The following is a 54,670-nucleotide window of genomic DNA, read 5'->3' on the forward strand; positions in this document are numbered from 1 at the left end:
ACGGGGTATCAACTAATCTGGCGTTGATTTTTGGCACGCTGTTGAGTTCTCAAGGAACGGACGCTTCCTTTGTACTCACCCGCAGAGACTCTCTGAGGCTTTCCTCCGGGCGCTTCCCTTCGGTGTTTCCAACCTTACCAGATTCTTTTTCCGTTCCGTTTCCGGTTCGGATTCAGTTTCCAGTGGCCGTTGGAGGGCCTTTGCCTTTCGGCGCTCCATCACTTTAGACCATTTCCTTGGCGGCTCATAATCGAGCCGCTGGAGAAATTCCGGCATGCCGGAATCCTGACCCATTTGGGAGACGATCTTCGGTGGTGGATGGCTGCGTCCAGGGGGCTCGAACGGCACGCCCTGCTCTCGCAGCTCGGTAGACACTAGGCGCTTCCGTGCCGCAAGTCAAGCCCGGCTCCGGCGCGGGACGTGCGCGCGGTACGGGCTCACCGTGGGGTCGCCGTCGATCCAGAAGCGCCAGGGGTGGGTGGCGCCGTCGCCGCTCACTCCGGTGCGGGGGCCCGTGCGGACCTGGTCGGTGGGGACGGGGGTGCCGGTCAGTACGGAGAGGGGGGACTCCGGGCCGGCGCAGGCGTCGGTGCCGTCGAGGGTGCGGTCGACGTCCAGGGCGGTGGCGAGGCGGGCCGGACCCTTGGCCAGTTCTCGATCGTTGCGGGCTGAAGCGCGGCGCTTCCTGGCCAGCTCGTGACCGGTCTGGATCTCGCCGGCGCGCAGGAGGACACCGCTGGCGTGACCCTCGGGGCCGCACACCAGGTTCAGGCAGTGCCACATGCCGTAGGTGAAGTAGACGTAGGCGTGACCGGGCGGGCCGAACATCACCGCGTTGCGCGCGGTGCGGCCGCGGAAGGCGTGGGAGCCGGGGTCGGCCTCGCCCGCGTACGCCTCGACCTCGGTGAGGCGGAGCTCGATGGGGCCGTCGTCCGTCAGCCGTACGAGCACGCGGCCGAGAAGGTCGGGCGCGACCTCCAGTACGGGTCGGTCGAAGAAGGAGCGCGGGAGCGGCGTACGGTCGGGGCTCTCGATCATGTCGTACGAGCGTAGTGGGGGACGGGCTACCGTCGTGGCGCGTTTCCGCGTACGGGAAGAACCAGAAGGACGAGAAGGAGCGAACATGGGGTTCAAGAAGCTGCTCGCGAGCCTGGGTGCGGGGGGTGCGTCCGTCGAGACGGTGCTCACCGAGGCGAACGTCGTGCCGGGCGGGGTCGTCCAGGGCGAGGTGCGGATCCAGGGCGGCACGGTGGACCAGCGGATCGAGGCGCTGTCGGTCGGGCTGCAGGCGCGGGTCGAGGTCGAGGGCGGCGATCAGGAGGTCAAGCAGGACATCGAGTTCGCGAAGGTCCGGCTCGGCGGGGCCTTCGAGGTGCAGGCCGGGGCGGTGCACGTGGTGCCGTTCGGGCTGGACATCCCGTGGGAGACGCCGGTCACGATGATCGCCGGGCAGCACCTGCGCGGCATGGACATCGGCGTGACGACCGAGCTGGAGATCGCGCGGGCCGTGGACTCGGGTGACCTGGACCCGATCAACGTCCACCCGCTGCCGGCGCAGCAGGCCATCCTCGACGCCTTCATCCAGCTGGGCTTCCGCGTCAGGAGCGCGGACATGGAGCGGGGGCACATTCGCGGGACGCGGCAGCGGCTGCCGTTCTACCAGGAGATCGAGTTCCTGCCGCCGCAGCAGTACCGGGGGCTGAACCAGGTCGAGCTGTCCTTCGTCGCGGACGAGCGCGAGATGGACGTGGTGCTGGAGATGGACAAGAAGCCGGGGCTGTTCAGCGAGGGCAGCGACTCGTACCGGGCGTTCAAGGTGGGGCTGAACGACTTCCGGAACACCGACTGGGTGGCGTACCTCAATCAGTGGCTCGCCGACGTCGGTGGCCGTCGCAACTGGCTCTAAGGTCGGTACGGAAAGCTCCGGACGACCGAAAGGGAGGTTCACAGCGTGGCAGAGGGGAAGAGGGCGCCGCTCCCTCACGACTTCCATCCGCCGGTGCCGTCGTTCACGGTGGTGAGCAAGGACATCGCGCCGGGTGCCGTGCTGGCGGACGCGCAGGTCTACGCCGAGGGGAACACCTCGCCGCATCTGCGGTGGGAGGGCTTCCCGGTGGAGACGGAGAGCTTCGCCGTGACGTGCTTCGACCCGGACGCGCCGACCGGGAGCGGGTTCTGGCACTGGGTGCTGTTCGACATTCCGGCGTCCGTCACCGAGCTGCCGGCGGGTGCGGGCAGTGGGGCGTTCGAGGGGCTGCCCGAGGGGGCCGTACACGTACGGAACGACTACGGGTCGCGGGACTTCGGCGGTGCGGCGCCGCCGGCCGGGGATCCGGCGCACCGGTATGTGTTCACCGTGTACGCGGTGGACCAGGAGAAGCTGGGTCCGGACGCGGACGCGTCGCCCGCGGTGGTGGGGTTCAACCTGCGGTTCCACACGCTGGCGCGCGCGCAGCTGATCGGTGAGTACGCGGCTCCCGCGGAGTCCTGACGTTCGCTCGTTGTTTGCCCGCTTCTGGTCTTGGAGAGATCAGAAGCGGGCATTTTTTATTGCGTTGTCCAACCCGGCCAGCCCGGCCAGAGTTGATCCAAGCCCGCCAGGGGGGTGGGCCGGCACACGGGAGGTGGGCGAGCGATGCGGGACACGCTGGTACTGAATGCGAGCTTCGAGCCACTGTCGACGGTGACGCTCAACCGTGCGGTGGTGCTGGTGCTGCAGGACAAGGCCGTTGTCGAGCAGTCCCATCCGCGCCTTCGTGTGCGTGCAGCGGCGGTTGAGCTGCCGGTGCCGCGGGTGATCAGGTTGTGCCGGTATGTCCGGGTGCCGTTCCGAAGACAGGCGCCGTGGTCGCGGCGGGGTGTGCTGGTCCGGGACCAGCACCGGTGCGCGTACTGCGGGAAACGCGCGACGACCGTGGACCACGTGGTGCCGCGGGCGCAGGGTGGGGGCGACAACTGGCTGAACACGGTGGCGTCCTGCGCCGAGGACAACCACCGCAAGGCGGACCGTACGCCGGAGCAGGCGGGGATGCCGTTGCTGCACCAGCCGTTCGTACCGTCTCCGGCGGACGCGATGCTGCTGGCTCTGGGGGTACGGGACCGGGCGGAGTTGCCGGAGTGGCTCGCGACGCAGGCGGCGGCCGCGTAGGCGAGGCTGCCGCCCGGGGAAGAGGAGCCCGTCTCGGGTCGAGGCGGGCTTCTTGCGTGTCAGCTCCTGGTGGTGAGTTGGACGATCGCGAAGAGGCCCACGACGATGATCAGGGCGCGGAGTGCGGTCGGGGGGAGGCGGCGGCCGACCTTGGCTCCGATCTGGCCGCCGATGGTGGAGCCGACGGCGATGAGCAGGACGGCGGTCCAGTCGAAGTGGGCGACGAAGAGGAAGAACAGCGCGGCGATGCTGTTGACGACGGCCGCGAGGATGTTCTTGGTGGCGTTGAGGCGCTGCAGGGTGTCGTGGAGCAGCATGCCCATGAGGGAGAGGTAGATGATCCCCTGGGCCGCGGTGAAGTAGCCGCCGTAGACGCTGGCGAGGAGCAGCCCGACGAAGAGCGCCGGGCCACCGGCGGGGTCACCGGTGGCCTCGTCGGTGCCCTGGCGCTCCCGGCGCCGCTGGACGGCCCGGGAGATGCGGGGTTGCAGGACGACCAGGACGAGGGCGAGCCCGACGAGGACGGGGACGATCGTCTCGAAGGCGGTCTCGGGCAGGAGCAGCAGCAGGATGGCTCCGCAGAGTCCGCCGATGGCCGCGGCCGTGCCGAGGCGCAGGATGCGGCGGCGCTGGCCGGTGAGTTCGGCGCGGTACCCGATGGCGCCGCTGATGGAGCCGGGGATGAGGCCGAGGGCGTTGGAGACGGTGGCCGTGACGGGCGGGATGCCGGTGGCGATCAGCACCGGGAAGGTGATGAGCGTGCCCGAGCCGACGATGGTGTTGATGGTGCCCGCGCCGATGCCCGCGGCGAAGACGGCGAGCATCTCCCAGATCGTCACGCTGTGTCCTTGCCCTTCGTGCAGGGTCGGTGCTTGGTGCACTGATCATGCACGAAGGGGGGGCACGTCAGTCCACCGGGGGCTCTTCGCGGCGCTGTTGCGGCGGCTGCTTGGCGGCGCCGCCGGTGTTGAAACCGGGGGTGCCGTTACCGATGTTGCCGAAGGCGCCGGAGAGGCCCTTGAGGGCGTCGCCGATCTCGCTGGGGACGATCCAGAGCTTGTTGGCGTCGCCTTCGGCGATCTTCGGGAGCATCTGGAGGTACTGGTAGGAGAGCAGCTTCTGGTCCGGGTCGCCGGCGTGGATGGCTTCGAAGACCGTGCGGACGGCCTGGGCCTCGCCCTCGGCGCGGAGGGCGGCTGCCTTGGCCTCGCCTTCGGCGCGGAGGATGGCGGACTGCTTCTCACCCTCGGCGGTCAGGATCTGCGACTGGCGGATGCCCTCGGCGGTGAGGATGGCGGCGCGCTTGTCGCGGTCGGCGCGCATCTGCTTCTCCATCGAGTCCTGGATGGAGGTCGGGGGCTCGATGGCCTTGAGCTCGACGCGGTTGACGCGGATGCCCCACTTGCCGGTGGCCTCGTCGAGGACGCCGCGCAGGGCCGCGTTGATCTCCTCGCGGGAGGTGAGGGTCCGCTCCAGGTCCATGCCGCCGATGATGTTGCGGAGGGTGGTGACGGTGAGCTGCTCGATGGCCTGGATGTAGCTGGCGACTTCGTAGGTGGCGGCGCGGGCGTCCGTCACCTGGTAGTAGATGACGGTGTCGATGTTGACGACCAGGTTGTCCTGGGTGATCACCGGCTGGGGCGGGAAGGGGACGACCTGTTCGCGCAGGTCGATCCGGTTGCGGATCGAGTCGATGAACGGGACGACGATGTTGAGGCCCGCGTTGAGCGTGCGCGTGTAGCGGCCGAAGCGCTCCACGATGGCGGCGCTGGCCTGCGGGATGACCTGGATCGTCTTGATCAGGGCGATGAAGACGAGCACCACCAGGATGACCAGGACGATAATGACTGATGGCATCGTGTTCCCCGTGTCCTTCGCTGCCGCGGTTGCTTTCGGTGATCGAGTTTCCCAGACGGCGGGGGGTGGCGTGCGCCGTTCTGTGGGGTTGACCGGGTTCCGTTACATGTCGATGTGGCACGTTCCGTGCGCCCGTGTGCCTCGCTGACGTTCCCTCACATAACCACGGCGGTCGCTCCGTCGATCTCGACCACGTCCACCTGCTGCCCCGGTTCGAAGGTTTGGTCGGCGTCGAGGGAGCGGGCGGACCAGACCTCGCCGGCGAGCTTGATCCGGCCGCCGCTGCCGTCGACCCGTTCCAGTACGACCGCCTGGCGGCCTCTCAGCGCGTCGACGTTCGTGGCGTGTTGGGGCCGGCCGTCGCGGTGGCGTGCGGCGATGGGGCGTACGACCGCGATGAGGGCGACGGAGACCGCGGCGAACACCACGACCTGGGCCACCACGCCCAGGCCGAGGGCCGCGGTGAGGGCTCCGGCGATCGCGCCGACGGACAGCATTCCCAATTCCGGCATCGCGGTCAGGACGAGTGGGATGCCGAGTCCCACCGCGCCGATCAGCCACCAGACCCATGCGTCGATGTCCACATCGTCATGGTAGGACCGGAGCCCGCTTCGCCGACAGGGCGCGGTGGGTGGGGGGTTGGGACCTACGAGAGGGGCAGGCCCTGGGCCGTGTAGCGCTCGCCGACGTGCTCGACGACCAGGGGGAGGCCGAAGCAGTGGGAGAGGTTGCGGGAGGTGAGCTCCGTCTCCACGGGGCCTGCGGCGAGGACCTTGCCCTGACGGATCATCAGGACGTGAGTGAAGCCCGGCGGGATCTCCTCGACGTGGTGCGTGACCATGATCATGGAGGGCGCGTACGGGTCGCGGGCGAGGCGGCCCAGGCGGCGGACCAGGTCCTCGCGGCCGCCGAGGTCCAGGCCCGCGGCCGGCTCGTCGAGGAGCAGCAGCTCGGGGTCGGTCATCATGGCGCGGGCGATCAGGGTGCGCTTGCGCTCGCCCTCGGAGAGGGTGCCGAACCTGCGGTCCAGGAACTCGGTCATGCCGAGGCGGTCGAGGAAGGCGCGGGCGCGCTGCTCGTCGACGGCGTCGTAGTCCTCGCGCCAGGTGGCCGTCATGCCGTACGCGGCGGTGAGGACGGTCTGCAGGACCGTCTGGCGCTTGGGCAGCTTGTCGGCCATGGCGATGCCGGCCATGCCGATGCGGGGGCGCAGGTCGAAGACGTCGACCTTGCCGAGCTGCTCGCCGAGGACGGTGGCGGTGCCGGCGCTCGGGAAGAGGTAGGTGGAGGCGACGTTGAGGAGGGTGGTCTTGCCGGCGCCGTTGGGGCCGAGGATCACCCAGCGCTCGCCCTCCTTGACCGACCAGGAGACGTCATCCACCAGAGCACGTCCGTCGCGGACCACGGATACGTCCACCAGCTCCAGTACATCGCTCATGAGCGCGTTGTCTCCCCTATGCGGTCTGTCGGGTCTTGTGGTCGCTCGCGCCTGTGGGCGCGGCTCCCAGGGGAAAACCTACGCCACCGGTGCGGCGGGGCGGTCGTTAGGGGCGGTTCGGGGCGGTGGCCCGGGGGGTGCCCGGGCCAGTGCCTAGGGTGGGGGCATGCTTTCGGAACCACGTTCAGGACGGTTGGCCGCATGGGGGAACGCCCTGCTGGCCGGGTTGGTCTCGCCCGACGAGGCCGTGCTCGCGATTGTCGGGGACGACGCGGTGCACCGCGTGGAGGGGCTTCCGGGCGAGGCGGGGCCGGTCGGGCTGACGCTGGCGCTGGGGCGGCTGCGGGCGCTCGGGGTGACCGGGTGGCGGGTGGCGCTGCCGGCGCCGGGGCATCCGCTGGGGCTGAGCGGGCCGCCGGAGTTCAACGCGCGGGCGCTGGAGGCGGAGGAGGCGGTGGTCGGGTACGGGGCCGGCTTCGGGCTCGTACCCGAGGTGTACGAGGCGGGGCCGGCCGGGGACGTGCACGTCGAGGTGGTGTGGCACTGCCTGCCGGTGCGGGAGGCTCCGCCGGCGGACGTGCCGTCGCTCGGGGAGGCCGAGCGGGAACTGGCGGAGGCGCTGCGGGAGGCGACGGTGGTGCTGACGCGGCTGGACGTGGCGGCGTCGGGGCCGGTGGCGGAGGCGGCGCTGGACGCGTACCGGGCGCGGGCGGAGGTGGGGCGCGAGGTGCTGGCGCCGGGGTATCCGCCGCGGGCGGTGCGGGTGTTGGAGCTGGCGCAGCGGGTGGCGTTCCTGGTCACGCTGGCGTACGGCAACGGGCACGGCGGGGCGGTAAGCGCGTCGGAGATGGCGGCGCGGACGGCGGCGCTGCGGCCGGTGGAGCGGGTAGCGCGGCGGGCGCAGGTGGCGGCGTTCAACGCGTACGTGGAGGAGCGGGAGCGCGGGCGGGGGTGAGGGCCCCTATGGCGTGAGGTCGCGTGGGGCCCCTGTTGTGGGGCTCCGCCCGAAGCCGACCGGCCGGGCCTGGCCGGGCATGGCGACGGCCCCCAGGTGGGGGCTGGGGGCCGTGGCGTGGGGCCGGCGTCAGCGTCAGTGGTTGACGGACGTGTTGCCGAAGGCCGGGTTCAGCGCACCGATGACGTTGACGCTGTTGCCGTTGACGTTCACCGGGACGTGGACCGGGGCCTGGATCAGGTTGCCGGAGCCGACGCCCGGGGAACCGATGGCGGCACCGTCCGCGTGCGCGCCGGTGGCGGACGCGGCGCCCGCGGCGGCGGCGACCAGCCCGCCGGCGAGCAGGGTCACGGTGGCGGCCTTCTTCAGGTTCTTCACTTCTGGAATCCTCCGTTGGACATCGCTGCGGAGATCACCGCAGCACGCCCTGGAGAACGGCCGCACGCCCCCCAGGTTGCGCCGAGTGGGTGACATACACACGACGGTATGAATCTCTGACTTATATGGGGCTGCCGGTTGACTAGCCCGCCAGGCCGTGGCGCACCGCCCACAGCGCCGCCTGGGTGCGGTCCGCGAGGTCCAGCTTCATGAGGATGTTCGAGACGTGGGTCTTGACCGTCTTCTCGGAGAGGACCAGCGCGCGGGCGATCTCGCGGTTCGAGCGGCCGTCGGCGATCAGGCCGAGGACCTCGCGCTCCCGTTCGGTGAGGGTGCCGCCGCGGCCCGTGCCGCCGTTGCCCTCGTCCTGGCTGAGGAGCGCTCCGGCCACCTCCTGCTGGAGGAGGACATGGCCCGCGTGGACGGAACGGATGGCGCCGGCCAGGGCGTCCGGGTCCACGTCCTTGTACACGTACCCGGAGGCGCCCGCGCGCAGGGCGGGCACGACGGTGCGCTGCTCGGTGAAGCTCGTGACGATCAGCACCTTCGCCGGGTTGGCCTGCTCGCGCAGCTTGCGCAGGGCCTCGATGCCGTCCATGCCCGGCATCTTGACGTCCATGAGCACGACGTCCGGGCGGAGCTCCTCCGCGCGGGCCACTCCCTCGGCGCCGTCCGCCGCCTCCCCCACGACCTCGATGTCGTCCTGGACCTCCAGGAAGGTGCGCAGTCCGCGGCGGACCACCTGGTGGTCGTCGACCAGCAGGACGCGGATGCCGGTCTTCGCCTTGTGCACGGCGTCAGCCACCGGGGACCTCCATCTCGATCGTGGTGCCCTTGCCGGGCTCGGACTGGACCGTGAGCCTTCCGCCCACGCCGCTCGCCCGGTCCCGCATGGAGACCAGGCCGAGGTGACGGCCCGCCCTGCGGACCGTGCGCGGTTCGAAACCCTTGCCGTTGTCGGTGACGCTGAGGAGCGCGCCCTGGCCGTGCCGGTGGAGGGAGACGGACACCAGGTCCGCGCCGGAGTGGCGCAGGGCGTTGTGCAGGGCCTCCTGGGCGACGCGGAGGACGGCCTCCTCCTGCGCGGCAGGCAGCGCGCGTATCCCCCGGGCGTCGAAGGTGACGTGCGCGCTGTGGGCGCGGTCGAGGACCTGGATCTGCGTGCGCAGGGTGTGGACGAGGCCGTCCTCGTCGAGCGCGGCCGGCCGCAGCTCGACGACCGCGGCGCGCAGCTCGTCCGCGGCTTCGGCGGCGAGCGCGGCGACCTGCTGGAGCTCCCCCTTGGCGCGGGCCGGGTCCCGGTCGACGAGGGCGGCCGCGGCCTGGGCGGTCAGCCGCAGGGAGAAGAGCTTCTGGCTGACGGCGTCGTGCAGCTCGTGGGCGAGGCGGGAGCGCTCCTCGGCGATGGTGAGCTCACGGCTGCGCTCGTACAGCCGGGCGTTGGTGAGGGCGATCGCGGCGTGCTGGGCGAGGATGCCGAGCAGTTCCTCGTCCTCCTCCGTGAAGCCGCAGCGCTGCTCGGCGCCGACGGGCCGCGCGCAGCGCTTGTTGGCGAGGAACAGCGCGCCGATCGTCTCGTCGCCGTCCCGGATCGGCAGGCCCAGGAAGTCGGCCAGGTCGGGGTGGGCGTCGGGCCAGCCCTCGAAGCGGGGGTCCTTGCGGACGTCGGCGAGGCGCTCGGGCTTCGCCTCGTGGAGCATCGCGGCGAGGATGCCGTGCTGGCGGGGCAGCGGGCCGATCGCCTTCCACTGCTCCTCGCTGACCCCGTCCACCACGAACTGGGCGAAGCCGCCGTGGTCGTCGGGCACGCCCAGCGCCGCGTACTCGGCGTCCAGCAGCTCGCGGGCCGAGGCGACGATCGTCTTGAGGACGTCGCGCACCTCGAGGTGCCTGCTCATCGCCAGTAGGGCGGTGCTGACGGCGGCGAGGCCGGAGCGGGGCGGTCGCTCTCGTCGATCGGTCATGCGTTCACGTTACCGGTGGGGTGTGACAGTCCGTATCCGACCGGGGACGGCGGCCTGCTGGGCCTGCGGGCCTAGGTCGAAGTGCCGCTCCGGTCGAGTCCTTCGGACGAGGCGGCGGGTGGCGTACGCGTTCGAGGCTGGGGGCACCGAGACGGACCCGACGCAAGCAAAGGGGATGGGTGTCATGGCTGTCGCGATCATCACGGGGGCGTCCAAGGGACTCGGGCGCGCGCTCGCCGGGGCGCTCGCCCGGGAGGGCTGGGACCTGGTGCTGGACGCCAGGACCGGCCCCGTACTGGAGGAGAGCGCGCAGGAGGCGAGGGCGCACGGGACCCGGGTGGTGGCGCTGCCCGGGGACGTGACGGACGCGGCGCACCGCGCGGCGCTGGTGGCGGCGGCGCGGGAGCTGGGCGGGCTGGACCTGCTGGTGAGCAACGCCAGCGCGCTGGGCGCCGAGCCGCTCGTCCGGCTGGACACGTTGCCGCTTGCGGGGCTGCGGGTGGCGCTGGAGACCAATGTGGTCGCCGCCCTCGGGCTCGTACAGGAGGCGCTGCCGCTGCTGAGGGCCGGCGCGGAGGGCGGGACGGTGATCGCGGTCAGCTCGGACGCGGCCGTGGAGGCGTACGAGACGTGGGGCGGGTACGGGGCGTCGAAGGCGGCGCTGGACCTGCTGGCGGCGGTGCTGGCCGTCGAGGAGCCGGGGCTGCGGGTGTGGGCGGTGGATCCGGGTGACATGCGGACGGACCTGTATCAGGCCGCCGTCCCCGTCGACGACGACTCGGGCCGTCCCAGTCCGGAGTCGGTGGCGCCGGCCTTTCTGTGGCTGCTGGCGGAGCGGCCGGCGAGCGGGCGTTACGCGGCGTCCGCCCTGCTGGGGGCGGGGGCGTGACGGCGCCGGTGCGCGGGCTGGACGCGCTGCGGGTGCCGGAGGAGCTGTCCGCGCGGGTGCCCGCCGAGCAGCGCGGGAGCGGGCGGGACGACGTGCGGCTGCTCGTGTCGCAGGGCCTTGCGGTGTCGCACCGGTCCTTCCGGGAGCTGCCGGGGCTGCTGCGGGCCGGGGACGTGCTGGTGGTGAACACGTCGCCCACGCTCGCGGCCGCCGTCAGCGGGCGGATCGGCGCGGAGGCCGTGGTCGTGCACTTCTCGACGTACGGGGACGACGGGCGCTGGGCCGTGGAAGTGCGCGCGCCGGACGGACGGGGCAGCACCCGGCCGCGCGCCGGGGGTCCGGTCGGCGGGGTCGTACGGCTGCCGGGCGGCGCCCGGCTCGTACTGGAGGAGCCGCTGGTGGCCGGTGGGTCGCGGCTGTGGTGGGCGTCGGTGTCCTCGTCGACGTCGGTGTCGGTCGGCGTGCCGGAGCTGCTGTCGCGGTACGGGCGGCCCATCCGGTACGGGTACACCGAGCGGGACCAGCCGCTCGCCGCGTACCAGACGGTCTTCGCGCGGCCCTCGCCGGACGGGGCCGGCTCGGCGGAGATGCCGAGCGCGGGGCGGCCCTTCACGGCGGGGATGGTCGCGGAGCTGGTCAGCCGGGGGGTGCAGTTCGCGCCGGTGACGCTGCATACGGGCGTGGCGTCGGCGGAGGCGCACGAGCCGCCGTACCCGGAGCGCTTCGCGGTGCCGGCGGCCACGGCGTGGCTGGTGAACGCGGCGCGGGCGGCCGGGGGCCGGGTGGTGGCCGTGGGGACGACGGCGGTGCGGGCGCTGGAGTCGGCGGCGGGCCAGGACGGCGTCGTTCGGGGGGCGGCGGGGTGGACGGACCTGGTGGTGACGCCGGGGCGCGGGGTGCGGGTGGTGGAGGGGCTGCTGACCGGGTTGCACGAGCCGCGGGCCTCGCACCTGCTGATGCTGGAGGCGGTCGCGGGGCGGGAGGCGCTCGAGCGCGCCTATGCCCGGGCGCTGCGGGGCCGGTATCTGTGGCACGAGTTCGGGGACGTACATCTGCTGTTGCCCGACTGCCCGACAGGCACTCACTGAGCGCATTGCGCGTGCAACAGATGGTGAGGCTGTTACACGGCCGATGTGAGCCCGCGCATAGGACGCAGGTCACTTACGAAGCGGCGTAGTGGTGATGTAAGGACCGGATCAGCCCTGGTTGAGGGGGTGGCGTGGGCGATTTGTGCCACTTGGCGCCACCTCCTGATCCACTACCTCGGATCGTACGTCACACCTTTGCCAGGGGTTTTTGCGCCAGCTAAGAATTGCAGCCGTTGCCCGCCGAGCAGGCGCAGCGCCACCCGGCCAGGCGACGTCCCGCGATTCGAAGAGGTACGACTGCATGTCCGCGTCCAGGACCCCCGGCTTCAGCCGTCTCAAGAAGAACCACAAGAAGCTTTCCCTCGCCGGCGTGGCCGCCATCGGCGCCGTCGCCGTGGCGTTCAGCGCCGTTCCGAGCAACGCTTCCCCCGCGAAGACCGTCGAGCCGCAGGCCGTCGCCGCCGCCGCTCCGGTCGCGTGGGGTGGCAAGCAGGCCGCCGGCACCCTCCAGCTGGGCATCAACGACCAGCTGACCACGATCGAGCTCAAGGCGAAGGCCGACGCCGCCGCCGCGAAGGCCCAGGCCGCGGCCGCCGCCAAGGCCAAGGCCGCTGCCGCCGCCAAGGCGAAGGCCCAGGCCGAGGCCGCCGCGAAGAAGCGTGCCGCCGCGAAGGCCGCCGCCAGCCGCGCCGCCGCCCGCAAGCCGGTGTACGCGAACAACCTCGACGGCTGGATCCGCGAGGCGCTCGACATCATGAAGAAGCACAACATCCCGGGCACCTACGAGGGCATCCACCGCAACATCATGCGGGAGTCCAGCGGTAACCCCCGGGCCATCAACAACTGGGACATCAACGCCATCAATGGTGTCCCGTCGAAGGGCCTGCTCCAGGTCATCTACCCGACCTTCAAGGCCTACCACGTGCCGGGCACCAAGTTCGACCAGTACGACCCGGTCGCCAACATCGTCGCGGCCTGCAACTACGCGGCCGACCGGTACGGCTCCATGGACAACGTGAACAGCGCCTACTGAGCCGGTTCACTCATGCCGAAGGGCGGCACCCCGTGCGGGTGCCGCCCTTCGGCGTGTGCTGGTGCCACGTACTACTTGCGCATGACCTCCGGCTCGTGGCGGCGCAGCAGGCGCGCCACGATCACGCCGCAGAGGGCGCCGAGGGCGAGGAGCGCGCCCATGTCGACCATCCACATACCGATCTCGTGGTCCCACAGCGGGTCGGTGTCGGTCGGGTCGTCCTGGTTGGGGAAGAGGACGTTCAGCTGGGCGGTCGTGCCGGCGGCGGCCACGGCCCAGCGGGACGGCATGAGGTACGAGAACTCGTTGACGCCGACCTGGCCGTGCAGGGTGAACAGGCAGCCGGTGAAGACGACCTGGATGATCGCGAACATCACCAGCAGCGGCATGGTCTTCTCGGCCGTCTTCACCAGCGAGGAGATGATCAGGCCGAACATCATGGAGGTGAAGCCGAGCGCCATGATCGGCAGGCTCAGTTCCAGGCGTACGAGGGACGAGCCGAAGATCAGGCCCTCGTCCGGCACCTCACGCATGCCGAAGCCGATGCCGCCGATGATCGCACCCTGCACGATGGTGATCAGACCGAGGACGATCACCTTCGACATCAGGTATGCCGAACGTGACAGGCCCGTGGCCCGTTCCCGTTCGTAGATGACCCGTTCCTTGATCAGTTCTCGTACGGAGTTGGCCGCACCGGCGAAGCAGGCGCCCACCGCGAGGATCAGCAGGATCGTGGCCGCGCTGCCGTTCGGGCCGCGCGGGCTGGGCCGGAGCCCGTAGTTCGAGCTGATCAGCGTGGAGACCACGCCGAGAACAGCCGGCAGGATCACCATCAGCGCCATGAAGCCCTTGTCCGACGCGATGACGGACAGGTAGCGGCGGATCAGGGTCCACAGCTGCGCGCCCCAGCCCTGCGGCTTGGGCGGGCGCATCGCCTGGGCCGACGGCATCTGGACCGACTGCGGGGCGACGGCGTCGAGGTCCGCGGCGTACATCTGGTAGTGCTGCGAGCCCTTCCAGCGGCCCGCCCAGTCGTAGTCGCGGTAGTTCTCGAAGGCGGAGAAGACGTCGGCCCAGGTCTCGTAGCCGAAGAAGTTGAGCGCCTCCTCCGGCGGGCCGAAGTACGCCACCGAGCCGCCGGGCGCCATGACCAGCAGCTTGTCGCAGAGCGCGAGCTCGGCGACGGAGTGCGTGACGACGAGGACCGTGCGGCCGTCGTCGGCCAGGCCGCGCAGCAGCTGCATGACGTCGCGGTCCATGCCCGGGTCGAGACCGGAGGTCGGCTCGTCCAGGAAGATGAGCGACGGCTTGGTCAGCAGCTCCAGGGCGACGGAGACGCGCTTGCGCTGGCCGCCGGAGAGGGCGGTGATCTTCTTGGTCTTGTGGATGTCGAGCTTCAGCTCGCGCAGGACCTCGTCGATCCGCGCCTCGCGCTCCTGCTCGGTGGTGTCGGCGGGGAAGCGCAGCTTCGCGGCGTACTTCAGCGCGGTCCGGACGGTCAGCTCCTTGTGCAGGATGTCGTCCTGCGGGACCAGACCGATGCGCTGACGCAGCTCGGCGAACTGCTTGTACAGGTTCCGGTTGTCGTAGAGGACGTCGCCCTGGTTGGCGGGGCGGTAACCGGTGAGCGCCTTGAGCAGCGTGGACTTGCCGGAGCCGGAGGGGCCGATGACCGCGATGAGCGACTTCTCCGGGACGCCGAAGGAGACGTCCTTCAGGATCTGCTTGCCGCCGTCGACCGTGACGGTGAGGTGGCGTGCGGAGAAGGAGATCTCACCGGTGTCGACGAACTCCTCGAGGCGGTCGCCGACGAGCCGGAACGTCGAGTGACCGACACCGACCGTGTCGTTCGGGCCGATGAGCGCCGAGCCCGACTTGGGCAGCGGCTGGCCGTTGACGTACGTGCCGTTGTGCGAGCCGAGGTCGCGGATCTCGAAGCGGCCGTCGGGGGTCGCGTGGAACTCGGCGTGGTGGCGCGAGACCTGGAGGTCGGAGACGACCAGGTCGTTCTCGAGCGCACGACCGATGCGCATCACCCGGCCGAGGGCCACCTGGTGGAAGGTGGTCGGGCTCCGGTCACCGCCGTAGGCCGGCGGGGCCCCCGCCGCGCCGCCGCCCTGGGCCGGGACCTTCGGGGCGTACTGCTGCTGGGCGGGGCCGGCCGGGGCTGCCGCGCCGCCGCCGTGCGAGCTGTGCTGCTGCTGGTGCGGTACGTGGGGCTGCTGCGCCTGCTGCGGCTGCTGCCAGCCCTGCTGCTGGGGGGCGGCGGCAGGCGCCTGGTGCTGCTGGGGCCAGCCCTGCTGCTGGGCCTGGTGGGGCTGCTGCGGGTGCTGGGGCCCTGGAGAGGCCTGGGGCATCTGCGGGGCCGCGCCCTGTGCGTTGTACGCGGCAGCACCCGTGAGATTCAGCCGCGGGCCGTCGGTGGCGTTACCGAGGTGGACGGCCGACCCGGGGCCGAGCTCCATCTGCTGGATCCGCTGGCCCTGCACATAGGTGCCGTTGGTGGAGCCGTGGTCCTCGATGAGCCAACTGCGGCCGTCCCACCTGATCGTGGCATGCCGCCACGAGACCCTTGCGTCGTCGATCACCAGGTCGCCCTGCGGATCCCGGCCAAGGGTGTACGACCTGGACGCATCGAGCGTCCAGGTCCTTCCGTTCAATTCCAGTACGAGTTCCGGCACTCCATGCCCCACTAGTTGTCCCCCGAGTGACCCCCGTCGCGGGGAGTCTAGGGATGCGAACATCGTGGGGAACTATTTCAGGCCCGGTCCCGTATTCGAAAGTCGGGCGGTGTGAAGAGGCCGCGCAGGCCTGCGCGATGGCACCCACGACTGTGTACGGATCAGGATCGAACAGGGCAACTCGGATCTCCGTGGGAGTCGTTCGCCCGGGTACGGAATCGGTGGCGCCGGGACGCCGTGCGTACCGGGCAGGCTACGGAATCCGCAGGATCGGCACTACGCGCGGGTGGCCGGAAGGCGGGGGCCGGCCCGGGGGCTCGCACGGGTGTCCGGTACGCGGGACAGGGGAAGCCCGGGCCGCGTGGGCCGGATACGGTGGAGGGACCATGAGCGCATCGCAGACCTCCGACGTACCCACCCTTCTCGTCAAGATCTTCGGGAAGGACCGGCCCGGGATCACCGCCGGGCTGTTCGACACCCTCGCCGCCTTCTCCGTCGACGTGGTCGACATCGAGCAGGTCGTGACCCGGGGCCGCATCGTCCTGTGCGCGCTCGTCACCGAGCCCACGGTGAGCACGGAGGGTGAGCTGCGGGCCACCGTCCACAGCTGGGCGGAGTCGCTGAAGCTCCAGGCGGAGATCATCTCGGGTACCGGTGACAACCGGCCGCGCGGCGTCGGCCGCTCGCACGTCACCGTGCTGGGACACCCGCTGACCGCCGAGAACACGGCGGCCATAGCGGCGACGATCACCGGGACCGGCGGGAACATCGACCGCATCTTCCGGCTGGCGAAATATCCGGTGACGGCGGTGGAGTTCGCCGTGTCCGGTACGGAGACGGCGCCGCTGCGCACCGCCCTCGCCACCGAGGCCGCCGAGATCGGCGTGGACGTGGCCGTCGTGTCGGCGGGGCTGCACCGCCGCGCCCAGCGGCTGGTCGTCATGGACGTCGACTCCACGCTCATCCAGGACGAGGTGATCGAGCTCTTCGCGGCGCACGCCGGCTGCGAGGACGAGGTCGCCGAGGTCACCGCCGCGGCCATGCGCGGTGAGCTGGACTTCGAGCAGTCGCTGCACGCGCGCGTGGCGCTGCTCGCCGGGCTGGACGAGTCGGTCGTGGACAAGGTGCGGGCGGAGGTCCGGCTGACGCCGGGCGCGCGCACCCTGATCCGTACCCTCAAGCGGCTCGGCTACCAGGTGGGTGTGGTGTCGGGCGGCTTCACCCAGGTCACGGACGACCTGCAGGCCCGGCTCGGGCTCGACTTCGCCTCCGCCAACACGCTGGAGATAGTCGATGGCAAGCTGACCGGCCGCGTGACCGGCGAGATCGTCGACCGGGCGGGCAAGGCGCGGCTGCTGCGCCGGTTCGCCGCCGAGGCGGGCGTGCCGCTGGCCCAGACCGTCGCGATCGGCGACGGCGCCAACGACCTGGACATGCTCAACGCGGCGGGGCTGGGTGTGGCCTTCAACGCCAAGCCGGTGGTACGCCGCGCCGCGCACACCGCCGTCAACGTGCCCTTCCTCGACACGGTCCTCTACCTGCTGGGGATCACGCGGGAAGAGGTCGAGGCCGCGGACGGTGGCGTGTCCTAGCGCGATCGCGGGACCGAGGGGGCCCGGACACCGAGTCGGTGTCCGGGCCCTTTGTCGTTCGTACGGGTGGAAGGGCCGGGGTGCGAAGGCCCAGATGGCGAAGGGCCGGGTTACTCGTGCGGCGCCCAGTAGCCGGTGAGCGTGCCGACGCCGTGTTCCACCGACTTCCAGGAGCCGGCGAACTCCACGACCGCGAACGCGGCGGTCGGGAAGCCGCCCCGGTTCATCCGGGCCAGCGTGTCCCCCTCCGCGGTCCCGGCCAGGGCATCGGCGAGGGCGTGCATGCCCGGGTTGTGGCCGATGACGAGGACGTTGTCCACTTCGTCGGAGGTCTCGTTGAGCAGCGCGATGAGATCGCCGAGCGAGGCTTCGTAGAGCCGCTCCTCGTACACGGTCTTGGGTCGCTGGGGCAGCTCCGACACCACGAGCTTCCACGTCTCGCGGGTCCTGACCGCGGTCGAGCACAGGGCCAGATCGAAGGTGATGCCCGTCTCGGCGAGCCGACGGCCGGCCACGGGTGCGTCCTTGCGGCCTCGGTCGGCCAGCGGCCGCTCGTGGTCGGACACCTGGGGCCAGTCGGCCTTCGCATGCCGGAGTAGCACGATCCTGCGGGGTGTATCGACGCTCATGGCCCCAGCTTCGCATGAAAGCCGCCACGGGGCGCAGGGTGTTGACCGGCTCTCCCCTCAGAGGGAGAGCGTCTGTTGGATGTGTTCGAGTATGCGTCCCACCGCTGGGTCCCCACCCGCCGCATGCGCCTCACGACCCCCGGTGATCAGCGCCAGCAGGGCGGCGAAGGCCAGCACCGGAAGGGTGAGGGCCCACCAGGTCAGCCGGGTGTCGACGCTTCCGGTGACGCCGCCGGTGGCGTGGGGCCGGGGGTGCGTACGAGCCGACATGGCCGCCTCCGTGGGTGCGTGGTCCGGGATCCGCGGTCCGTGATCCGTGGTCGTGGTCCGCGAGCGCGCAGGCCGCGGGGCCCGGCGTCTCGACGTACCTCAGACGTTACGGATCACGCAGGCCCCGGCCCATCCGGTGATCCACCCACTTCACCCTGAGCCAGGCCCCCTAGGGGACCGGGGGCTACCCCCAATGTCACGGAGAGGCGATCGATGCGACGATGCCGATGATCAAGCCGATCAGCAACATCGCGCCGAGCACACCGAGCAGCTTCTTCTGACCGTTCTGGGGGTTCGGGTCAAGCACAGGTTCCATGCCGCCCAGTCTCGCATCTCAGATTTCGTCCTCGATCGTGCGGTCCCGTCCGGCCAGGACGCCGACGGCCATCTGCGGCACCATCAGCCCGGCCATGAGGGCCAGCGGCACGTCCCAGCCGCCGCTGTGCTGGTAGAGCGCGCCGACCAGCATCGGGCCCGGGATGGAGATGAGGTAGCCGACGCTCTGGGCGAAGGCGGAGAGCCGCACGACACCGCCACCGGTGCGCGAGCGCATGCCGATCATGGTGAGGGCGAGCGGGAAGGAGCAGTTCGAGACGCCCAGCAGCACCGCCCAGAGCCACGCCCCGCCGGCCGGGGCGAAGAAGAGGCCCGCGTATCCGCTCAGTCCGCACAGGCAGAGGGCGACCACGATGGGGCCCTGGTTCTTCATCCGTCCGGCCAGCCGGGGGATGACGAAGGCGAGCGGCACGCCCATCACCATCGTCACGGCGAGCAGGACGCCCGCGGTACCGGCGGAGACACCGGCGTCGCGGAAGATCTGCGGCATCCAGCCCATGGTGATGTACGCGCCGGTGGCCTGGAGCCCGAAGAAGACGCCGAGCGCCCAGGCGGTCCGGCTCCGGGTGATCCGCACGGTGGGCGCGCCGGCGGAACGGTCCGCCGCGGCACCACGCTCCCCCGTGCCACCCGCCGGGCCTTCCGTCTGGCGCCCCACCGCGCCCTCCGCCGTCGCGGCGGTCCGCCCCCGGTCGCATACGAGCGGCAGCCACGCCAGGGCCGCGAGGGCGGCGAGGGCCGCCCACACGCCCAGGCCCGTGCGCCAGCTGCCGCCCAGCGCGTCCGTCATGGGCACGGTCGCGGCGGCCGCGAGGGAGGTGCCGAGCGCCAGGGCCATCGAGTACAGGCCGGTCATGCTGCCGACCCGGTCGGGGAAGTACCGCTTGACGATCACCGGCATCAGGACGTTGCTGAGGGCGATGCCCATCAGCGCGAGGGCGCTGGCGGCGAGGAAGGCCGCCGTACCGCCGGTGAAGGGCCGGATGGCCAGGCCGAGCGCGATGGCGGTCATGCCGGCGAACACGACCGCCGCAGGCCCGAAGCGGCGGGCGAGCCGGGGCGCGGTGATGCCGAAGACGGCGAAGCACAGCGGCGGTACGGAGGTGAGCACGCCGGCCACGCTGCCGCTCATGTGCAGCCCGTCGCGGACCTCTTCGAGGAGGGCGCCGAGGCTGGTGATGGCGGGGCGGAGGTTCAGCGCGGCGAGGACGAGTCCGAGGATGAGGAGCCGGGGCAGCCAGACGGCGACCTTCCGCCCGGGCACGGTCGCCTCTCGTCCGCCCTCGGGGGCGGAGGCCGAGCCCATGGCGCCGGCCTGGCGGGGTACCGGCGAGGGGGCGGCGGTCGTGGTGCGGGTCGGCTTCTTCGTCGTGGTCTGGGTCAGCGGCTCGTCGGACATGGAACCATCATAGAATCATGGGATGATTGGCTGTCCAATCGTCGTCAGCCCGCCTCCCTTCTCACCACGCCGAGGAGCCCCCATGGCGCTCAGCACTCCCCGCCGGTCCGGGCTCACCGATCAGGTGATCGCCGAGCTCCGCAACCAGATCACCTCGGGCGAGTGGCCGATCGGTTCGCGCATCCCCACCGAGCCGGAGCTGGTCCAGCAGTTGGGCGTGGCCCGCAACACGATCCGTGAGGCGGTCCGCGCGCTGGCGCACAACGGCCTGCTGGACATCCGCCAGGGCTCGGGCACGTACGTCATCGCGACCAGCGAACTGGCCGGGGTGATGCACCGCCGCTTCTCCGGCGCCGACCCGCGGCACATCGCCGAGCTCCGCTCCACGCTGGAGTCGGCGGCCGCGCGCCTGGCCGCCGAGCGCCGCACCGACCGGGACATCAAGCAGTTGGACGCCCTGCTCGCGCGGCGCGAGGAGGCCTGGGAGGCGGGCGACGCGGAGCGGTTCGTGGCGGTGGACTCGACGTTCCACCTGGCCGTGGTGGCGGCCTCGCACAACGACGTCATGACGGAGCTCTACGCCGACCTCGGCCATCTCGTCCGCGACTGGCTGCGCGACGACGTGGGGCAGGAGCTGCGCCCGGAGTACCACATGGACCACGCGCGGCTGGTGGAGGCCATCCGCGCGGGCGACGCGGAGCGGGCGGCCTCGGAGGCGGCCGGCTACCCCTTCATGTGCCTGCGCCAGTCCGGCGCGGCGGCCGAAGCACCCGAGCGCCGGGCTCAGCCGCGTACCGGCTCGTGAGTGATCCAGGCGGCGCGTACCTCTTTCCAGCACCGCTCGGTCAGCTCGGCGTAGGCGGTGGGGCCCACCTCGACGGCGGCGCTGTCGGAGTCGATGTCCCACCAACGGTCGCACTCGACGTGCAGCCGGACCCGATCCGTGCGGGGGTAGGGGTTGTGACAGTGCGCGGTGACGCGGGAGCCCTCGACCGAGGTACGGCATGAGGCGACGTACCGTTCGTCGTTTTCGGCATATGCCTGGGCGCTGAGGGCGGGCCCCCACAGGAGTGCCGCCACGGCCGCCAGGGCCAGGTGCTTCGTACGCACAGCCACACCTCCTCCCCGATCAACGGACACGAGTATCCGTTCTGCACCAGTGTGCCGTGATCACGGCGACTCTTCGACTCGAGCGCCGGCCGGGCGCGCGCGAAGGGCCACGCCCGAAGGGCCGCGCCCCCGTCCGTGGCGGGGGGCGCGGCCCTTCGGGTCACCCTGTTGCGCGTGACGCGGTGGGCTCAGGCGCCCATGATGTGCACGCCGCCGTCGACGTGGACGATCTCGCCGGTCGTCTTCGGGAAGAAGTCCGACAGCAGCGCGACGACACCGCGGCCGGCCGGCTCCGGGTCGGACATGTCCCACTGCAGCGGGGAGCGCTCGTCCCAGACCTTCGCGAGGTCGCCGAAGCCCGGGATGGACTTGGCGGCCATCGAGCCGATCGGTCCGGCCGAGATGAGGTTGCAGCGGATGTTCTGCTTGCCCAGGTCGCGGGCGAGGTAGCGGCTGGTGGCCTCCAGCGCGGCCTTGGCCGGGCCCATCCAGTCGTACTGCGGCCAGGCGTACTGCGCGTCGAAGGTCAGGCCGACGACGGAGCCGCCGTTCTGCATCAGCGGCAGGCAGGCCATGGTCAGCGACTTCAGCGAGAAGGCGGAGACGTGCATCGCGGTCGCCACCGACTCGAACGGCGTGTTGAGGAAGTTGCCGCCGAGCGCGTCCTGCGGGGCGAAGCCGATGGAGTGGACGACGCCGTCGAGGCCGCCGAGCTCCTCGCCGACCACGTCCGCGAGGCGGTTCAGGTGCTCGTCGTTGGTGACGTCGAGCTCGATGACCTTGGCGGGCTTGGGCAGCTTCTTGGCGATGCGCTCGGTCAGCGTGGGCCGCGGGAAGGCCGTCAGGATGACCTCGGCGCCCTGCTCCTGGGCCACCTTGGCGGTGTGGAAGGCGATGGACGACTCCATCAGCACACCGGTGATCAGGATCCGCTTGCCCTCGAGAATTCCGCTCATGTGATCAGTGACCCATGCCCAATCCGCCGTCAACCGGGATGACGGCTCCAGTGATGTACGAGGCGTCGTCGGACGCGAGGAACCGGACGGTGGCGGCGATCTCCTCGGGCTGCGCGTAGCGGCCGAGCGGCACCTGGGCGACGATGCCCGCGCGCTGCTCCTCGGTCAGCACCTTGGTCATGTCGGTGTCGACAAAGCCGGGTGCGACGACGTTGAACGTGATGTTGCGCGATCCCAGCTCACGGGCGAGCGAGCGCGCGAAGCCGACGAGCGCGGCCTTGGAGGCGGCGTAGTTCGCCTGGCCGGCCGAGCCGAGCAGGCCGACCACGGAGGAGATGAGGACGACGCGGCCCTTCTTGGCGCGCAGCATGCCGCGGTTGGCGCGCTTGACCACGCGGAAGGTGCCGGTGAGGTTGGTGTCGATGACGGAGGTGAAGTCCTCCTCCGACATGCGCATCAGCAACTGGTCCTTGGTGACACCGGCGTTGGCCACCAGCACCTCCACCGGACCGTGCTTCTCCTCGATCTCCTTGTAGGCCTGCTCCACCTGCTCGGCGTCGGTGATGTCACACCTGACCGCAAGGAACCCTGCGTCGGCGAGCTCTGCCGGATCGCCGGACCGGTACGTGATGGCGACCTTGTCGCCGGCGTCGGCGAACGCGCGGGCGATGGCGAGGCCGATGCCCCGGTTTCCTCCGGTGACAAGAACCGAGCGGCTCAACAGATCACCCTTTCCCTTGCATGGTGCGGTACCCCGAAAACCTATCGGTCCGCCGGGGCGTACGCGGAATCGCCCTCCGACAGTGGCGTACGGGCCGCACTGTCGGGTCCCTACAGAAAGCCCCTCTCGCGATCACGGAAAGCGCTGGGCAGGGAACCGTGCGGCGCGACATGATCGGGGGCGACCGGTCTCATACGACAGGAGACATTCGTGCCTCATTCCATCGACGAAGCCTTCACGGCGCTGCCGCTGCGGGCCCTCGCCGACGCGGCGCTCGCGCGGGCCCGGGCGCTCGGCGCCGAGCATGCCGACTTCCGTTTCGAGCGCGTACGCAGTGCCTCGTGGCGGCTGCGGGACGCCAAGCCCGCCGGGTCGTCGGACACCACGGACCTCGGGTACGCGGTGCGGGTGGTGCACGGCGGGGCGTGGGGGTTCGCGTCGGGCGTGGACCCGACCATGGACGCGGCCGCGAAGGTCGCCTCGCAGGCCGTGGCCATGGCGAAGCTGTCGGCGAAGGTCATCGCGGCGGCGGGCTCCGACGAGAGGGTCGAGCTCGCCGACGAGCCGGTGCACGCCGAGCGCACGTGGGTCTCGGCGTACGAGATCGACCCCTTCACCGTGCCGGACGCGGAGAAGAGCGCGCTGCTGGCGGAGTGGAGCGCGCGGCTGCTGCGCGCGGACGGGGTGGCGCACGTGGACGCCTCGCTGATGACCGTCCACGAGAACAAGTTCTACGCGGACACGGCCGGGACCGTCACCACGCAGCAGCGCGTACGGCTGCACCCGCAGCTGACGGCGGTGGCGGTGGACGCGACGACCGGTGAGTTCGACTCGATGCGGACGCTCGCGCCGCCGGCCGGGCGCGGCTGGGAGTACGTGACCGGCACCGGCTGGGACTGGGACGCGGAGCTGGAGCAGATCCCGGAGCTGCTCGCGGAGAAGATGCGGGCGCCGAGCGTGGAGGCGGGCAGGTACGACCTGGTCGTCGACCCGTCGAACCTGTGGCTGACCATTCACGAGTCGATCGGGCACGCCACCGAGCTGGACCGGGCGCTCGGCTACGAGGCGGCGTACGCGGGCACCTCCTTCGCCACCTTCGACCAGCTCGGCAAGCTGGTGTACGGCTCGCCGATCATGAACGTGACGGGTGACCGGACCGCCGAGCACGGCCTGGCGACGATCGGGTACGACGACGAGGGCGTCGAGGCGCAGAGCTGGGACCTGGTCAAGGACGGTGTCCTCGTCGGCTACCAGCTGGACCGGCGGATCGCGAAGCTGACGGGGCTGGGCCGGTCGAACGGCTGCGCCTTCGCGGACTCGCCGTCGCACGTGCCGGTGCAGCGGATGGCGAACGTCTCGCTCCAGCCGGAGCCGGGCGGCCTGTCGACGGAGGACCTGATCGGGGGCGTGGAGCGCGGCATCTACGTGGTCGGCGACCGCTCGTGGTCGATCGACATGCAGCGCTACAACTTCCAGTTCACCGGGCAGCGGTTCTTCCGCATCGAGAACGGGCGGCTGGCCGGTCAGCTGCGCGACGTCGCGTACCAGGCGACGACGACGGACTTCTGGGGCTCGATGGAGAAGGTCGGCGGCCCGCAGACGTACGTCCTGGGCGGCGCCTTCAACTGCGGCAAGGCCCAGCCGGGCCAGATCGCGGCGGTCTCGCACGGCTGCCCGTCGGCCCTGTTCCGGGGCGTCAACATCTTGAACACCACGCAGGAGGCCGGTCGATGAGCCCCGTCAGCAAGCCGTACGAGATCGTCGAGCGGGCCCTGGAGCTGTCCCGCGCGGACGGGTGCGTCGTCATCGCGGACGAGCAGTCGTCCGCGAACCTGCGCTGGGCGGGCAACGCCCTGACGACGAACGGCGTCACCCGGGGGCGGACGCTCACCGTGATCGCCACCGTCGACGGGGCGCAGGGCACCGCCTCCGGTGTCGTGTCCCGGTCCGCGGTCACGGCCGAGGAGCTGGAGCCGCTGGTGCGGGCCGCCGAGGAGGCGGCGCGGGCGGCCGGGCCCGCCGAGGACGCGCAGCCGCTGGTCTCCGGGGTCGAGGCGTCGCCGGACTTCACGGACGCGCCCGCCGAGACGTCCTCGGCGGTCTTCGGGGACTTCGCGCCCGCGCTGGGCGAGGCGTTCGGCCAAGCCCGCGCGGGCGGCCGCGAGCTGTACGGCTTCGCGTACCACGAGCTGACGTCCACGTACCTGGGTACGTCGACGGGGCTGCGGCTGCGGCACGACCAGCCCTCGGGGACGCTGGAGCTCAACGCCAAGTCGCCGGACCGGACGCGCTCGGCGTGGGCGGGGCGTGCGACGCGGGACTTCAAGGACGTGGATCCGCTGGCGCTGGACGCGGAGCTGGCGCGGCGGCTCGGCTGGGCGGAGCGGCGGATCGAGCTGCCCGCCGGGCGGTACGAGACGCTGCTGCCGCCGACCGCGGTGGCGGACCTGCTGATCTACCAGATGTGGTCGGCGGCGGCGCGGGACGCGGCGGAGGGCCGCACCGTCTTCTCCAAGCCGGGCGGCGGCACGCGGCTCGGCGAGACGCTCTCCCCGCTGCCGCTGACGCTGCGCGGCGACCCGCACGAGCCGGGCCTGGAGTCCGCGCCGTTCGTGATCGCGCACTCGTCGGGCGACGACTCGTCGGTGTTCGACAACGGGCTGCCGCTGGAACCCACCGCGTGGGTACGGGAGGGGCGCCTGGAGCGGCTGGTGACCACGCGGCACAGCGCCGGCCTCACCGGCCTGCCGGTGGCTCCGGCGATCGGCAACCTGGTGCTGGACGGCGGGGGCGAGCGGTCGCTGGAGGAGATGGTGGCCTCCACGCGGCGCGGGCTGCTGCTGACCTGCCTGTGGTACATCCGGGAGGTCGATCCGGCGACGCTGCTGCTGACCGGCCTGACCCGGGACGGGGTGTACCTGGTCGAGGACGGTGAGGTCGTCGGCGAGGTGAACAACTTCCGGTTCAACGAGTCCCCGGTCGACCTGCTGTCGCGGGCCACCGAGGCCGGCCGGACCGAGAAGACGCTGCCGCGTGAGTGGAGCGACTGGTTCACCAGGGCCGCGATGCCGCCGCTGCGGGTGCCGGACTTCAACATGAGTTCGGTCAGTCTGGGCGTGTGACCCCCATAGACTGGCAGGGAACACCGCACCTGTTCGATCCCACTTCGCTCAAGGAGAGACGTCACCGTGACGGACATCGTCGACGAACTGCAGTGGCGGGGGCTCATCGCCCTTTCCACTGACGAGGACGCACTGCGCAAGGCGTTCGCGGACGGTCCCGTCACGTTCTATTGCGGCTTCGATCCGACGGCACCGAGCCTGCACCTGGGCAATCTGGTGCAGATCCTCACCATGCGCCGGATCCAGCAGGCGGGGAACCGTCCGCTGGGTCTGGTCGGCGGGGCGACCGGTCTGATCGGCGACCCGAAGCCGAACGCGGAGCGCACGCTGAACTCCCCCGAGGTCGTCGCCGGCTGGGTGGAGCGCCTGCGGGCCCAGATCGAGCGGTTCCTCGATTTCGAGGGCCCGTACGCCGCGACCATGGTGAACAACCTGGACTGGACGGCGGGGCTGTCGGCGATCGACTTCCTGCGGGACGTCGGCAAGTACTTCCGGGTCAACAAGATGATCACCAAGGAGGCGGTCGCGCGGCGGCTGAACTCCGACGCCGGCATCAGCTACACCGAGTTCAGCTACCAGATCCTCCAGGGCATGGACTTCCTGGAGCTGTACCGGCGCCACGGCTGCACCCTGCAGACCGGCGGCAGCGACCAGTGGGGCAACCTCACCGCGGGCACCGACCTGATCCACCGGGTCGAGCCCCACGCCGCCGTGCACGCCCTGGCGACGCCGCTGATCACCAAGGCCGACGGCACCAAGTTCGGCAAGACCGAGTCCGGCACCGTCTGGCTGGACCCGGAGCGGACCACGCCGTACGCGTTCTACCAGTTCTGGCTGAACGCGGACGACCGGGACGTCTCCAAGTTCCTGCGGATCTTCAGCTTCAAGTCCCGCGAGGAGATCGAGGAGCTGGAGAAGCTCACCGAGGAGCGGCCGCAGGCCCGCACGGCCCAGCGCGCGCTGGCGGAGGAGCTGACGACGCTGGTGCACGGCGCGGAGCAGTGCGCCGCGGTCATCGCCGCGTCGAAGGCGCTCTTCGGGCAGGGTGAGCTGGCGGAGCTGGACGAGGCGACGCTGGCGGCGGCGCTGGCCGAGCTGCCGCACGCCCGGGTCGCCGAGCTCGGCCCGGTGGTGGACCTGTTCGTCGAGGTCGGCCTGGCGCCGAGCAAGTCGGGGGCCCGCCGCACGGTGAAGGAGGGCGGCGCCTACGTGAACAACGCCAAGGTGACCGCCGAGGACGCCGTGGTCTCGGCCGACGAGCTGCTGCACGGGCGCTGGCTGGTGCTGCGCCGGGGCAAGAAGAACCTGGCGGCGATCGAGGTCACGGCCGGCTGACGCCCTTCAGGCGAAGATGAAGAGGGTGAGGCGGCCAGGGCGCGGAGAGCGCGTCCGGGCCGCCTCGCCTTTCCCGGGGCTTGCCCCGGGCGGTCAGGCCCGCTGTCTCTTGCCGCGCATCGACATGTAGAGCATGTCGCCGACTCCGACGATGACGACCGCCGCCACGACTTGCAGGGCGTGCCGGCCCCAGTCGATGCCGGGTGTGGCCTCGATGCCGAACGCCCGGGCGAGGGCATTGCCGACGATTCCGCCGATGATGCCGAAGATGGTGGCCAGCCACAGGGGGCTGTGCTGCTTGCCCGGCAGGATCGCCTTGGCCAGCAAGCCCAGCACGAACCCCACGATAATCGCCCACAACCAGCCCATGGCTGCCTCCTCGGTACGGATCGGTACAGATCGACATGAGCAGTCATCGACAGTTTGAGGTGTTGCGCCGTACGGCGCATGTCGGAGCGAGCCATACGCGGTACGCAGGGGGTGTATGCCCTGGTGAAGGGGTGCCCCGCTCTCGAACGGGGCGCAGGGCGGGCGTACCGTGGAAGCAGGTCCGGTCCGGGGAGTGTCCGGCACAGACGTCGGGTGGTGGAACGCGATGCGGAAGCGCGGTCATGACGAGGTCTTCCGGATCACCGGCGCCCGCCAGGGCTTGGCGGACGACGTACGGGGCCGGCAGCGCCGCTATGTGATCTCGATGTCGGTGCGGACGGTGGCGGTGATCGCGGCGGCGTCCCTGTGGAATGTGCAACGGCATGTGGCGATCGTGGCGCTGGTGCTCGGTGCGGTGCTGCCGTACATCGCCGTGGTGATCGCGAACGCGGGCCGGGAGACCGCGCCCCCGGCGCCGTCGAGCTTCGTGGTCACGCCGACGCCCACGCACCCGATGCTGGAGGCGTCGGAGCGCGCGGGGGACGGCGACCGTGAGCCGGCGCAGCCGCCCGTACGGGAACAAGCGGAACGTCAGGCGGAACGCGGACGGGAACGGCAGTACGGGCAGGGCTGACCCGTCGACACCCGGGAGGCCCCGGTCGGCGGGCATACAAGCTCAAGAAAAGCTCAGATCAATCATGACGTTCCGGTGCACCACGGCGGGGTGCGCGTGACATACTGCGTAGGCGCTCCGCATCCCCCGTCGGAGCGACGGACCGACGCCGGGCAGCTCCCCCCGTGGCTGCTCGGCGTCGCCTTTGTTCGGGCCGTTTGTTTGGACGTGTGGTGAGCGACGAAACCCAGCCGGAGACTCAGCAGGACGCTGAGCGGGAGACCCGGCCCATCTGTTCCGCCAAGGGCTGCCGGACGGCCGCCGTATGGGTGCTGGCCTGGAACAACCCGAAGCTGCACACGCCCGAGCGCCGCAAGACCTGGCTGGCCTGTGACGAGCACCGCGAGCACCTGTCCCAGTTCCTCGGCGTGCGCGGCTTCCTCAAGGACGTGGTGGCGCTCGCCGAGTGGGAGGCGCGCGGCGCTTAGCCCCCGATCGCGGACATCGGGCGGTCCGGCTGCAGGAAGCTCGGGTCGTCCAGGCCGGAGCCGGCCTTCTTGCCCCACATGGCGAGCTTCCATATCCGGGCGATCTCCTCGTCCGGCGCGTCCGAGCGCAGGGCGGCCCTGAGGTCGGTCTCCTCCCGGGCGAACAGGCAGGTGCGGACCTGGCCGTCCGCGGTCAGGCGGGTGCGGTCGCAGGCCCGGCAGAAGGGCCGCGTCACGGAGGCTATGACGCCCACGCGGTGCGGGCCGCCGTCGACGATCCAGCGCTCGGCGGGCGCCGACCCGCGCGCCTCGTCGGGCTCGGGCGTCAGCGTGAAGCGCGTACGCAGGGACTCCAGGATGTCGCCGGCGGTGATCATGCCGTCGCGCTTCCAGCCGTGCTGGGCGTCGAGCGGCATCTGCTCGATGAAGCGCAGCTCGTAGTCGTTCTCCACGGCCCAGGCCAGCAAGTCGGGGGCCTCGTCCTCGTTGAGCCCCGGCATGAGGACGGCGTTGACCTTCACCGGGGTGAGGCCGGCGTCGCGGGCGGCGGTGAGCCCGTCCAGCACGTCGTGGTGGCGGTCGCGGCGGGTGAGGGTCTTGAAGACGTCGGGCCGCAGGGTGTCCAGCGAGACGTTGACCCGGTCCAGGCCGGCGGCCTTGAGGGCGGTGGCGGTGCGCTTGAGCCCGATGCCGTTGGTGGTCAGGGACATCTTGGGGCGGGGCGCCAGGGCGGCGCAGCGCTCGACGATGCCCACGAGTCCCGGGCGAAGGAGCGGCTCGCCCCCGGTGAAACGGACCTCGGTGATGCCCAGGTCGGTGACCGCGATGGTGATCAGCCGGACGATCTCGTCGTCGGTGAGCAAGTCGGGCTTGGCGAGCCACTGCAGCCCCTCTTCGGGCATGCAGTACGTACACCGCAGATTGCAGCGGTCCGTGAGCGAGACCCGCAGGTCAGTGGCCACACGGCCATAGGTGTCGATGAGCACTGGGCCCCCTCCCCCGCGTTACCGGGATCCGTATACCAGCGAGACTACGCGACACCACTGACAACGACACGGGCCATTGTCCACAGGAGCGGCGGGGCCGCCTCGTAGGGATCTACGACGCGGCCCGCCTGCCCGTTTCGTACGGTGTCCGAGTCAGTGCGCTCCGACACCGGTGAGGGACTTGACCTCGAGTTCCGCGAACTTGCCCTTGTCCGGCTCCTCCTTGGAGAGCAGGGAACCCAGCCAGCCGAGGAGGAAGCCCAGCGGGATGGAGATCAGGCCGGGGTTCTCCAGCGGGAACCAGGCGAAGTCCGCGTCCGGGAACATCGAGCTGGGCTTGCCCGACACGACCGGCGAGAAGAGCACCAGCGCGACGGAGGCGACCAGGCCGCCGTAGATCGACCACAGGGCGCCCTGGGTGGTGAACCGCTTCCAGAAGAGGCTGTAGAGGATCGTCGGCAGGTTGGCGGAGGCCGCGACGGCGAAGGCGAGCGCGACGAGGCCGGCGACGTTCAGGTCGCGGGCGAGGGCGCCGAGCGCGATGGAGACGATGCCGATGAAGACGGTCGCCCAGCGGGCCGCGCGGACCTCCTCCTTCTCGGTGGCCTGGCCCTTGCGGATCACATTGGCGTAGATGTCGTGCGCGAAGGACGAGGACGAGGCGAGGGTCAGCCCGGCGACGACGGCGAGGATGGTGGCGAAGGCGACCGCGGAGATCACCGCGAGCAGGATCGCGCCGCCCGCCGAGTCGACGCCGCCGATGTGCAGGGCGAGCAGCGGTGCCGCGGTGTTCCCCGCCTTGTTGGAGGCGGTGATCTCGGCGGGGCCGACGATGGCGGCGGCGCCGAAGCCGAGGGCGATGGTCATCAGGTAGAAGGCGCCGATGATGCCGATGGCCCAGTTGACGGACTTGCGGGCGGCCTTGGCGGTGGGCACGGTGTAGAACCGGATGAGGATGTGCGGCAGTCCGGCGGTGCCGAGGACGAGCGCGATGCCGAGCGAGATGAAGTCCAGCTTGGACGTCCCCGTGGCGCCGTACTTGAGGCCGGGCTCCAGGAAGGCGGCGCCCTTGCCGCTGTTCTCGGCGGCCTTGCCGAGCAGGTCGGAGACGTTGAAGTCGAACTTCCACAGCACCAGCAGCGTGATGAGCAGGGTGCCCGCGATGAGCAGGACGGCCTTGACCATCTGCACCCAGGTGGTGCCCTTCATGCCGCCGATGGTGACGTAAACGATCATCAGGAGGCCGACGAGGGCGACGATCGCGACCTTGCCGCCGTCCGAGGTGATGCCGAGCAGCAGCGAGACGAGCACGCCCGCGCCGGCCATCTGGGCCAGCAGGTAGAAGATCGAGACGACGATCGTCGACGTGCCGGCGGCGGTGCGGACGGGGCGCTGGCGCATCCGGTACGCCAGCACGTCGCCCATGGTGAAGCGGCCGGAGTTGCGCAGCGGCTCGGCCACCAGGAGCAGGGCGACGAGCCAGGCGACCAGGAAGCCGATGGAGTAGAGGAAGCCGTCGTAGCCGAAGAGGGCGATGGCTCCGGCGATGCCGAGGAAGGACGCGGCGGACATGTAGTCGCCGGAGATGGCCAGGCCGTTCTGGAAGCCGGTGAACTGCCGCCCGCCCGCGTAGAAGTCGGCGGCGCTCTTGGTCTGGCGGCCGGCCCAGACGGTGATGAAGAGGGTGGCGACGACGAAGCACGCGAAGAGCGTGATGATCAGCGGCCGGTGTTCCGAGGCGTCGCCGGCTCCGGCCGCGAGCAGGACGGTGGTGTGAGCGGCGCTCATACGTCGGCCTCCATACGGGTCTTGATGGCCTCCGCCTTGGGGTCGAGCTTTTCGGCCGCGTGCCGGGAGTAGAACCAGGCGATGAGGAAGGTGGTGACGAACTGGGCGAGGCCCAGGACGAGCGCCACGTTGATGTTGCCGAAGAGCCGGGTGCCCATGAAGCCGCCCGCGTAGTTGGACAGCAGGACGTACAGCAGGTACCAGGCGATGAAGGCGATGGTCAGGGGGAAGGCGAAGGAGCGGTACGTGCGGCGCAGTTCGCCGAATTCAGCACTCCCCTGCACCTCGACGAACGACTCGGTCGTGGGCTGGACAGGGCTGGTGTCCGTACCGCCCCGAGGGGGCGGCGGTGCATCGGTAGCCACGAAATACTCCTCGCGACGCGGATGGGCTGGGCAGGGACGGAAGAACCTCGCGGTTCTCCCCTGTCAACGGCACGGGGAGCCGGGCGAAGCGGTTCACCTCCAGCCGTTTTTTCCTCGTGCCGTCTCCGGATCGGCCAACTCGTTGATGCGCCGGGATGATCGGCGATAGCTTCGCTGGTCATGTACCCGCCCATCCCTCACCGGGTCTGGGCGGCCGTCACGGATGATGTGGAGAACCCATGGCTCATCTGGCATCCCGGCGCGGGCGCCGCCACCCCGCCCTGCCCGCCGGTCTGGCGCTCACGGCGTCGCTCGGCCTGCTGCTTCCGGCGGGCGCGGCATCGGCCGCACCGGCACCGCTCGCCCCGGTACAGGCCGCCGCGGCGTCCGGGACGGTGGCCGGAACGGCCGACGGCCCCGCGATGTCGTACGTCGTCAATGTGACGGGCGGCCAGGCCACCGCAGCGTCGGTGAAGCGCGCGATAGCCGCGGCCGGCGGCACGGTGGTCATCGCGTACGACCAGATCGGCGTCATCGTCGTCCACGCGAGCGACCCGCGCTTCGCGGCGCGGATCCGCACGGTGCCGGGCGTGGAGTCGGCCGGGGCGACGCGGACCGCTCCGCTGGCGGCCCAGACCAGCGACGCCATCGCGGCCGACCAGCCGCTGACCGCCGCGGAGGCGCGGGCGGCGACGGCACGGGCGGCCACCTCCACCGCCGACGACGACCCGCTGCAGCCGCTGCAGTGGGACCTGCCCGCCATCAAGGCGGACAAGGCGCACCAGAGGACGCTGGGCAGCCGGAGCGTGACGGTCGCCGTGCTCGACTCGGGGGTCGACGACACGCACCCGGACATCGCCCCGAACTTCGATCGCGCGGCGTCGGCGAGCTGCCTCGGCGGCGTACCGGTACAGAAGGACAACGCCTGGCGGCCGGCCGCCGAGGAGAGCGACCACGGCATGCACGTGGCGGGCACCATCGCCGCCGCCAAGAACGGGGTCGGCGTCACCGGCGTCGCCCCGGGGGTGAGGGTCTCCAGCCTCAAGGTGGCGGAGCCCGCCACCGGCCTGTACTACACGGAGGCGGTGGTCTGCGGCTTCGTGTGGGCGGCGGAACACGGCGTCGACGTGACCAACAACAGCTATTACACGGACCCCTGGCTGTTCAACTGCACGACGGACGCGGACCAGAAGGCGCTCGTCGAGGCCGTCACCCGCGCTTCCCGGTACGCGGAGCGCAAGGGCGTGGTGAACGTGGCCGCGGCCGGCAACGCGCGTACGGACCTGGCGTCGGAGACCCTGACCGACAAGACCAGCCCGAACGACACCACCCCGGTGGAACGGACGATCAACACGCGCGACTGCTTCGACATCCCGTCGCAGCTGCCGGGTGTGGTGACCGTGTCGGGGACGGGCGCGCAGGGGCTGAAGGCGTCGTACTCCAACTACGGGCTCGGGGTCGTGGACATCGCGGCGCCGGGCGGTGACTCGACGGCGTACCAGCCGCCCCAGGCGCCGGCCACGAAGGGCGGGATCCTGTCCACCACGTTCCGCGGCGGCCACACGTACGCCTACAAGTCCGGGACGTCCATGGCGTCGCCGCATGTGGCGGGCGTCGCGGCGCTCATCAAGTCGGTGCGTCCGCACGCCACGCCGGCGCAGGTGAAGGCGCTGCTGTACGCGCGGGCCGACGCCATGCCGTGCACCGATCCGTACGACATCGACAAGAACGGCACGGTGGACGCGGTGTGCGAGGGGGTCACGCAGCGGAACGGGTTCTACGGCGTCGGCATGGTCGACGCCCTGGACGCGGTGCGCCGCTGAGCCGGTCGGGAGGCCGGTCGTAGGACCTTCCCCGCTATGGCACTCAGTGCCATAGTGGGGGCATGGATCCGACCCTGTCGACCGGTACAGAGTCCGCGTGGGCGGCACTGGGTGCCGATGCCGCCCTCCTGGACCGCGTCGCGTTCGGTGGCCCGTCCGGCGGGCTGCCGTCGCGGCTGCCGGTGATGGAGCTGGCCCGTGCGACGGTGGCGGTCTGCGCGCTGGCGGCGGCCGAGCTCGGCGCGGTCCGCACCGACCGGCCCGTAGCGCGCGTACGGGTGGACGACGGGGCGGTCGCGACGGCCTTCCGCAGCGACCGGCTCGCACGGCTGGACGGGCGCCCCTGGGACGGGTTCGCGCCGCTGTCGCGGTTCTGGCGGGCGGCGGACGGATGGGTGCGGACGCACGCCAACTATCCGCACCACCGGGCCCGGCTGCTCGCCGCGCTCGGCCTGCCGGACGGTGCCGGGCCGGACGCCGTCGCGGCGGTGCTCGCCGAGCGCCCGGCCGCGGCGGTGGAGGACGCCGTGTGCGCGGTGGGCGGGCTGGCCGTGGCGGTACGCGGCCCCGCCGAGTGGGCGGCCCACGAGCAGGGCGCCCTGGTGGCGCGGCAGCCGCTGCTGACGCTGGAGCGCCTCGGTGACGCGCCGGGGCGCGTGTGCCCGACGCTCCTGCCCGGCGAGGCGCCGCCGTGCTCCGGGTTGCGGGTGCTGGATCTGACGCGGGTCCTCGCGGGCCCGGTCGCCACGCGAACGCTGGCGTTGCTGGGCGCGGACGTGCTGCGGGTGGACGCGCCGCAGCTGCCGGAGGCGCAGGAGGCCCACAACGACACGGGGATGGGCAAGCGGTCGACGGCCCTGGACCTCGGGCGGGGCGCGGACCGGCGGGCGTTCGAGGAACTGCTGGCGGCGGCCGATGTGGTGGTCACCGGCTACCGGCCGGGTGCGCTGGACCGGTTCGGGCTCTCCCCCGAGGCGCTGGACGAGCGCCGCCCGGGCCTGGTGGTCGCGCAGCTGTCCGCGTGGGGCCGGTACGGGCCGTGGGGCGGGCGGCGCGGCTTCGACAGCCTGGTGCAGGCGGCGACGGGCATCGCCCTGCTGGAGGGCTCCCCCGAGGGCCCGGGCGCCCTGCCCGTCCAGGCCCTGGACCACGGCACGGGCTACCTGCTGGCCGCCGCCGTCCTGCGCGCGCTGACCGAGCAGCACCGGGCCGGCGGGACGCGCCTCGCGCGGCTCGCGCTGACGCAGACCGCGCACTGGCTGACGCACGGCCTCGCCAAGGGCCCGGAAACCGGCGGCGTGTACGACCCCGAGCCGTGGCTCGCGGAGCGGGACAGCCCCATGGGGCGGTTGCGGTACGCGCTGTCGCCCGTGTCGTACGAAGGGGGCCCGGTGGACTGGACACGCGCGCCCGGCCCGCTCGGCGCGGATCGCGCGGAGTGGCTCAGTTCCTGACCGGCTGCCGCAGCACCCCGTGCACCAGCAGGTACTGGGCGGCCGTGTAGGTGAGCATGATCCAGAAGTCCGGGACCGGCGGCTGCGGCCAGTCGGCGACCCCGGCGGCGATGAGCGTGTCCGAGACCAGGAACAGCGCGCCGCCCGCCCCGGCGGCGAGGCCGAGCCCGCTGGCGCGATACGCCATGGCCGTGAGCAGCGCCGCGTACCCGGCGACGGGGATCCTCAGGTCGGCCGGAAGACCGGGCCACAGGAGCACGACCGTGACGACGAGAGCGGCGCCATAGACGGCTGCCAGGGCCGGCGACGTACGGGCACGGCGGAACAGGAACAGGTAACACACGTGTCCGGCGGCGAAGGAACCCATCCCGACGAGAAAGGCCCACTCCGCGTCGGACAACAGGACCACGTCACCGCCCCAGCCGAAGAGCAGGGCGGCGAGCAGCAGCCGGGGCAGCGGCCGGGGCGCGCCGCTCGCCGCCGCGTACGCCGCGAGCAGCGGCATGAGCAGGGGCTTGGCGATCCGGTGCCCGGTCTCGGACCCGGCGAGGAGGGCGGCCAGGTCCACGGCGACGGCCGCCACGAAGGCGAGGAGCAGCCAGCGGGCCGGGCCCTTGGAGATCAGGGTCACGCCGTGCGCTCCGGCACCTGCGGCGGGACCTCGGCGTCCCGTACCACCGGCTGCCAGCCGGGCCCGCGGAAGACCCGCCCCGCCCGTTCGCGCCAGCCCCGGGCGGCGCGCAGGTCACGGGCGATGGCCGCGTACTCGTGGGTGGCGACGCGCAGCGGGTTGTACGTGTGGATGTTCTTGGTGAGTCCGTAGACGGGCCGCTCGGTCTCCGCCACGAAGGACCCGAACATCCGGTCCCACAGGATGAGGATCCCGCCGAAGTTCCGGTCCAGGTAGCCGCCCTGGGAGGCGTGGTGGACGCGGTGGTGGGAGGGGGTGTTGAAGACGTACTCGATGGGGCGGGGCAGCTTCCCGATCCGTTCGGTGTGCACCCAGAACTGGTAGACGAGGTTGGCGGAGTAGCAGAAGAAGACCGCCGCCGGGTGCACCCCGAGGGCCACCATCGGCAGGAAGAAGGGCCACACGGTGAGCGAGGTCCACGGCTGGCGCAGCGCGGTGGTGAGGTTGAACTTCCGGCTGGAGTGGTGGACGACGTGGCAGGCCCACAGGATCCGGATGACGTGGTGGCCGCGGTGGGACCAGTAGTAGAGGAAGTCCTGCGCGAGCAGCATCAGCGGAACGGTCCACCACAGGACGGGGACACGGAGCGGCGTGAGCTCGTAGACGGCGGTGAAGAGCGCGAGGGCCGGGATCTTCCACAGCAGGTCGAAGACGATGCTGCCGAGGCCCATGCCGATGCTCGTGGCGGCGTCCTTCACCTCGTACCCGGCGGCGTCCTCATCGGGATGCAGCCGGTAGCTGACCATCTCCAGGACGGTGAGCAGGACGAACGCGGGTATGGACCACAGCACGACATCGGGCAGGTTCGGCGGCATGCGAGCACCGTAGAGCCGGGGATCGCGGTGCGGCTAGAGGTGGTTACCGACAAGTATGCGAGACGACTTGTCAGCGGGCTTTGGCGACTTCCACCAAGGGCGGCGTCGTACGATCCGGTGGCAGGGGCAGTGTGAGGGGGGCCAATCACCGTGCAGGGTATGGAACTTGCCGTCGTTCGTCTCGCCGGTACGGTGCTGGGCGCGGTCGCGCGGTCGCTGGTCGCCCCCAGGGCGGGCGCGGGGCTGGTGGACCGCCCGTTGCGACCGCTCCCCCGCCCGGCGAAACCGGACCGGCTGGCACGGGTCCTCTCCGAGCGGCTCACCGCGTCGTACGGCTCCCTTCCCGACCACGAACGGCTGGCGGCGGTCGACTCCGTACGGGACACCTTCGCGGCCGCCGGCGAGATCGGCGCGGAACGCCTCTTCCGGCTCGACCTCGATCCGGCGCGGTTGGCCGGTGAACTGCACGCACCGGCGGCCGGCCTGAGCCCACGCGCGCTCGGCCTGTACGAGGAGCTGCTCGCGCTGTGCTGCGCGCACCTGGTGGAGCAGCTGACGGCGCACCCGTCGTTCCCCGCCCGCGCGGCGGTGGGCCACGCCCGCGTGGAGGAACGCGCCCGCCTGCTGCGCGGCCTCCTCCGCCGCGCCGACCGCGCCCCCCGGCTCCGACACCGGCTGGTCCTCCTGGCTGCGGCCTGCCTGGAGCACGCGCCGGAGCTGGACCCGGAGGTACGGGGCGAGGTGGAGGCCCGCGCGAAGGAGCGTACTCACACACCGCGCATCTTCACCTCGACGGTCTCGACCGATGGCCAGGGCTACGATGGTTGTTGCTCGCGGCGGACCATCAGCGCGACGAACTGCTGGCACGCCGACCTCTCCCGGCGCTCACCTTCCTCGCCCTGCATTGGCAGATCGAACTCGACCTCAGGACACTCATTCCGCTGCGCGGGCTCATCGAGCTCAGGCTGTGGCGATGCGCGCTGGCCGGAGGCCTGGAGCCGCTCCGCGACCTCCCCGCCCTCACCGCCTTCACCCTCTTGCACAGCCAAGGTCACGACAACCCCATCGACCTCCGCCCCCTCCTCGGCCTGGACCAGCTGACCATCACCCTGACCGGCGACATGCCCCTCATCGGCGAGGAGCACTTCGCCCCCGGCCGCATCATCCGCCGCCGCTAAACCCCCGCCGCCCCCAGCAGCGACCCCGCCCCGTACGTCACCGCCATCGCCAGCGCGCCCCCGCCCACCACCCGCAGGATCGCCGGGCCGGCCGGGGCCGCGCCGAGGCGGGCGCTGGACCAGCCGGTGAGGGTGAGGGCCGCCAGGACGGAGAGCACCGTGACGGTCAGGCGCAGGGGCGCGGGGGGCAGGACGATGGCGAGGAGCGGGAGGAGCGCGCCGACCGTGAAGGCGAGGAAGCTCGCGGCGGCGGCGTGCCAGGGGTTGGTGAGCTCGTCGGGGTCGATGCCCAGTTCCACGCGCGCGTGGGCGCGCAGGGCGTCGCGTTCCGTGAGTTGTTCCGCGGCCTCGCGGGCGACGTCGCGGCTCAGGCCGCGGACCTCCAGGAGGTCGGTGAGCTCGTCGAGTTCGGCGTCCGGCTGCTCGCGCAGTTCGCGCTTCTCCTGGGCCAGGGCGGCCTTCTCGGAGTCGCGCTGCGTGGAGACGGAGACGTACTCGCCCGCCGCCATGGACATGGAGCCGGCCAGCAGGCCCGCGAGGCCCGCCGTGAGGAGCGTGGCGCGGTCGTCGGTGGCGCCGGCGACGCCGACGACGAGTCCGGCGGTGGAGACGACGCCGTCGTTGGCGCCGAGGACGGCCGCGCGCAACCAGTTGAGGCGGGTGCCGAGCGCGCCGGCGTGCGCCTCGTCGTGGGGTGGTGCATCGGTCACCCGGTGAGGGTCTCACCCGCGTGGGCCGTACGCCCGTTGGCGACCGCCGCAAGTTGGCGACCGCCGTAAATTCGGTGGCGACCCCGTACAGGCGTTCCCTAGAGTCCGTGCACGCGGGGACGGCTCCGTACGCGTGCTTCCTTCTCATCTGACTCTCACAGAATCCGTAGCGCGCCCACTCTCCGTCCCCGCTTCACACGTCCAGGGGGTCTGTTTGTCCGTGCTGTCGTCCGTACTGCTCCGCCGTCTGCGCACGGTGTACGTCGACGGGGCGGGGCCCCGCCCCGGTGACGGGCCGACGGCGGCAGGGCTCGTCGCCCTCGAAGCCGAGCTCCTGGACCGAGGATTCGCCCCGACGGCGCGGCTGCGCGCGGCGCTCGCGTGGCTGGGACCGGCCGGGCTCGCGGAGGCGGGCAAGGAGCTGCTGGGCCGGCTGGACGCCGAGCTGGGCGCGGACCGCACCCATATGCCGCTGTTCCGCGACTTCCCGGTCTCCGTGCCCGACGACACCGACCGGCTCTATGTGGACCGGGTCTTCGCCCTGCTGCTCCAGTCGCCCGCCCAGCCGTGCGTGCTGTGCGGCACGGTCGGCGGCGTCGAGCCCGTCTCGCCCTGCGCGCATCTGGTGTGCCGGGTCTGCTGGGACGGCGCCGACTACGCCGGCTGCCCCCTCTGCCACCGCCGGATCGACCCGGCGGACCCGTTCCTGAAGCCTGCCGCACCGCGCCGCCACACCCACGAAGCACCCGGCGGGCCGCTGCGCCCCCTCGACCTGGGCACCGACCCGTCCGCCGACGCCGCCAAGGCGCTGGGCGCCCTGCTGGCCCGCCGCACGCCCCTGCCGCCGCAGGACCGTGACGACCTGAAGGTGCTCCTGGCGTACGCGCCGCCCGTGCTGGACTGGCTGCCCGGGGACGTTCCCGTACGGGAGACCAAGGCGCTCGTCCTGGGTTCGCTGCTGCTGGACCCGCGCACGCGGGAGGCCGTACGCCCCCTGCTGGACGAGCGGCTGACCACCGCGACCGACGTGCTGCGGCTGCTCGCCGTCTGGTCGGGCGGCGAGCCGGACCTGCTGGAGCGGCACCGCTTCCGGTCCCTGCCGCGCGGTCTGCGCCGGCAGCTGCTCGCCGTCCTGGACCGGCTGGCGGTCGCGTCGCTGGTCGAGGACGTGCTGCGGTACCCGGGGCCCTGGAAGCGGGCCGCCGAGGTCCTCCACCCGTACGAGCGGCACGGCGACCACCCGAGGGCGGCCCTCGCCTTCGCGGTGCTGCGCGCCACCGACACCTCGGCCGTCTCCCCCTCCCTCGGCGAGGCGCTGCGGCACACCGCCGCCGAGCACCCGCGTGCGGTGCGCGTCGACGGCACGCGCGTCAGGGCGCACACGTGGTCCGCCCGGGTCGAGGAGGCCCTGCGCGCCCGGGACCGCTCCACGGCCCTCGCCCTGCTCCTGCAGCGGCCCGGAGAGCTGCTGCGCCGCCTGGACCACCTCCTGCGCCTGGACGGCGACGCCGGCGCGGGCCTGTCGGACGCCGAGGCCCGGGCACTGACCGAGGCCCTGCCCGGCGCGGGTCCCGGCCCGCTGCTGTCCGCGCTCGGGCGGCTGCGGGGGCGTCATCTGCCCGCCGGGCGGCGGGTGTTCTTCCCGCGGGGCCGGGTGACCCACTCGTACACGGTCGACGACACGCGTGCGCCGCTGCCCGTCGCCGTCACCGAGCGGGTGTGCGGGCTGCTGGAGGCGGAGGTGCTGCGCCGGCTGTCCACCGCCTCCCGCTTCCGGCTGGCGGTGCTCGACGCGGGCCTGTCCGGGCTTGCCGTCCCCTCCGCCGAGGGTGCCGCCGCGAAGGCCCTGGTGTCGGTTCCGCGCGGCAGCACGCAGCCGCTGCCGGAAGGCGAGGTGCTGCGGCTGTTCCTGCACTGGACGCAGCCGCCGGCGACGCGGGTCGACCTGGACCTGTCGGTCGCGCTGTACGACGCGGAGTGGACGCACCTCGGCCTGTGCGACTACACGCGCCTGGTGTACGGGCGCAGGGCCGCCGTCCACTCCGGCGATCTGACGTCCGCGCCGGCGCCGGACGGGGCGACGGAGTACGTCGACCTGGACCTGGCCGAGCTCCGGGCGGCGGGTGTGCGGTTCGCCCTGCCCCTCGTCTTCAGCTACAACAACGTCCCCTTCGACCAACTCGTGGACGCCTTCGCCGGGTTCATGGCGCTGCGGTCGAAGGAGGCCAGGAGCTCGCGGTACGACCCGAAGGCGGTGCGCCAGCGCTACGACCTGGTGGGCGACTCCAGGATCCATGTGCCGATGCTGGTCGACCTGGAGCGGGGCTCGTTCCTGTGGACGGATCTGCACCTGCCGCCGTCCGAGGGCTACCACAGCGTCGCGCGGCACAGCCGCGAGTTGGGCCGGATCGGGAAGGACCTGTTCCAGTACTTCTCGGGCGGGCGGACGACCCTGTGGGACCTGGCCGTGTGGCACGCGGCGGCGCGGGCCGAGGAGACCGCCGTCCTGCGCGGCGGGGAACTGCTGTACTTCACGCGGCACGTCGGGGAGACCCTGGGTTCCTACGCCCGACGTATCCGCACGAACCGGGCACCGGACGCGCGGCGGGCCGGGGAGGACCCGGTGGCGATGGCCGCCCGGGCGGCGGCCGGGAGGCGTGTCCTGCTGGCTCTGGTGGACGGCGCGGTGGCACCCGACGGGGCGTCGGGCACGGTCTACCGGCTGCTGCCGGGCGCGGTCGACGGCTGCGGCCTGGAGCAGGCGGCGGCCGGAGACCTGGTCGCGGCGCTCGGCTGACCGCCGCCCGAACCGCCCTCCAACTGCCGGGCCCCGCAAGGGAACAGCGGCCCGGAGCGTCAACACGACGGCGCGGCAGGGGTGTGCGCGGGGGATGCCGGGGGCGGCGTTGTCAGTGGCGGCCTCTATTCTCAGTGACCATGCTCGACGACCGCACGACCGCAGCAGCGTGGCCGACCGCCTACCCCCAGGAGGGGTACGCGGTCGTCGACGTGGAGACCACCGGCCTCGCCCGCGACGACCGGATAGTGTCGGCTGCCGTCTACCGGCTCGACGCGCAGGGCAATGTCGAGGACCACTGGTACACGCTGGTCAACCCGGAGCGGGACCCGGGGCCGGTGTGGATCCACGGCCTGACGACCAGCGTGCTGGAGGGCGCGCCGCTCTTCGCCGACATCGTCGGCGAGTTCTCGCGGCGGCTCGACGGCCGGGTGCTCGTCGCGCACAACGCCATGTTCGACTGGTCGATGATCGCCCGGGAGTACGCCCGCGCCGAGCACACCGCGCCCGTACGCCGGCGGCTGTGCACCATCGCGCTCGCCAAGGAGCTGGCGCTCCCGCTGCCGAACCTCAAGCTGGAGTCCCTCGCCGCGCACTTCGGCGTCGTCCAGCAGCGCGCGCACAACGCGCTGGACGACGCGCGCGTGCTGGCGGAGGCGTTCCGCCCGAGCCTGCACGCGGCGGCCGAGCGGGGCGTACGGCTGCCGCTGCTGGAGTGCCGCCCGCTGACGGAGTGGACGCCCTCGCCGTCCGCGACGACACCCCGCATCGGGCAGCAGGCGACGTCCTCGTACCGCTCGAACAGCTGGCGGCCGTCACGGAAGCGGCCGGCGTGCCCGTACCCGAACCCGGGGCGCTACGAATCGGACAAACCGCTCAAGCAGGGCATGCGTGTGGCCTTTTCGGGCGACACGTCCGTCGAGCGGGAGCTGCTGGAGGACCGTGCCGTCGAGGCGGGCCTCCACGTGGCCACCAGCGTGTCGCGGCTGACCAGCCTGCTCGTCACCAACGACCCGGACGCGGCGACCTCCAAGACCGTCAAGGCGAAGTCCTTCGGCACGCCGATCATCGACGAGGCGGCGTTCACCCATCTGCTCCGCGACGTGGCCCCGGCCGAGGGCTCGCAGGACTCAGCAGACGAGTGACGGTCCGGGCGTTGCGCCGCCCCTTCCCCGGACGCACACCGCACCCTGTGGCGCATGGCACGTTGTGAGGTCTGCGGAAACGACTACGGCATGTCCTTCGAGGTGCACGCGCAGGGCGCGGTGCACGTCTTCGACTGCTTCGCCTGCGCCATCCACCGCATGGCGCCCATCTGCGAGCACTGCCGGGTCCAGATCATCGGTCAGGGCGTCGAGGTCGACGGCCAGTGGTTCTGCGGCGGGCACTGCGCCCGCGCGGAGAAGGGCCAGGTGGGCATCGTCGACAAAGTGTGACGGAGGGGGACTGCCGTCGTTGAACGCAAGGGACGCAAGCCGCGCTGCGTGCGCTGTTCCCCGCCATCGCGGGGGTGATCCGCGGTAGACGCCGCGACGGTACAAGCGGCCATGTGTCTCCCCCGCGAAAGCGGGGGTCCCGGGGTCCGGTGGGACCCGCCATCAGGGCCCCGGGCAGAAGCAGGTACGGTCGAAGCCGTGTACCGCTTCCTGTTGTCCCGGCAGTGGGTGATCCTCACCCTCCTCGCCCTCGTCCTCATCCCCGTGATGATCGAGCTGGGCTTCTGGCAGTTCCACCGGCACCAGCACCGGGTCGCCCAGAACGCCCTGATCGCGGACAACCTCCGGGCGAAGCCGGTCCCCGTGGCGGAGCTCACCTCCCCCGGGCACACCGTCCCGCGCGCCGACTACTGGCGGCAGGCCACCGCCACCGGCACCTTCGACACCGCGCACGAGGTCGTCGTACGCCGCCGGACCAACGCCGACGACAAGGTCGGCTTCTTCGTCCTGACGCCCTTCCTCCTCACCGACGGCCGCGTCGTCCTGGTGAACCGGGGCTGGGTCCCCGCCGCCGACGACCAGGCCGCCTTCCCGGAGGTGCCGCCCGCGCCCAAGGGACAGGTGACGGTCACCGGCCGCCTCAAGGCCGACGAGTCGACCGGGGCCAGCGGCATCAAGGACCTCAGCGGTCTGCCGCCCCGCCAGGTGATGCTGATCAACAGCGAGCAGCAGGCCGAGCGCCTCGGGCGCGAGGTCCTCGGCGGCTACCTGGAGCAGACGGAGCCGCGGCCCTCCGGTGACGTTCCCGAGCTGATCCCCGAGCCGGACCACGACTCCATCGGGGCCCACATGGCGTACGCCGTGCAGTGGTGGCTCTTCGCGGCGGGCGTCCCGGTCGGCTGGGTGGTGCTGGTGCGCCGCGAGAAGCGCGACCTCGCGGCGGCGGCCGCCGAAGAGCCCGCCGAGGCCGCCGGGGCGCCCGCTGTGCCGGAGCCCTCCGCCCCCTGAGACCCGCCGTTACCCGCCGTTTCCCCGCCCGGCGCTGCGCCCTGCTTAACCGAACGCCGGTGCGGGAACACGCCAGGGGTGACGCAACGCATCGAGGACTACGCCCTCATCGGCGATCTCCAGACCGCGGCGCTGGTGGGCAAGGACGGCTCCATCGACTGGCTGTGCCTGCCCCGCTTCGACTCGTCGGCCTGCTTCGCGGCCCTGCTCGGCGACGAGAACAACGGCCACTGGCGGATCGCCCCCAAAGGCGCGACGGTGTGCACCCGCCGGAGCTACCTGACCGACTCGCTGATCCTGGAGACGGTGTGGCAGACCCGCACCGGCACGGTCCGGGTCCTCGACTTCATGCCGCAGCGCGACGAGGCGCCCGACGTCGTACGGATCGTCGAAGGCGTCAGCGGCGTGGTCGAGATGGCGGGCGTGCTCCGGCTGCGCTTCGACCACGGGTCGATCGTGCCGTGGGTGCGCCGCTCGGACGGGCACCGGGTGGCGGTCGCCGGCCCCGACTCCGTATGGCTGCGCAGCGAACCCGAGGTCAAGACGTGGGGCCAGCAGTACAGCACCTGCTCGTCCTTCACGGTCCGACCGGGCGAGAAGGTGGCGTTCGTGCTGACCTGGCACCCCTCGCACCGGCCGCGCCCGCCGCTGGTCGACCCGTACGAGGGGCTGGAGCACACGCTGGAGGACTGGAAGTCCTGGGCGGCGCAGTGCGTGTACGAGGGGCCGTACCGGGAGGCGGTGCTCCGCTCGCTCATCACGCTGAAGGCGCTGACGTACGCCCCGACGGGCGGGATCGTGGCCGCGCCGACGACCTCGCTGCCCGAGGAGATCGGGGGCGTACGCAACTGGGACTACCGCTACTGCTGGCTGCGCGACTCGACGCTCACGCTCGGCGCGCTGCTGTCCGCCGGGTACCTGGAGGAGGCGTCGGCGTGGCGGGACTGGCTGCTGCGGGCGGTGGCGGGCGACCCGGCCGACCTCCAGATCATGTACGGGCTGGCGGGCGAGCGGCGGCTGCCGGAGACGGAGCTGCCGTGGCTGCGCGGCTACGCCGGTTCGCGCCCGGTGCGGATCGGCAACGCCGCGGTGCACCAGCTCCAGCTCGATGTGTACGGCGAGGTCATGGACTCCCTCTACCTGGCGCGCGAGGCGGGCCTCTCGGCGGAGCCGTACGCCTGGAACCTCCAGCTCAGTCTGCTGAACTTCCTGGAGTCGGCGTGGCGGCGGCCGGACGAGGGGCTGTGGGAGGTGCGCGGGCCGCGGCGCCACTTCGTGCACTCGAAGGTGATGGCGTGGGTCGCCGCCGACCGGGCCGTACGGACGCTGGAGGAGCACCCGAAGCTGCGCGGTGACTCGACGCGGTGGCGGGCGATGCGGGACGAGATCCACCGGGAGGTGTGCGAGAAGGGGTACGACGCCGACCGGAACACCTTCACGCAGTCGTACGGTTCGCGCGAGCTGGACGCGGCGACGCTGCTGATCCCGCGCGTCGGCTTCCTGCCGCCGGACGATCCGCGGGTGGTGGGGACGGTGGACGCGGTGCGGCGGGAGCTCAGCCATGACGGTTTCATCCGCCGGTACAGCACCGAGGGGGTGGCGGTCGACGGTCTGCCGGGCGACGAGGGAACGTTCCTCGCGTGCTCCTTCTGGCTGGCGGACGCGCTGCGCATGACGGGCCGGCCCAAGGAGGCGCGGGAGCTGTTCGAACGGCTGCTGGCCCTGCGCAACGACGTGGGTCTGCTGGCGGAGGAGTACGACCCGTCGTCGCGGCGGCAGCTGGGCAACTTCCCGCAGGCGTTCAGCCATGTCGGACTGGTCGGGACCGCTCTGGCGCTGGCGCGGGAGGAGGCGGGCGGAGCAGGATAGGGCGCATGGATCTTGGACTGAAGGACCGTGTGTACGTCGTGACGGGCGCGTCACGGGGCCTGGGCAACGCGTCGGCGCGGGCGCTGGTGGCGGACGGGGCGAGGGTCGTGCTCTCGTCGCGCGACGAGAAGGCGGTCGCGGAGGCGGCGGCCGAGCTGGGGCCCGGTGCCGTGGGCGTCGCGGCGGACAATGCCGATCCGGCGGCCGCGGAGCGCCTGATCGACACCGCCCGGACGCGTTTCGGCCGCTTCGACGGCATCCTGATCAGCGTGGGCGGCCCGCCGCCCGGCTCGGCGGCGGACAACACCGACGAGCAGTGGCGGGCGGCGTTCGACGCGGTGTTCCTGGGCGCGGTGCGGATGGCCCGCACCGCGGCGGCGGCGCTGGGCGAGGGCGGCGTCATCGGGTTCGTGCTCTCCGGCTCGGTGCACGAGCCGATCACCGGCCTGACCATCTCCAACGGCCTGCGCCCGGGTCTGGCCGGCTTCGCCAAGTCGCTCGCCAACGAGGTGGGACCGCGCGGCGTCCGCGTCGTCGGTCTGCTCCCCTCCCGCATCGACACCGACCGCGTCCGCGAACTGGACGCGCTGTCGGGCGACCCGGCGGCGTCGCGCGCGGCCAACGAGGCGAACATCCCGCTGCGCCGGTACGGCACCCCGGAGGAGTTCGGCAACACGGCCGCGTTCCTGCTCTCGCCGGCCGCCTCGTACCTGACGGGCGTCATGCTGCCGGTCGACGGGGGCGCGCGGCACGGATTCTGACGCTCCCTGCGGCTCCCGGGAAGCGGGGGCGGGTCAGTTCACCCGGCGCGGGGCCTGCTTGACGGCGCGCAGGCGGGCTTCCGCCGGGAGGTCCGCCAGGCGCGCCGAGGTGCGGGCGCGGTCGAGGGTCCCGGAGGTCAGCTCCCGGAGCGTGTGGGCCGGGGAGGCGTGGGGCTCGAGGAGGAGGAAGACGCGGGCCGTCGGGGCCGTGCGGCGCCCGGTGAGGCGCACCCGGGCCCGGGCCACGCCGTCCAGCGTCTCCGCCTCGGACTCGACCGCGCCCTCCAGCGCCCGGCCGCGCAGCACCGCGCCCTCCCCGTCGCCCGTGTCGACGAGCACCTCGCTCAGCCGGCGCTGCCTCAGCTGTGCCAGCAGCCACACCAGCGCCAGCAGCACCAGGGCGGCGAGCACCGCGACGACGACGGCCCACCGCCACTCGCCCCGCCCGCGCCGGGCCTCGCTGAGCAGCACCGCGTCCGGGCCGTGCCAGGGCCACCAGGACGGCACGCCCAGGTCCAGCCCGGCCGCGAGGACCGCGCCGCCCACGCAGAGCAGCAGCAGCCCGGCGAGGCCGACGAGTACGCGGTTGACGGTACGGAGCACTCCGGCCACCTCCTCTGTCACCTCCTCTTCGCGGGGCGCCTGACGCGCACGGACAGCGCCGGCGGCCGCTTGAGGCCGAGCTCGGCGATCCCGTCGTCGAGCGCCGTGCGCATGTCGTCCCGTACGTCGTCGAGGTCGCGGAAGTGCGACACGGCGCGCACCGCGACCGCCCTCCGGCGCGCCCGTACGCGTACGGAGCGCACGCCCGGCACGGCCCGCGCCCGGTCCCGCAGCACGAGCGCCACCGCGTCCCGGTCGAGCCCGGCCCGTACGGGCACGGCGTCGCGCCGCATCGGCAGCAGCCGGCGCAGCCCGGGGGTGAGCGCCAGCACGAGCAGCCACAGCCCCAGCGCCATCGCGGCCCCGGCGCCCACGAGCACCCACACGTCGTCCAGGGGACGGCGCTCCAGTTCGTCGAGGAGCACGCGCCGCCAGCGCATGCCGGGCCGCCCCGCCCGTACCGACGCGACGTCATACAGCAGGATCCCCGCGCCACCGAGGACCAGGACCGCGACGAGGGCGGCGGGGACGCGCCGTACGGACCAGAAGCGCCCGTTCACGCGAGCCTCCCGCGGGTGTGCTGGGGTGAGTGGAGCCGCTCGACCTGGACCGCCACCTCCGGCACGCTCATGCCGGCGAGGGCCTCGACCCGCCGGGTGACGTGACGGCGCACGGCCCCGCACTGGGCGCCGAGGTCGGAGGGGTAGCCGAGCTCCAGGCTGATGCGGATCCGCGCGCTGTCCCGGTGCACGACGACCGACGCGTGCGGCGGCCTGCCGCCTTCCGGTACGCCGCCCTCGGGGGCGTCGTCCAGGGCTTCGCGGGCCGCCCGCGCGGCGATCTTCGCCACGACGCGGTCGGCGATGACCGTCGCGCCGCGCTCGGCCGCCCGGACGGCCGTGTCCGCCGGGGCCGGCGCGGCCGTGGTGTCCCCCGCCACGGCGTCACCGCCGCCGGTCGTCGCGGTCGCGGCCCCGGAAGAGGTCTCCCGGCTCCAGGTCTCCGTCGAGGAACCGGCCCACCACGAAGCCGACCGCGCCCAACGCGGCCACCAGCAAAAACGCGCCGAAGCCGCCGAAGTAACCGGCGAACCCGAGCGCCATTCCGGCCAGCAGGCCGACCACCGCCATGCTCATCGTGCGCTCCTTCGCGTCATGGGGCGTTGTGTGTGCAGCGCCGGCGCGGTGTGCCCGGCGGCTACTGGATCCGGGTCTCCGGCTCCTCTTCCTCCTCGTCGGGCAGCTTCACATCGCTGACGGCGATGTTGACCTCGACGACTTCGAGGCCGGTCATCCGCTCCACCGCGGAGATGACGTTCTCGCGGACGTCGCCGGCCACGTCGATGATCGAGACGCCGTACTCGACGACGATCTCCAGGTCCAGCGCGGTCTGCACCTCGCCGACCTCGGCCTTGACGCCGCGCGTCACACCGGCGCGGCCGCCGGGGACCCGGTCGCGCACCGAGCCGAAGGTGCGGGAGGCCGCGCTGCCCATGTCGTGGACGCCGTCGACGTCGCGGGCCGCGAGGCCGGCGATCTTCATGACCACGCCGTCGGCGATGGTGGTGCGGCCGCGCGAGGCCGGGTCGCCGCCCGCGCCGCGCCGCGTCACCGAGCTCTTCCGTGCGGCCTCGGCCGCCGGTTCCTTGATCTGCGCGGACTTCGCCTGAGCCGCTTGCGAAGTCTGTGAGGTGTCGCTCATCACCGTTCGTCCCTTCCGGGCGGATTTGCGCTCCGTTGACCACACTAAGGGTGGTTGCCCGGTTCCGCGCCGGGGATGCGGCAGTCTGGAGGAATGACGACGGCTGAGGGATGGGCCACGACGGTACGCAGTCGGCTCGGCCTGGGGCGGCTGCTGCCCCTGGGCGGCCCGGCGGACGGGGCCTGGCTGGCGGAACGGGCGGCGGACGCGGTGCTGCGCCGGGCGGCCCGGCGGGTGCCGGGCGTGTCACCCGGTCGGCTGCGCGTCGGCCTCGCGGAACCGGACGCGGAAGCGGAACCGGGGCCAAACGCGGAAGCGGTGGCGGAAGCGGTGTTCCCGCGGCCGCCGGGCGCCCTGACGCCGGGACCGCTGCGCATCACGGCGGAGTTCGCCGCGACCGGCGGCGCCGGCGTACCGCTTCCGGAGCTCGCCTCGGGGCTGCGTACGGCCCTGTTCGCGGCGTGCGAGGAGCGGCTGGGGCTGGTGGTGACGGAGGTGGACCTCCGGGTGACGGCGCTCCTGGACGGTCCGGCGCCCGCACCCGAACCGGCCGCGCCCCCCGAGGAACCGGCGGGCGCGGTCGACCTCTCCGACCCGGTGGCCGTGGCGGCCGCGGCCGTACCGGGGGTGCGGCGGCTGACGACGGTGCTGGGCCCGTCCGTGCATCGGGCGGCCGATCACCTCCGTATCGAAGTGGCGACCGCGCCGGACCACCGCGCGCTGGACGTGGCGCGAGCGGTCCGGGCAGCCGTCGGCGCGGCGACGCCGGTGACCGTGCTGGTCACGGACGTCGCCGTGGCAGAGCCTTAGGTCGTGCCGTCAAAGTCCCGTCTGCCCGGCGGCGTCCGGCACGCCCACCTGCCGCGTTGTCGTCAGTCGGCGAGGCCCGCGAGGTCCCGCAGGCGCCGCGCCTGGGCCGCGCGCTCCGCTACGCGCTGGTCCGCGTAGGTACGCTCCTGCGCGCCCCGCAGCAGCGCCTTGGTCTCGACGACGGCGTCCCGCGGGGCCGCCAGCAGCGCCGCCGCCAGGTCGCGTACGGCACCGTCGAGCTCCTCGACGGGCACGACCAGGTTGGCGAGGCCGATGCGCTCGGCCTCCGCGGCCTGGACGAAGCGGCCCGTGGCGCAGATCTCCAGCGCACGGGCGTAGCCGACCGCCGCGACGAGCGGGTGCGTACCGGTCAGGTCGGGGACCAGGCCGAGGCTCGTCTCGCGCATGGCGAATTGCACGTCCTGCGCGACGACCCGCAGGTCGCAGGCGAGCGCGAGCTGGAACCCGGCACCGATGGCGTGCCCCTGGACGGCCGCGATCGACACGATGTCGTTGCGGCGCCACCAGGTGAACGCCTCCTGGTACTCGGCGATGACGGCGTCGAGCTCCTCGTCCGAGCCGCGTGCCAGGTCCAGGAAGGACGGCTCGCCCTCGAAGCCCTCGGGCGTGAACGCCTGCCGGTCGAGCCCCGCGGAGAAGGACTTGCCCTCGCCGCGCAGGACGACGACCCGCACGCTGCCCGGCAGCGACCGCCCGGCTTCCACGAGCGCCCGCCACAGAGCGGGCGACTGCGCGTTGCGCTTGGCCGCGTTGGTGAGGGTCACCGTGGCGACGGCGTCCTCGACGGTGAGCCGTACACCGTCCTTGTCGAACACTTCGAGGACTGGGTCGAGCGAGGTCATGGGGCGCCTCCGGATCCGGTGCGGCGGCTGTGCAGCAGCCGATGACAGCCGATTAAGTGACTGCACAGTAACCACCCGGCCGACACGCCGGTCGACCGGGTGGCCCTGCCGGATCCCTTGGGCCGGATGAGCCCGCTCGGACGGCGAGCGCCAAACGCGGGGGACCGTCAGGCCGAAGGGGCCTTCTTGCCTCGCGTGGCTCCGCCGCGTCCCCGCAGCGACACTCCGGACTCGCTGAGCATCCGGTGGACGAACCCATAGGACCGGCCGGTCTCTTCGGCCAGTGCCCGGATGCTCGCACCGGAGTCGTACTTCTTCTTCAGGTCTGCCGCGAGCTTTTCGCGCGCGGCGCCGGTCACCCGGCTGCCCTTCTTCAGAGTCTCGGCCACCCGTGCCTCCTCATGGGAAGTGCGCCTCTGGACTCTCATGATCACCCCTCCGCGGCCACATGGCCAGCCATTCGACAAGGTCCGTGCCGCAAGGTTTCGCCAACCCACGGTCACCGGACGGTCACCTTCCCGTCCCGGAAACCGCGCGCGGCGCGGACTCGGCGACGAAGTGCCAGGTCAGGGAGGTGGAGGGAACGACAGCGCGGCGTGGGAGCGGAGGATGGGAATCCACCGGTCGCCACGCCGCGGTATGAGACGCACTCACTCAGATGAAGGATCACGCGTAAGCCGAATGATCCATGCGGGGATGATCAGGCGGGGGTCAGGCGAGGGCGACCAGGTCCGCGTAGTCCTGGCCCCACAGGTCCTCGACGCCGTCCGGCAGGAGGATGATGCGCTCCGGCTGGAGGGCCTCGACGGCTCCCTCGTCGTGCGTGACGAGGACGACGGCGCCCTTGTACGTGCGCAGCGCGCCGAGGATCTCCTCGCGGCTGGCCGGGTCGAGGTTGTTGGTCGGCTCGTCCAGGAGCAGCACGTTCGCCGAGGAGACGACCAGGGTGGCCAGCGCCAGCCGGGTCTTCTCGCCGCCGGAGAGCACGCCGGCCGGCTTGTCGACGTCGTCGCCGGAGAAGAGGAACGAGCCGAGCACCTTGCGGACCTCGACGAGGTCCAGGTCGGGGGCGGCCGAGCGCATGTTCTCCAGGACCGTGCGGTCCGGGTCGAGGGTCTCGTGCTCCTGGGCGTAGTAGCCGAGCTTGAGGCCGTGACCCGGGGTGACCTGGCCGGTGTCGGGCTTCTCCACGCCCGCCAGCAGGCGCAGCAGCGTGGTCTTGCCGGCGCCGTTGAGGCCGAGGATGACGACGCGGGAGCCCTTGTCGATGGCGAGGTCCACGTCGGTGAAGATCTCCAGCGAGCCGTACGACTTGGAGAGCCCCTCCGCGGTCAGCGGGGTCTTGCCGCAGGGCGCCGGCTCGGGGAAGCGGAGCTTGGCGACCTTGTCGGAGGCGCGGACCTCCTCGAGGCCGGCGAGCAGGCGCTCGGCGCGGCGGGCCATGTTCTGGGCGGCGACGGTCTTGGTGGCCTTGGCGCGCATCTTGTCGGCCTGCGCGTTGAGCGCGGCGGCCTTCTTCTCGGCGTTGGCGCGCTCGCGCTTGCGGCGCTTCTCGTCGGCCTCGCGCTGCTGCTGGTAGAGCTTCCAGCCCATGTTGTAGACGTCGATCTGCGACCGGTTGGCGTCCAGGTAGAACACCTTGTTGACGACGGTCTCGACGAGGTCGACGTCGTGGGAGATCACGATGAAGCCGCCGCGGTACGTCTTGAGGTAGTCGCGCAGCCAGACGATCGAGTCGGCGTCGAGGTGGTTGGTGGGCTCGTCGAGGAGCAGCGTGTCGGCGTCCGAGAAGAGGATGCGGGCGAGCTCGACGCGGCGGCGCTGACCGCCGGAGAGCGTGTGGAGCGGCTGCCCGAGGACGCGGTCCGGGAGCCCGAGGGCGTGCGCGATGGTGGCGGCCTCGGCCTCGGCGGCGTACCCGCCCTTGGTGAGGAACTCGGTCTCCTGGCGCTCGTACTGCCGCAGCGCCTTCTCGCGGGTGGCGCCCTGGCCGGAGGCGATCTTCTGCTCGTTCTGCCGCATCTTGCGGATCAGGACGTCGAGGCCGCGGGCGGAGAGGATGCGGTCGCGGGCCAGGACGTCGAGGTCGCCGGTGCGCGGGTCCTGCGGGAGGTAGCCGACCTCACCGGAGCGGGTGATGGTGCCGGCGGCGGGGATGCCCTCGCCGGCGAGGCACTTGGTGAGGGTGGTCTTGCCGGCGCCGTTGCGGCCGACGAGGCCGATGCGGTCGCCCTTGGCGACGCGGAAGGACGCGGATTCGATGAGGACACGGGCGCCGGCGCGCAGCTCGATGCCGGAAGCGGTGATCACGGACAGACTCCAGGGCGGATGGGACGGCGGGAAGGACGACGGATGCGGTGGCTTCGACGCCGGCTAATGCACAGGGAGAATGGCCATGCAGGCCAGTCTAACGGGCGGGTGCAACTGGTTTTCCGGCCGCGGCGGGCGGCCGCGTGCCCGGAAGCCGAGCGGAATCGCACCTTCCGGTGAGCCGGTGGAACGCCGGGGTGCGTTGTCGGTGGCGGGTGCCAGACTGGGGATCAGCTGAGATCCGGATCACATCGCAGTCGGAAGGCCGTATCGAGCACCGAATCGGAGGGTGACCAGCATGGCCGACGTACCGAGCATCTACCCCACGCTCCTGTACGAGGACGCGAAGGCGGCCATCAGGACGCTGAAGGAGGCCTTCGGGTTCACCGAGGTGAGTGTGTACGAGGGCGAGGACGGCCAGATCGTCCACTCCGAGCTGGCCTATGGGAACGGCATGGTGATGCTGGGCACGAAGAGACGCGAGGGAGTCTTCGCCAAGGCGATGGCGGGCGCGGGCCCGGTCGGGGTGTACGTGGTGGTGGACGACGTGGACGCGCACCACGCCCGCGCCGTGGAGCACGGCGTGGAGATCCTGATGCCCCCGACGGACCAGGACTACGGCTCCCGCGACTACATGGCGCGGGACGCCGAGGGCAACGTCTGGAGCTTCGGCACGTACGCGCCGGGCGCGGCGGGGTAGCCCCCCGCCGCGAAAGGACGCGCCGCGTCCCGGGGTGGTCAGGCGCCGCCCGTGTGGACCTGGAAGGCGGCCCGGCGGACGGCTTTGGCGAAGGCCGGGTCGGGGTGGGCCGCGGCCAGGGCGACCAGGACCTGGACCGTACGGGGGTGACCGACGGCGCGGACCTCGTCCAGCAGGGCGGGGACCGTGCCCTGGACCGCGGACTCCAGGTGGCGTACGAGGAGCGTGGCGTCGCCGTGGTCGGCGACGGCCGCGGCGGTGTCCACCCAGAGCCAGGTCGCCTCCTCGCGGGTGAGGACCTCGGTGGCCTCGTCGGGGTCGGCGCCGTCGTGCTCGGCGAGCCAGAGCAGGGCGTAGGGGCGCAGCGGGGCCTCCTCGGCGGCGGCCCGCACCCCGGCCTCGGCGGCGGAGCCGACGACCCGCAGCGCCTCGAAGGCGAGGCCGCGCAGCAGGGCGTCCTGGCCGCGCGCGACGTCGAGGAGCTCGGTGACGGCGCTGCCCACGGGGCGGGCGGCGAGCCAGGCGCGGTACTCGACGCGGGCCGGCCCGGGGGTGAGGCGGGCGCAGGCGCGCAGCATGTCCTCGGCGGACTGCTCGATGTGGCCGGCGGGGCTCTGCGCGGCGACGCAGATCTGCTCCAGCTTGACCCACACGGCCCAGTTGCCGAGCGGGGTCAGGGTCGCCTGGCCCTCGCCGAGGGTGAGGGCGCCGACGGCGGCCAGGCCCTCCAGGGCCCAGTCGAGCAGGCGCGCGAGCGAGTCGGACCCGGGCGGCGGGGCCGGGACGTGCTGGCGGGGTACGGCGCCGGGCGCCGCGCCGGGCTCGTCCCGCGGCGGTGCCGGCACCTCGCAGCGCTCCTCGCGGAGCTCGGCGACGCGCTGCTGGAGCAGGTCGAGGAGCGACGGTACGGGCACGGGGCCCGCGGAGAGCTGGAGCAGGGAGAGGACCTGGGGGACGGCTTCCACGACCTCGGCCACGGCGGCGGGCTCGACGTCGCCCGGGGCGGGGTGGACGAGCGACCAGGCGTCGAAGAGCGCGACCCAGCCGCGCAGGACGGCCGAGTCGTCGCGGTCCCAGGCGCGCAGGCGCCAGCCGGGGCGGGCGGTGCCGCCGTGCAGCTCGACGAGTCCGGCGAGGCGGGCGCGGTCCCAGCCGGCGCGCACCTGGTCCGGTGTCAGGCCGAGGGCGGCCGCGGCCCGTTCCTGGGCGGGGGTGGCGTCGGGCTGGCGGTCGACGGCGGCCCAGCGGGCGATGCGTACGGCGTCGTGGAGGACTGCTCTCGCCTGACGGGCCAGCTCGGCCGGGGGCGGCGTGCCCTCGGGCGGCCGCGACGCCGGCCGCGTACGCCGGGTCGTCACAGCCCGTCGGGCCGTGGTCAGGGGCCGCGGACGGACGAGTCGGAGTCTGGAGTTGCGCGCCAATTGCTCATCAGGCTTTCGAGACGTCACGGGGGCAGTCTTCCCGCTGACGGCCCGAAAGCCCAAACGGAATCGGTTTCGCCGGACGGCGGGGGCTACAGAAGGGGGGTGAGGAAGCGGCGGAGGGCCTCTTCGTAGCGGTCCGGACCGGCGTTCCACATGGCCGCGTGCGGCGCGTTTGGAACGGTGTGCAGGGTGACCAGGCCGGGGCGG

Annotated in this window: 59 protein-coding genes and 1 pseudogene (1 of these 60 cut by a window edge); 27 read left to right on the forward strand and 33 right to left on the reverse strand. The window is 72.2% G+C overall.

The genetic code is table 11. The annotated features are described in order from the left end of the window. Positions 1-227 (forward strand): hypothetical protein (locus ABZX67_RS27530; protein WP_355365331.1); only part of this gene is annotated, 227 nt, incomplete at its 5' end. A 169-nt stretch (positions 228-396) separates the two neighbouring features. On the opposite strand, the gene ABZX67_RS27535 is transcribed toward ABZX67_RS27530, so the two are convergent. Beyond that, positions 397-1,038 carry a DNA-3-methyladenine glycosylase gene (locus ABZX67_RS27535; RefSeq protein ID WP_355365333.1) on the reverse strand — a complete coding sequence of 214 codons (642 nt, stop codon included), beginning with the start codon at positions 1,036-1,038 and terminating at the stop codon, positions 397-399. An 85-nt stretch (positions 1,039-1,123) separates the two neighbouring features. On the opposite strand from ABZX67_RS27535, the gene ABZX67_RS27540 reads away from it, so the two are divergent. From ABZX67_RS27540 to ABZX67_RS27550, 3 genes are all read left to right on the forward strand, one after another. Further along, positions 1,124-1,906 (forward strand): sporulation protein, encoded by a 783-nt coding sequence (locus ABZX67_RS27540; RefSeq protein WP_355365335.1) that lies wholly within the window; start codon positions 1,124-1,126, stop codon positions 1,904-1,906. A gap of 45 nt (positions 1,907-1,951) precedes the next feature. After that, positions 1,952-2,491 (forward strand): YbhB/YbcL family Raf kinase inhibitor-like protein, encoded by a 540-nt coding sequence (locus tag ABZX67_RS27545; protein ID WP_355365337.1) that lies wholly within the window; start codon positions 1,952-1,954, stop codon positions 2,489-2,491. Positions 2,492-2,635: 144 nt separating this feature from the next. After that, complete coding sequence (locus ABZX67_RS27550; RefSeq protein WP_355365340.1) at positions 2,636-3,148, forward strand: HNH endonuclease; 513 nt, start codon at positions 2,636-2,638, stop codon at positions 3,146-3,148. Between the two features lie 59 nt (positions 3,149-3,207). On the opposite strand, the gene ABZX67_RS27555 is transcribed toward ABZX67_RS27550, so the two are convergent. From ABZX67_RS27555 to ABZX67_RS27570, 4 genes are all read right to left on the reverse strand, one after another. Beyond that, positions 3,208-3,987, reverse strand: a complete 780-nt coding sequence (locus ABZX67_RS27555) for a sulfite exporter TauE/SafE family protein (RefSeq protein ID WP_355365343.1) — start codon at positions 3,985-3,987, stop codon at positions 3,208-3,210. Positions 3,988-4,054: 67 nt separating this feature from the next. Then, a complete protein-coding gene (locus tag ABZX67_RS27560; RefSeq protein ID WP_031072403.1) occupies positions 4,055-5,005 on the reverse strand; it encodes an SPFH domain-containing protein in 951 nt (316 codons plus the stop codon). Between the two features lie 155 nt (positions 5,006-5,160). Next, entirely contained in the window at positions 5,161-5,589 is a 429-nt protein-coding gene (locus ABZX67_RS27565) for an NfeD family protein (RefSeq protein ID WP_355365347.1), read from the reverse strand. A gap of 62 nt (positions 5,590-5,651) precedes the next feature. Beyond that, complete coding sequence (locus tag ABZX67_RS27570) at positions 5,652-6,443, reverse strand: ABC transporter ATP-binding protein (RefSeq protein ID WP_355365350.1); 792 nt, start codon at positions 6,441-6,443, stop codon at positions 5,652-5,654. Between the two features lie 166 nt (positions 6,444-6,609). Between ABZX67_RS27570 and ABZX67_RS27575 the strand changes: the two genes are divergently transcribed. Continuing rightward, the gene (locus ABZX67_RS27575) at positions 6,610-7,398 is read left to right on the forward strand and encodes a hypothetical protein (RefSeq protein WP_355365353.1); all 789 of its coding nucleotides are present in this window, start codon (positions 6,610-6,612) and stop codon (positions 7,396-7,398) included. Between the two features lie 135 nt (positions 7,399-7,533). Here ABZX67_RS27575 and ABZX67_RS27580 read toward each other — a convergent pair whose 3' ends face one another. The 3 genes from ABZX67_RS27580 to ABZX67_RS27590 all read right to left on the reverse strand — a co-directional run bounded on the left by ABZX67_RS27580 (position 7,534) and on the right by ABZX67_RS27590 (position 9,740). After that, positions 7,534-7,776, reverse strand: coding sequence for a chaplin (locus ABZX67_RS27580; protein WP_355365356.1), 243 nt, complete (start codon positions 7,774-7,776; stop codon positions 7,534-7,536). 142 nt (positions 7,777-7,918) lie between these two features. Beyond that, positions 7,919-8,581: a response regulator transcription factor gene (locus tag ABZX67_RS27585; RefSeq protein ID WP_355365359.1), complete on the reverse strand. Its 663-nt coding sequence runs from the start codon at positions 8,579-8,581 to the stop codon at positions 7,919-7,921. Then, positions 8,574-9,740 (reverse strand): GAF domain-containing sensor histidine kinase, encoded by a 1,167-nt coding sequence (locus tag ABZX67_RS27590; RefSeq protein ID WP_355365362.1) that lies wholly within the window; start codon positions 9,738-9,740, stop codon positions 8,574-8,576. The genes ABZX67_RS27585 and ABZX67_RS27590 overlap by 8 nt, the downstream gene beginning before the upstream one ends. A gap of 184 nt (positions 9,741-9,924) precedes the next feature. Between ABZX67_RS27590 and ABZX67_RS27595 the strand changes: the two genes are divergently transcribed. From ABZX67_RS27595 to ABZX67_RS27605, 3 genes are all read left to right on the forward strand, one after another. Continuing rightward, positions 9,925-10,629, forward strand: coding sequence for an SDR family oxidoreductase (locus ABZX67_RS27595; RefSeq protein ID WP_355365365.1), 705 nt, complete (start codon positions 9,925-9,927; stop codon positions 10,627-10,629). Next, complete coding sequence (locus tag ABZX67_RS27600; protein WP_355365368.1) at positions 10,626-11,717, forward strand: S-adenosylmethionine:tRNA ribosyltransferase-isomerase; 1,092 nt, start codon at positions 10,626-10,628, stop codon at positions 11,715-11,717. The genes ABZX67_RS27595 and ABZX67_RS27600 overlap by 4 nt, the downstream gene beginning before the upstream one ends. Before the next feature lie 301 nt (positions 11,718-12,018). Then, complete coding sequence (locus ABZX67_RS27605; protein WP_355365371.1) at positions 12,019-12,750, forward strand: transglycosylase SLT domain-containing protein; 732 nt, start codon at positions 12,019-12,021, stop codon at positions 12,748-12,750. A 71-nt stretch (positions 12,751-12,821) separates the two neighbouring features. Here the strand turns inward: ABZX67_RS27605 and ABZX67_RS27610 are convergent, their stop codons facing one another. Then, the gene (locus tag ABZX67_RS27610) at positions 12,822-15,431 is read right to left on the reverse strand and encodes an FHA domain-containing protein (protein ID WP_355365374.1); all 2,610 of its coding nucleotides are present in this window, start codon (positions 15,429-15,431) and stop codon (positions 12,822-12,824) included. 386 nt (positions 15,432-15,817) lie between these two features. Here ABZX67_RS27610 and serB point away from each other — a divergent pair, with 386 nt between their 5' ends. Continuing rightward, complete coding sequence (serB, locus tag ABZX67_RS27615) at positions 15,818-17,023, forward strand: phosphoserine phosphatase SerB (RefSeq protein WP_355365377.1); 1,206 nt, start codon at positions 15,818-15,820, stop codon at positions 17,021-17,023. Between the two features lie 110 nt (positions 17,024-17,133). On the opposite strand, the gene ABZX67_RS27620 is transcribed toward serB, so the two are convergent. The 4 genes from ABZX67_RS27620 to ABZX67_RS27635 all read right to left on the reverse strand — a co-directional run bounded on the left by ABZX67_RS27620 (position 17,134) and on the right by ABZX67_RS27635 (position 19,657). Continuing rightward, complete coding sequence (locus ABZX67_RS27620; RefSeq protein ID WP_355365380.1) at positions 17,134-17,652, reverse strand: histidine phosphatase family protein; 519 nt, start codon at positions 17,650-17,652, stop codon at positions 17,134-17,136. Between the two features lie 57 nt (positions 17,653-17,709). Then, complete coding sequence (locus ABZX67_RS27625) at positions 17,710-17,922, reverse strand: hypothetical protein (protein WP_355365383.1); 213 nt, start codon at positions 17,920-17,922, stop codon at positions 17,710-17,712. A gap of 196 nt (positions 17,923-18,118) precedes the next feature. Then, on the reverse strand, positions 18,119-18,229 hold the full coding sequence (locus tag ABZX67_RS27630; RefSeq protein ID WP_355365492.1) for an SGM_5486 family transporter-associated protein: 111 nt from the start codon (positions 18,227-18,229) through the stop codon (positions 18,119-18,121). Between the two features lie 27 nt (positions 18,230-18,256). After that, on the reverse strand, positions 18,257-19,657 hold the full coding sequence (locus ABZX67_RS27635; protein ID WP_355365386.1) for an MFS transporter: 1,401 nt from the start codon (positions 19,655-19,657) through the stop codon (positions 18,257-18,259). Positions 19,658-19,739: 82 nt separating this feature from the next. Here ABZX67_RS27635 and ABZX67_RS27640 point away from each other — a divergent pair, with 82 nt between their 5' ends. Further along, positions 19,740-20,462, forward strand: coding sequence for a FadR/GntR family transcriptional regulator (locus ABZX67_RS27640; protein ID WP_355365389.1), 723 nt, complete (start codon positions 19,740-19,742; stop codon positions 20,460-20,462). Here ABZX67_RS27640 and ABZX67_RS27645 read toward each other — a convergent pair. The 3 genes from ABZX67_RS27645 to fabG form a co-directional block, all read right to left on the reverse strand. Beyond that, the gene (locus ABZX67_RS27645; RefSeq protein ID WP_355365495.1) at positions 20,441-20,725 is read right to left on the reverse strand and encodes a hypothetical protein; all 285 of its coding nucleotides are present in this window, start codon (positions 20,723-20,725) and stop codon (positions 20,441-20,443) included. The two genes, ABZX67_RS27640 and ABZX67_RS27645, sit on opposite strands and share 22 nt — an antisense overlap. 230 nt (positions 20,726-20,955) lie before the next feature. Continuing rightward, positions 20,956-21,723 carry an enoyl-ACP reductase FabI gene (gene fabI, locus ABZX67_RS27650; RefSeq protein WP_355365392.1) on the reverse strand — a complete coding sequence of 256 codons (768 nt, stop codon included), beginning with the start codon at positions 21,721-21,723 and terminating at the stop codon, positions 20,956-20,958. 4 nt (positions 21,724-21,727) lie between these two features. Continuing rightward, positions 21,728-22,444, reverse strand: coding sequence for a 3-oxoacyl-[acyl-carrier-protein] reductase (fabG, locus tag ABZX67_RS27655; RefSeq protein ID WP_355365395.1), 717 nt, complete (start codon positions 22,442-22,444; stop codon positions 21,728-21,730). A 210-nt stretch (positions 22,445-22,654) separates the two neighbouring features. On the opposite strand from fabG, the gene ABZX67_RS27660 reads away from it, so the two are divergent. The 3 genes from ABZX67_RS27660 (at position 22,655) to tyrS (ending at position 26,901) form a co-directional block, all read left to right on the forward strand. Next, a complete protein-coding gene (locus ABZX67_RS27660) occupies positions 22,655-24,178 on the forward strand; it encodes a TldD/PmbA family protein (RefSeq protein ID WP_355365398.1) in 1,524 nt (507 codons plus the stop codon). Then, positions 24,175-25,566 carry a metallopeptidase TldD-related protein gene (locus tag ABZX67_RS27665; protein ID WP_355365401.1) on the forward strand — a complete coding sequence of 464 codons (1,392 nt, stop codon included), beginning with the start codon at positions 24,175-24,177 and terminating at the stop codon, positions 25,564-25,566. The genes ABZX67_RS27660 and ABZX67_RS27665 overlap by 4 nt, the downstream gene beginning before the upstream one ends. 66 nt (positions 25,567-25,632) lie before the next feature. Then, positions 25,633-26,901, forward strand: coding sequence for a tyrosine--tRNA ligase (gene tyrS, locus ABZX67_RS27670; protein ID WP_355365404.1), 1,269 nt, complete (start codon positions 25,633-25,635; stop codon positions 26,899-26,901). A gap of 93 nt (positions 26,902-26,994) precedes the next feature. Here tyrS and ABZX67_RS27675 read toward each other — a convergent pair whose 3' ends face one another. Then, on the reverse strand, positions 26,995-27,270 hold the full coding sequence (locus ABZX67_RS27675) for a GlsB/YeaQ/YmgE family stress response membrane protein (protein WP_355365407.1): 276 nt from the start codon (positions 27,268-27,270) through the stop codon (positions 26,995-26,997). A 226-nt stretch (positions 27,271-27,496) separates the two neighbouring features. Between ABZX67_RS27675 and ABZX67_RS27680 the strand changes: the two genes are divergently transcribed. Further along, positions 27,497-27,904, forward strand: coding sequence for a DUF3099 domain-containing protein (locus ABZX67_RS27680; protein ID WP_355365498.1), 408 nt, complete (start codon positions 27,497-27,499; stop codon positions 27,902-27,904). A 212-nt stretch (positions 27,905-28,116) separates the two neighbouring features. Continuing rightward, complete coding sequence (locus ABZX67_RS27685) at positions 28,117-28,371, forward strand: hypothetical protein (RefSeq protein ID WP_355365410.1); 255 nt, start codon at positions 28,117-28,119, stop codon at positions 28,369-28,371. Here the strand turns inward: ABZX67_RS27685 and moaA are convergent. From moaA to ABZX67_RS27700, 3 genes are all read right to left on the reverse strand, one after another. After that, positions 28,368-29,357: a GTP 3',8-cyclase MoaA gene (gene moaA, locus ABZX67_RS27690; RefSeq protein WP_355365413.1), complete on the reverse strand. Its 990-nt coding sequence runs from the start codon at positions 29,355-29,357 to the stop codon at positions 28,368-28,370. The two genes, ABZX67_RS27685 and moaA, sit on opposite strands and share 4 nt — an antisense overlap. A 153-nt stretch (positions 29,358-29,510) precedes the next feature. Next, complete coding sequence (locus ABZX67_RS27695; RefSeq protein WP_355365416.1) at positions 29,511-31,145, reverse strand: cation acetate symporter; 1,635 nt, start codon at positions 31,143-31,145, stop codon at positions 29,511-29,513. Then, entirely contained in the window at positions 31,142-31,510 is a 369-nt protein-coding gene (locus ABZX67_RS27700; RefSeq protein WP_355365419.1) for a DUF485 domain-containing protein, read from the reverse strand. The genes ABZX67_RS27695 and ABZX67_RS27700 overlap by 4 nt, the downstream gene beginning before the upstream one ends. A 239-nt stretch (positions 31,511-31,749) precedes the next feature. Between ABZX67_RS27700 and ABZX67_RS27705 the strand changes: the two genes are divergently transcribed. Together ABZX67_RS27705 and ABZX67_RS27710 are read left to right on the forward strand one after the other, a co-directional pair. Beyond that, positions 31,750-33,333, forward strand: coding sequence for a S8 family serine peptidase (locus tag ABZX67_RS27705; RefSeq protein ID WP_355365422.1), 1,584 nt, complete (start codon positions 31,750-31,752; stop codon positions 33,331-33,333). 62 nt (positions 33,334-33,395) lie between these two features. Beyond that, entirely contained in the window at positions 33,396-34,787 is a 1,392-nt protein-coding gene (locus tag ABZX67_RS27710; RefSeq protein ID WP_355365425.1) for a CoA transferase, read from the forward strand. On the opposite strand, the gene ABZX67_RS27715 is transcribed toward ABZX67_RS27710, so the two are convergent. Further along, positions 34,777-35,409, reverse strand: coding sequence for a lysoplasmalogenase (locus ABZX67_RS27715; protein ID WP_355365501.1), 633 nt, complete (start codon positions 35,407-35,409; stop codon positions 34,777-34,779). The two genes, ABZX67_RS27710 and ABZX67_RS27715, sit on opposite strands and share 11 nt — an antisense overlap. 5 nt (positions 35,410-35,414) lie before the next feature. Then, the gene (locus tag ABZX67_RS27720; protein ID WP_355365428.1) at positions 35,415-36,293 is read right to left on the reverse strand and encodes a sterol desaturase family protein; all 879 of its coding nucleotides are present in this window, start codon (positions 36,291-36,293) and stop codon (positions 35,415-35,417) included. A 150-nt stretch (positions 36,294-36,443) separates the two neighbouring features. On the opposite strand from ABZX67_RS27720, the pseudogene ABZX67_RS27725 reads away from it, so the two are divergent. Beyond that, a pseudogene (locus ABZX67_RS27725) lies at positions 36,444-36,884 on the forward strand (ATP-binding protein); the annotation flags it as partial. A gap of 236 nt (positions 36,885-37,120) precedes the next feature. Beyond that, complete coding sequence (locus ABZX67_RS27730; protein ID WP_355365507.1) at positions 37,121-37,471, forward strand: hypothetical protein; 351 nt, start codon at positions 37,121-37,123, stop codon at positions 37,469-37,471. Here the strand turns inward: ABZX67_RS27730 and ABZX67_RS27735 are convergent. After that, on the reverse strand, positions 37,468-38,181 hold the full coding sequence (locus tag ABZX67_RS27735) for a VIT family protein (protein WP_355365431.1): 714 nt from the start codon (positions 38,179-38,181) through the stop codon (positions 37,468-37,470). The two genes, ABZX67_RS27730 and ABZX67_RS27735, sit on opposite strands and share 4 nt — an antisense overlap. Positions 38,182-38,395: 214 nt before the next feature. Here ABZX67_RS27735 and ABZX67_RS27740 point away from each other — a divergent pair, with 214 nt between their 5' ends. The 6 genes from ABZX67_RS27740 to ABZX67_RS27765 all read left to right on the forward strand — a co-directional run bounded on the left by ABZX67_RS27740 (position 38,396) and on the right by ABZX67_RS27765 (position 46,052). Beyond that, entirely contained in the window at positions 38,396-40,978 is a 2,583-nt protein-coding gene (locus ABZX67_RS27740) for an MXAN_6230/SCO0854 family RING domain-containing protein (protein ID WP_355365434.1), read from the forward strand. Between the two features lie 134 nt (positions 40,979-41,112). Beyond that, positions 41,113-42,123 (forward strand): DEDDh family exonuclease, encoded by a 1,011-nt coding sequence (locus tag ABZX67_RS27745; protein WP_355365437.1) that lies wholly within the window; start codon positions 41,113-41,115, stop codon positions 42,121-42,123. Positions 42,124-42,177: 54 nt separating this feature from the next. Beyond that, a complete protein-coding gene (locus ABZX67_RS27750; RefSeq protein ID WP_078887695.1) occupies positions 42,178-42,414 on the forward strand; it encodes a hypothetical protein in 237 nt (78 codons plus the stop codon). A 198-nt stretch (positions 42,415-42,612) separates the two neighbouring features. Continuing rightward, a complete protein-coding gene (locus ABZX67_RS27755; RefSeq protein ID WP_355365441.1) occupies positions 42,613-43,422 on the forward strand; it encodes an SURF1 family protein in 810 nt (269 codons plus the stop codon). Between the two features lie 78 nt (positions 43,423-43,500). Continuing rightward, complete coding sequence (locus tag ABZX67_RS27760; protein ID WP_355365444.1) at positions 43,501-45,291, forward strand: glycoside hydrolase family 15 protein; 1,791 nt, start codon at positions 43,501-43,503, stop codon at positions 45,289-45,291. A 5-nt stretch (positions 45,292-45,296) separates the two neighbouring features. Beyond that, positions 45,297-46,052, forward strand: coding sequence for an SDR family oxidoreductase (locus ABZX67_RS27765; RefSeq protein ID WP_355365447.1), 756 nt, complete (start codon positions 45,297-45,299; stop codon positions 46,050-46,052). Between the two features lie 33 nt (positions 46,053-46,085). Here the strand turns inward: ABZX67_RS27765 and amaP are convergent, their stop codons facing one another. The 5 genes from amaP to ABZX67_RS27790 form a co-directional block, all read right to left on the reverse strand. Then, positions 46,086-46,664 (reverse strand): alkaline shock response membrane anchor protein AmaP, encoded by a 579-nt coding sequence (gene amaP / locus ABZX67_RS27770; RefSeq protein WP_355365504.1) that lies wholly within the window; start codon positions 46,662-46,664, stop codon positions 46,086-46,088. A gap of 8 nt (positions 46,665-46,672) precedes the next feature. Next, positions 46,673-47,215, reverse strand: a complete 543-nt coding sequence (locus ABZX67_RS27775) for a DUF6286 domain-containing protein (RefSeq protein WP_355365450.1) — start codon at positions 47,213-47,215, stop codon at positions 46,673-46,675. After that, on the reverse strand, positions 47,212-47,595 hold the full coding sequence (locus tag ABZX67_RS27780; protein WP_355365453.1) for a hypothetical protein: 384 nt from the start codon (positions 47,593-47,595) through the stop codon (positions 47,212-47,214). The genes ABZX67_RS27775 and ABZX67_RS27780 overlap by 4 nt, the downstream gene beginning before the upstream one ends. 4 nt (positions 47,596-47,599) lie before the next feature. Beyond that, positions 47,600-47,791: a hypothetical protein gene (locus ABZX67_RS27785; protein WP_355365456.1), complete on the reverse strand. Its 192-nt coding sequence runs from the start codon at positions 47,789-47,791 to the stop codon at positions 47,600-47,602. 61 nt (positions 47,792-47,852) lie between these two features. Beyond that, a complete protein-coding gene (locus tag ABZX67_RS27790) occupies positions 47,853-48,356 on the reverse strand; it encodes an Asp23/Gls24 family envelope stress response protein (protein ID WP_355365459.1) in 504 nt (167 codons plus the stop codon). Positions 48,357-48,449: 93 nt separating this feature from the next. Between ABZX67_RS27790 and ABZX67_RS27795 the strand changes: the two genes are divergently transcribed. Then, complete coding sequence (locus ABZX67_RS27795) at positions 48,450-49,166, forward strand: hypothetical protein (protein ID WP_355365462.1); 717 nt, start codon at positions 48,450-48,452, stop codon at positions 49,164-49,166. A gap of 62 nt (positions 49,167-49,228) precedes the next feature. Here the strand turns inward: ABZX67_RS27795 and ABZX67_RS27800 are convergent, their stop codons facing one another. The 3 genes from ABZX67_RS27800 to abc-f all read right to left on the reverse strand — a co-directional run bounded on the left by ABZX67_RS27800 (position 49,229) and on the right by abc-f (position 52,339). Beyond that, on the reverse strand, positions 49,229-50,029 hold the full coding sequence (locus tag ABZX67_RS27800) for an enoyl-CoA hydratase/isomerase family protein (protein WP_355365465.1): 801 nt from the start codon (positions 50,027-50,029) through the stop codon (positions 49,229-49,231). A 167-nt stretch (positions 50,030-50,196) separates the two neighbouring features. Continuing rightward, the gene (locus ABZX67_RS27805; RefSeq protein WP_254751967.1) at positions 50,197-50,418 is read right to left on the reverse strand and encodes a helix-turn-helix domain-containing protein; all 222 of its coding nucleotides are present in this window, start codon (positions 50,416-50,418) and stop codon (positions 50,197-50,199) included. A 322-nt stretch (positions 50,419-50,740) separates the two neighbouring features. Then, positions 50,741-52,339: a ribosomal protection-like ABC-F family protein gene (gene abc-f, locus ABZX67_RS27810; protein ID WP_355365468.1), complete on the reverse strand. Its 1,599-nt coding sequence runs from the start codon at positions 52,337-52,339 to the stop codon at positions 50,741-50,743. A gap of 298 nt (positions 52,340-52,637) precedes the next feature. Between abc-f and ABZX67_RS27815 the strand changes: the two genes are divergently transcribed. After that, positions 52,638-53,039 (forward strand): VOC family protein, encoded by a 402-nt coding sequence (locus ABZX67_RS27815; protein WP_355365471.1) that lies wholly within the window; start codon positions 52,638-52,640, stop codon positions 53,037-53,039. A gap of 38 nt (positions 53,040-53,077) precedes the next feature. Here ABZX67_RS27815 and ABZX67_RS27820 read toward each other — a convergent pair whose 3' ends face one another. Both ABZX67_RS27820 and ABZX67_RS27825 read right to left on the reverse strand, forming a co-directional pair. After that, positions 53,078-54,397 (reverse strand): hypothetical protein, encoded by a 1,320-nt coding sequence (locus ABZX67_RS27820; protein WP_355365474.1) that lies wholly within the window; start codon positions 54,395-54,397, stop codon positions 53,078-53,080. 155 nt (positions 54,398-54,552) lie between these two features. Further along, a protein-coding gene (locus tag ABZX67_RS27825; protein ID WP_355365477.1) for a prolyl oligopeptidase family serine peptidase crosses the window boundary here: on the reverse strand, positions 54,553-54,670 show its end. 1,010 nt of this gene lie beyond the right edge of the window; the window shows 118 of its 1,128 coding nt (coding positions 1,011-1,128); its start codon lies beyond the right edge, outside the window; the stop codon is at positions 54,553-54,555.

It is taken from the genome of Streptomyces sp. NPDC003036, from assembly GCF_040611175.1.
Lineage (GTDB): Bacteria > Actinomycetota > Actinomycetes > Streptomycetales > Streptomycetaceae > Streptomyces.

Coding starts and splice junctions, on each gene's coding strand:
- ABZX67_RS27535 (WP_355365333.1), bottom strand. CDS start 1,038: ATGATCGAGAGCCCCGACCGTACGCCGCTCCCGCGCTCCTTCTTCGAC.
- ABZX67_RS27790 (WP_355365459.1), bottom strand. CDS start 48,356: ATGAGCGACACCTCACAGACTTCGCAAGCGGCTCAGGCGAAGTCCGCG.
- ABZX67_RS27605 (WP_355365371.1), top strand. CDS start 12,019: ATGTCCGCGTCCAGGACCCCCGGCTTCAGCCGTCTCAAGAAGAACCAC.
- ABZX67_RS27620 (WP_355365380.1), bottom strand. CDS start 17,652: ATGAGCGTCGATACACCCCGCAGGATCGTGCTACTCCGGCATGCGAAG.
- serB (WP_355365377.1), top strand. CDS start 15,818: ATGAGCGCATCGCAGACCTCCGACGTACCCACCCTTCTCGTCAAGATC.
- ABZX67_RS27675 (WP_355365407.1), bottom strand. CDS start 27,270: ATGGGCTGGTTGTGGGCGATTATCGTGGGGTTCGTGCTGGGCTTGCTG.
- ABZX67_RS27540 (WP_355365335.1), top strand. CDS start 1,124: ATGGGGTTCAAGAAGCTGCTCGCGAGCCTGGGTGCGGGGGGTGCGTCC.
- ABZX67_RS27570 (WP_355365350.1), bottom strand. CDS start 6,443: ATGAGCGATGTACTGGAGCTGGTGGACGTATCCGTGGTCCGCGACGGA.
- ABZX67_RS27795 (WP_355365462.1), top strand. CDS start 48,450: ATGACGACGGCTGAGGGATGGGCCACGACGGTACGCAGTCGGCTCGGC.
- ABZX67_RS27750 (WP_078887695.1), top strand. CDS start 42,178: ATGGCACGTTGTGAGGTCTGCGGAAACGACTACGGCATGTCCTTCGAG.
- ABZX67_RS27720 (WP_355365428.1), bottom strand. CDS start 36,293: ATGCCGCCGAACCTGCCCGATGTCGTGCTGTGGTCCATACCCGCGTTC.
- ABZX67_RS27665 (WP_355365401.1), top strand. CDS start 24,175: ATGAGCCCCGTCAGCAAGCCGTACGAGATCGTCGAGCGGGCCCTGGAG.
- ABZX67_RS27815 (WP_355365471.1), top strand. CDS start 52,638: ATGGCCGACGTACCGAGCATCTACCCCACGCTCCTGTACGAGGACGCG.
- ABZX67_RS27695 (WP_355365416.1), bottom strand. CDS start 31,145: ATGAGCGCCGCTCACACCACCGTCCTGCTCGCGGCCGGAGCCGGCGAC.
- ABZX67_RS27550 (WP_355365340.1), top strand. CDS start 2,636: ATGCGGGACACGCTGGTACTGAATGCGAGCTTCGAGCCACTGTCGACG.
- ABZX67_RS27710 (WP_355365425.1), top strand. CDS start 33,396: ATGGATCCGACCCTGTCGACCGGTACAGAGTCCGCGTGGGCGGCACTG.
- ABZX67_RS27785 (WP_355365456.1), bottom strand. CDS start 47,791: ATGAGCATGGCGGTGGTCGGCCTGCTGGCCGGAATGGCGCTCGGGTTC.
- ABZX67_RS27800 (WP_355365465.1), bottom strand. CDS start 50,029: ATGACCTCGCTCGACCCAGTCCTCGAAGTGTTCGACAAGGACGGTGTA.
- ABZX67_RS27680 (WP_355365498.1), top strand. CDS start 27,497: ATGCGGAAGCGCGGTCATGACGAGGTCTTCCGGATCACCGGCGCCCGC.
- fabI (WP_355365392.1), bottom strand. CDS start 21,723: ATGAGCGGAATTCTCGAGGGCAAGCGGATCCTGATCACCGGTGTGCTG.
- ABZX67_RS27590 (WP_355365362.1), bottom strand. CDS start 9,740: ATGACCGATCGACGAGAGCGACCGCCCCGCTCCGGCCTCGCCGCCGTC.
- ABZX67_RS27560 (WP_031072403.1), bottom strand. CDS start 5,005: ATGCCATCAGTCATTATCGTCCTGGTCATCCTGGTGGTGCTCGTCTTC.
- ABZX67_RS27635 (WP_355365386.1), bottom strand. CDS start 19,657: ATGTCCGACGAGCCGCTGACCCAGACCACGACGAAGAAGCCGACCCGC.
- ABZX67_RS27595 (WP_355365365.1), top strand. CDS start 9,925: ATGGCTGTCGCGATCATCACGGGGGCGTCCAAGGGACTCGGGCGCGCG.
- ABZX67_RS27625 (WP_355365383.1), bottom strand. CDS start 17,922: ATGTCGGCTCGTACGCACCCCCGGCCCCACGCCACCGGCGGCGTCACC.
- ABZX67_RS27575 (WP_355365353.1), top strand. CDS start 6,610: ATGCTTTCGGAACCACGTTCAGGACGGTTGGCCGCATGGGGGAACGCC.
- ABZX67_RS27640 (WP_355365389.1), top strand. CDS start 19,740: ATGGCGCTCAGCACTCCCCGCCGGTCCGGGCTCACCGATCAGGTGATC.
- ABZX67_RS27705 (WP_355365422.1), top strand. CDS start 31,750: ATGGCTCATCTGGCATCCCGGCGCGGGCGCCGCCACCCCGCCCTGCCC.
- ABZX67_RS27765 (WP_355365447.1), top strand. CDS start 45,297: ATGGATCTTGGACTGAAGGACCGTGTGTACGTCGTGACGGGCGCGTCA.